The sequence below is a fragment of the Serratia sp. H1w genome (assembly GCF_000633355.1).
GTDB lineage: Bacteria > Pseudomonadota > Gammaproteobacteria > Enterobacterales > Enterobacteriaceae > Chania.
Genome location: NZ_AYMQ01000047.1, coordinates 1 through 57671, shown reverse-complemented (window position 1 = coordinate 57671; position 57671 = coordinate 1). Strand labels below are relative to the sequence as shown.

At 54.9% G+C, this 57671-nt stretch carries 42 protein-coding genes, 1 tRNA gene and 3 pseudogenes (1 of these 46 running past the window's edge); 25 read left to right on the top strand and 21 right to left on the bottom strand.

Translation table 11 applies throughout. The features are described 5' to 3' along the window. The 11 genes and pseudogenes from nuoG to elaB form a co-directional block, all read left to right on the top strand. Window positions 1–2579, top strand: the 3' portion of a protein-coding gene (gene nuoG, locus U869_RS0110170) for an NADH-quinone oxidoreductase subunit NuoG (protein WP_025122807.1). Its footprint begins 157 nt before the window's first position; only the last 2579 of its 2736 coding nucleotides appear in the window; the start codon falls outside the window, past its left edge; it ends in the stop codon at window positions 2577–2579. After that, window positions 2576–3553, top strand: a complete 978-nt coding sequence (gene nuoH / locus U869_RS0110165; protein ID WP_025122808.1) for an NADH-quinone oxidoreductase subunit NuoH — start codon at window positions 2576–2578, stop codon at window positions 3551–3553. Before nuoG ends, nuoH begins: the two co-directional genes overlap by 4 nt. 14 nt (window positions 3554–3567) lie before the next feature. Further along, on the top strand, window positions 3568–4110 hold the full coding sequence (nuoI, locus tag U869_RS0110160; RefSeq protein WP_021178518.1) for an NADH-quinone oxidoreductase subunit NuoI: 543 nt from the start codon (window positions 3568–3570) through the stop codon (window positions 4108–4110). A gap of 13 nt (window positions 4111–4123) precedes the next feature. After that, the gene (nuoJ, locus tag U869_RS0110155; protein ID WP_025122809.1) at window positions 4124–4684 is read left to right on the top strand and encodes an NADH-quinone oxidoreductase subunit J; all 561 of its coding nucleotides are present in this window, start codon (window positions 4124–4126) and stop codon (window positions 4682–4684) included. Then, entirely contained in the window at window positions 4681–4983 is a 303-nt protein-coding gene (gene nuoK / locus U869_RS0110150; protein ID WP_025122810.1) for an NADH-quinone oxidoreductase subunit NuoK, read from the top strand. The genes nuoJ and nuoK overlap by 4 nt, the downstream gene beginning before the upstream one ends. Continuing rightward, a complete protein-coding gene (gene nuoL, locus U869_RS0110145) occupies window positions 4980–6827 on the top strand; it encodes an NADH-quinone oxidoreductase subunit L (protein ID WP_025122811.1) in 1848 nt (615 codons plus the stop codon). Before nuoK ends, nuoL begins: the two co-directional genes overlap by 4 nt. Before the next feature lie 99 nt (window positions 6828–6926). Next, a complete protein-coding gene (gene nuoM, locus U869_RS0110140; protein ID WP_025122812.1) occupies window positions 6927–8456 on the top strand; it encodes an NADH-quinone oxidoreductase subunit M in 1530 nt (509 codons plus the stop codon). Between the two features lie 6 nt (window positions 8457–8462). After that, window positions 8463–9920, top strand: a complete 1458-nt coding sequence (gene nuoN / locus U869_RS0110135) for an NADH-quinone oxidoreductase subunit NuoN (protein WP_025122813.1) — start codon at window positions 8463–8465, stop codon at window positions 9918–9920. Window positions 9921–10158: 238 nt separating this feature from the next. After that, window positions 10159–11025 carry a DMT family transporter gene (locus U869_RS0110130; protein WP_025122814.1) on the top strand — a complete coding sequence of 289 codons (867 nt, stop codon included), beginning with the start codon at window positions 10159–10161 and terminating at the stop codon, window positions 11023–11025. Window positions 11026–11198: 173 nt separating this feature from the next. Then, window positions 11199–11693 (top strand): DUF1097 domain-containing protein, encoded by a 495-nt coding sequence (locus tag U869_RS0110125; RefSeq protein WP_025122815.1) that lies wholly within the window; start codon window positions 11199–11201, stop codon window positions 11691–11693. A 143-nt stretch (window positions 11694–11836) separates the two neighbouring features. Continuing rightward, window positions 11837–12148 (top strand): annotated as a pseudogene (gene elaB, locus U869_RS29335) (stress response protein ElaB). Between the two features lie 196 nt (window positions 12149–12344). Here the strand turns inward: elaB and U869_RS29330 are convergent. Then, window positions 12345–20995: pseudogene (locus tag U869_RS29330) on the bottom strand (GH36-type glycosyl hydrolase domain-containing protein). A gap of 288 nt (window positions 20996–21283) precedes the next feature. Here U869_RS29330 and menF point away from each other — a divergent pair. From menF to menE, 6 genes are all read left to right on the top strand, one after another. Further along, window positions 21284–22576, top strand: coding sequence for an isochorismate synthase MenF (menF, locus tag U869_RS0110110; protein ID WP_025122816.1), 1293 nt, complete (start codon window positions 21284–21286; stop codon window positions 22574–22576). 289 nt (window positions 22577–22865) lie between these two features. After that, complete coding sequence (menD, locus tag U869_RS0110105) at window positions 22866–24539, top strand: 2-succinyl-5-enolpyruvyl-6-hydroxy-3-cyclohexene-1-carboxylic-acid synthase (RefSeq protein ID WP_025122817.1); 1674 nt, start codon at window positions 22866–22868, stop codon at window positions 24537–24539. Continuing rightward, complete coding sequence (gene menH, locus U869_RS0110100) at window positions 24539–25327, top strand: 2-succinyl-6-hydroxy-2,4-cyclohexadiene-1-carboxylate synthase (RefSeq protein ID WP_051588699.1); 789 nt, start codon at window positions 24539–24541, stop codon at window positions 25325–25327. The genes menD and menH overlap by 1 nt, the downstream gene beginning before the upstream one ends. Next, complete coding sequence (gene menB / locus U869_RS0110095; RefSeq protein ID WP_021805976.1) at window positions 25311–26168, top strand: 1,4-dihydroxy-2-naphthoyl-CoA synthase; 858 nt, start codon at window positions 25311–25313, stop codon at window positions 26166–26168. The genes menH and menB overlap by 17 nt, the downstream gene beginning before the upstream one ends. After that, window positions 26168–27151: an o-succinylbenzoate synthase gene (menC, locus tag U869_RS0110090; RefSeq protein WP_025122819.1), complete on the top strand. Its 984-nt coding sequence runs from the start codon at window positions 26168–26170 to the stop codon at window positions 27149–27151. Before menB ends, menC begins: the two co-directional genes overlap by 1 nt. Beyond that, window positions 27139–28521, top strand: coding sequence for an o-succinylbenzoate--CoA ligase (gene menE, locus U869_RS0110085; protein WP_025122820.1), 1383 nt, complete (start codon window positions 27139–27141; stop codon window positions 28519–28521). The genes menC and menE overlap by 13 nt, the downstream gene beginning before the upstream one ends. Before the next feature lie 58 nt (window positions 28522–28579). On the opposite strand, the gene katA is transcribed toward menE, so the two are convergent. After that, a complete protein-coding gene (gene katA / locus U869_RS0110080; RefSeq protein ID WP_025122821.1) occupies window positions 28580–30016 on the bottom strand; it encodes a catalase KatA in 1437 nt (478 codons plus the stop codon). A 337-nt stretch (window positions 30017–30353) separates the two neighbouring features. On the opposite strand from katA, the gene U869_RS0110075 reads away from it, so the two are divergent. After that, window positions 30354–30893: a YfaZ family outer membrane protein gene (locus tag U869_RS0110075; protein WP_025122822.1), complete on the top strand. Its 540-nt coding sequence runs from the start codon at window positions 30354–30356 to the stop codon at window positions 30891–30893. Between the two features lie 41 nt (window positions 30894–30934). Here the strand turns inward: U869_RS0110075 and tyrP are convergent, their stop codons facing one another. Then, window positions 30935–32083: a tyrosine transporter TyrP gene (gene tyrP, locus U869_RS0110070; RefSeq protein ID WP_051588700.1), complete on the bottom strand. Its 1149-nt coding sequence runs from the start codon at window positions 32081–32083 to the stop codon at window positions 30935–30937. Between the two features lie 293 nt (window positions 32084–32376). On the opposite strand from tyrP, the gene U869_RS0110065 reads away from it, so the two are divergent. After that, entirely contained in the window at window positions 32377–33573 is a 1197-nt protein-coding gene (locus U869_RS0110065) for a nicotinamide mononucleotide deamidase-related protein YfaY (protein WP_025122824.1), read from the top strand. Window positions 33574–33662: 89 nt separating this feature from the next. On the opposite strand, the gene yfaE is transcribed toward U869_RS0110065, so the two are convergent. From yfaE to ubiG, 4 genes are all read right to left on the bottom strand, one after another. After that, window positions 33663–33923, bottom strand: a complete 261-nt coding sequence (gene yfaE, locus U869_RS0110060) for a class I ribonucleotide reductase maintenance protein YfaE (protein ID WP_025122825.1) — start codon at window positions 33921–33923, stop codon at window positions 33663–33665. After that, window positions 33924–35054 carry a class Ia ribonucleoside-diphosphate reductase subunit beta gene (nrdB, locus tag U869_RS0110055; protein ID WP_024485993.1) on the bottom strand — a complete coding sequence of 377 codons (1131 nt, stop codon included), beginning with the start codon at window positions 35052–35054 and terminating at the stop codon, window positions 33924–33926. It lies immediately after the preceding gene. A gap of 72 nt (window positions 35055–35126) precedes the next feature. Then, the gene (nrdA, locus tag U869_RS0110050; protein WP_025122826.1) at window positions 35127–37415 is read right to left on the bottom strand and encodes a class 1a ribonucleoside-diphosphate reductase subunit alpha; all 2289 of its coding nucleotides are present in this window, start codon (window positions 37413–37415) and stop codon (window positions 35127–35129) included. A 432-nt stretch (window positions 37416–37847) separates the two neighbouring features. Then, window positions 37848–38573: a bifunctional 2-polyprenyl-6-hydroxyphenol methylase/3-demethylubiquinol 3-O-methyltransferase UbiG gene (ubiG, locus tag U869_RS0110045; RefSeq protein ID WP_025122827.1), complete on the bottom strand. Its 726-nt coding sequence runs from the start codon at window positions 38571–38573 to the stop codon at window positions 37848–37850. A gap of 222 nt (window positions 38574–38795) precedes the next feature. On the opposite strand from ubiG, the gene gyrA reads away from it, so the two are divergent. Beyond that, window positions 38796–41444: a DNA topoisomerase (ATP-hydrolyzing) subunit A gene (gene gyrA, locus U869_RS0110040; protein ID WP_025122828.1), complete on the top strand. Its 2649-nt coding sequence runs from the start codon at window positions 38796–38798 to the stop codon at window positions 41442–41444. 160 nt (window positions 41445–41604) lie between these two features. After that, window positions 41605–44475 (top strand): two-component system sensor histidine kinase RcsC, encoded by a 2871-nt coding sequence (gene rcsC, locus U869_RS0110035; protein WP_025122829.1) that lies wholly within the window; start codon window positions 41605–41607, stop codon window positions 44473–44475. A 47-nt stretch (window positions 44476–44522) separates the two neighbouring features. On the opposite strand, the gene rcsB is transcribed toward rcsC, so the two are convergent. From rcsB to U869_RS0110020, 3 genes are read right to left on the bottom strand one after another with little or no spacing between them, the layout of a single operon-like run. Then, a complete protein-coding gene (gene rcsB, locus U869_RS0110030) occupies window positions 44523–45173 on the bottom strand; it encodes a response regulator transcription factor RcsB (RefSeq protein WP_025122830.1) in 651 nt (216 codons plus the stop codon). Beyond that, window positions 45166–47868 (bottom strand): phosphotransferase RcsD, encoded by a 2703-nt coding sequence (rcsD, locus tag U869_RS0110025; RefSeq protein WP_025122831.1) that lies wholly within the window; start codon window positions 47866–47868, stop codon window positions 45166–45168. The genes rcsB and rcsD overlap by 8 nt, the downstream gene beginning before the upstream one ends. Before the next feature lie 21 nt (window positions 47869–47889). After that, a complete protein-coding gene (locus U869_RS0110020; RefSeq protein ID WP_025122832.1) occupies window positions 47890–49041 on the bottom strand; it encodes an MFS transporter in 1152 nt (383 codons plus the stop codon). 831 nt (window positions 49042–49872) lie between these two features. Between U869_RS0110020 and ompC the strand changes: the two genes are divergently transcribed. The 4 genes from ompC to U869_RS0110000 all read left to right on the top strand — a co-directional run bounded on the left by ompC (window position 49873) and on the right by U869_RS0110000 (window position 52211). Beyond that, window positions 49873–50985, top strand: coding sequence for a porin OmpC (gene ompC, locus U869_RS0110015; protein ID WP_025122833.1), 1113 nt, complete (start codon window positions 49873–49875; stop codon window positions 50983–50985). 153 nt (window positions 50986–51138) lie between these two features. After that, entirely contained in the window at window positions 51139–51555 is a 417-nt protein-coding gene (locus U869_RS0110010) for a VOC family protein (RefSeq protein WP_025122834.1), read from the top strand. 80 nt (window positions 51556–51635) lie between these two features. Next, window positions 51636–51965 (top strand): osmotically-inducible lipoprotein OsmE, encoded by a 330-nt coding sequence (gene osmE, locus U869_RS0110005; protein WP_025122835.1) that lies wholly within the window; start codon window positions 51636–51638, stop codon window positions 51963–51965. Window positions 51966–52123: 158 nt separating this feature from the next. Continuing rightward, window positions 52124–52211, top strand: a tRNA-Ser gene (locus U869_RS0110000). Window positions 52212–52435: 224 nt separating this feature from the next. Here U869_RS0110000 and U869_RS0109995 read toward each other — a convergent pair. The 11 genes and pseudogenes from U869_RS0109995 to U869_RS0109950 form a co-directional block, all read right to left on the bottom strand. Continuing rightward, window positions 52436–53293: a DUF4942 domain-containing protein gene (locus U869_RS0109995; protein ID WP_025122836.1), complete on the bottom strand. Its 858-nt coding sequence runs from the start codon at window positions 53291–53293 to the stop codon at window positions 52436–52438. A gap of 75 nt (window positions 53294–53368) precedes the next feature. Next, complete coding sequence (locus U869_RS0109990; RefSeq protein WP_029988151.1) at window positions 53369–53569, bottom strand: DUF957 domain-containing protein; 201 nt, start codon at window positions 53567–53569, stop codon at window positions 53369–53371. A 2-nt stretch (window positions 53570–53571) separates the two neighbouring features. Further along, window positions 53572–53964: a type IV toxin-antitoxin system YeeU family antitoxin gene (locus U869_RS0109985; RefSeq protein ID WP_025122838.1), complete on the bottom strand. Its 393-nt coding sequence runs from the start codon at window positions 53962–53964 to the stop codon at window positions 53572–53574. A gap of 69 nt (window positions 53965–54033) precedes the next feature. Further along, window positions 54034–54369 carry a TA system toxin CbtA family protein gene (locus tag U869_RS0109980; RefSeq protein WP_025122839.1) on the bottom strand — a complete coding sequence of 112 codons (336 nt, stop codon included), beginning with the start codon at window positions 54367–54369 and terminating at the stop codon, window positions 54034–54036. A 12-nt stretch (window positions 54370–54381) separates the two neighbouring features. Next, the gene (locus U869_RS0109975; protein ID WP_025122840.1) at window positions 54382–54864 is read right to left on the bottom strand and encodes a hypothetical protein; all 483 of its coding nucleotides are present in this window, start codon (window positions 54862–54864) and stop codon (window positions 54382–54384) included. 63 nt (window positions 54865–54927) lie between these two features. Further along, window positions 54928–55248 (bottom strand): DUF5983 family protein, encoded by a 321-nt coding sequence (locus U869_RS31425; protein WP_081795908.1) that lies wholly within the window; start codon window positions 55246–55248, stop codon window positions 54928–54930. A gap of 36 nt (window positions 55249–55284) precedes the next feature. Continuing rightward, window positions 55285–55623 (bottom strand): annotated as a pseudogene (locus U869_RS0109965) (hypothetical protein); the annotation flags it as partial. A gap of 76 nt (window positions 55624–55699) precedes the next feature. Further along, entirely contained in the window at window positions 55700–56185 is a 486-nt protein-coding gene (gene radC / locus U869_RS0109960) for a DNA repair protein RadC (RefSeq protein ID WP_025122841.1), read from the bottom strand. A 10-nt stretch (window positions 56186–56195) separates the two neighbouring features. Next, a complete protein-coding gene (locus U869_RS0109955; protein ID WP_025122842.1) occupies window positions 56196–56642 on the bottom strand; it encodes an antirestriction protein in 447 nt (148 codons plus the stop codon). A 375-nt stretch (window positions 56643–57017) separates the two neighbouring features. Beyond that, window positions 57018–57278: a hypothetical protein gene (locus tag U869_RS30580; protein WP_071998223.1), complete on the bottom strand. Its 261-nt coding sequence runs from the start codon at window positions 57276–57278 to the stop codon at window positions 57018–57020. Further along, the coding region (locus tag U869_RS0109950; protein ID WP_025122843.1) for a DUF932 domain-containing protein at window positions 57278–57671 on the bottom strand (394 nt) is incomplete at its 5' end. The genes U869_RS0109950 and U869_RS30580, both read right to left, overlap by 1 nt.

Sequence of the window (57671 nt, the reverse complement as noted above, 5' to 3'; positions counted from 1 at the left end):
ACCAAAACGCGGACGATACGCGTGGCCGTTTGGTGATGTCCTGTATGACACCGGCATCCGATGGAACCTTTATTTCCATCGATGACGCCGAAGCCAAACAGTTCCGCGAGAGCGTGGTCGAGTGGTTGATGACCAACCACCCGCACGACTGTCCGGTATGTGAAGAAGGCGGTAACTGTCACCTGCAAGATATGACAGTAATGACCGGCCACAGCTTCCGTAAATATCGCTTCAGTAAGCGTACCCACAACAACCAGGAACTGGGGCCATTTATCTCGCACGAGATGAACCGCTGCATCGCCTGCTACCGTTGTGTGCGTTACTACAAAGACTATGCGGATGGCACCGATTTCGGTGTGTACGGCGCGCACGACAACGTCTATTTCGGTCGTCCGGAAAGCGGCACGCTGGAAAGCGAGTTCTCCGGTAACCTGGTAGAAGTGTGCCCAACCGGCGTATTCACCGACAAGACCCACTCCGAGCGCTACAACCGTAAATGGGACATGCAGTTTGCCCCGAGCATCTGCCAACAGTGCAGCATCGGTTGTAACACCAGCCCGGGTGAACGCTATGGCGAACTGCGCCGTATCGAAAACCGTTACAACGGCAGCGTAAACCACTACTTCCTGTGTGACCGCGGCCGCTTTGGTTATGGTTATGTAAATCAGAAAGATCGCCCTCGTCAGCCGCAGCAACTGCGTGGCAACGACTGGATCACTCTGAACGCCGAACAGGCGATGCAGGGTGCGGCAGATATTCTGCGTCAGGCCAACAAAACCATCGGTATCGGTTCACCGCGCGCCAGCCTGGAAAGCAACTTTGCGTTGCGTGAGCTGGTCGGTGCCGAGAACTTCTACACCGGTATCAATCAGGCTGAACAACAACGCCTGGACCTGATGCTCAACGTGTTGAAAAACAGCGGCGTGTATACGCCTAACCTGCGTGAAATCGAAAGCTACGACGCGGTGTTGGTACTGGGTGAAGATTTGACCCAAACCGGCGCTCGTATCGCGCTGTCGGTACGTCAGGCAGTGAAGGGTAAAGCCCGTGCGATGGCTGCGGCCCACCGCGTTGCCGACTGGCAGATCGCGGCGGTGCAAACCATCGGTCAGCACGCCAAACACCCACTGTTCATCACCAACGTTGATAACACCCGTCTGGACGACATCGCCGCCTGGAACTACCGTGCGCCGGTGGATGAGCAAGCCCGTTTAGGCTTCGCCATTGCCCACGCGCTGGATGAGTCGGCTCCGGCGGTGAGCGATCTAGCTGAAGACCTGAACAAGAAAATCGACGTTATCGTACAGGCGCTGGCCGGTGCGCAGAAGCCACTGATCGTGACCGGCAGCAATGCGGGCAGTACAGCGATCATTGAAGCTGCGGCCAACATTGCCAAGGCGTTGAAAGGTCGCGGTGCCAACGTGGGTATCACCTTCGTTGCAGCCGCTGCCAACAGCATGGGCCTGGCGATGATCGGCGGTGGTTCACTTGATGAAGCACTAGTGCAACTGGAAAGTGGCGCTGCCGATACTGCCATCGTGATGGAGAACGATCTCTATCGTCACGCACCGGCAGCTAAAGTGGATGCTGCGTTGGCCAAGGTCAGTAACCTGATCGTTGCCGACCATCAGCGCACCGCCATCATGGATAAAGCCAACCTGATCCTGTCTGCGGCCAGTTTCGCAGAGAGCGATGGGACCCTGGTCAGCCAGGAAGGCCGCGCACAGCGCTTCTTCCAGGTCTATGACCCGGCTTATTACGATGATGCCAAGAAAAATATCTACAGCGTGATGCTGGAAAGCTGGCGTTGGATGCACTCGCTGCACTCCACCTATACCAGCCGTCAGGTCGACTGGACTCAACTCGATGACGTGATTGCCGCCTGCGTAACCGCATTGCCGCAGTTGCAAGGTATTGTCGAGGCGGCACCAGATGCGACCTTCCGCATCCGTGGTCAGAAACTGGCTCGTTCACCGCACCGCTACAGTGGCCGTACCGCGATGCGTGCCGATATCAGCGTGCATGAACCGCGTCAGCCGCAGGACAAAGACACCATGTTCGCCTTCTCGATGGAAGGGAACAACAGCCCGCTGGCCGATCGTCAGCAGATCCCATTCGCCTGGGCTCCAGGTTGGAACTCACCGCAGGCATGGAACAAGTTCCAGGCCGAAGTGGGTGGCAAACTGCGTCATGGCGATCCGGGTATCCGCCTGATCGAAGCAGGGGAGGGGAACCTCGGTTACTTCACCGCAATCCCTGCCGCGTTTAAAGCCGAAGGCTGGCGTGTGGCGCCGTATTACCATCTGTTCGGCAGTGACGAAATGTCGCAGCGTTCAGACGTGATCCAGCAGCGCATGCCGCAGGCTTATGTGATGGTCAACGTTGCCGACGCCGCACAGCTTGGCGTTAACGCCGGTACCTGGGTCGAGTTCAGCTGTGCTGGCCAGACGTTACGTTTGCCGGTACGCCTGAGTGAAACCCTGAGCCAAGGCCAGGTTGGTTTGCCGCTTGGCTTGCCAGGGATCCCGCCGGTACTGGTGGGTGCGAAGGTTGAAAATCTGCGGGAGGCGGCACTATGAGCTGGTTTACACCTGAGGTGATCGACATCCTGATCGCCGTGTTGAAAGCGGTGGTGATCCTGTTGGTAGTCGTCACCTGCGGGGCCTTTATGAGCTTCGGCGAACGCCGTCTGCTGGGCCTGTTCCAGAACCGTTACGGGCCAAACCGTGTCGGCTGGGGCGGTTCGCTGCAGCTGGTCGCCGACATGATCAAAATGTTCTTCAAGGAAGACTGGGTTCCGACCTTCGCCGACCGCATGATCTTTACGCTGGCCCCGGTGATCGCCTTTACCTCGCTGCTGTTGGCCTTTGCCATCGTGCCGGTCAGCCCGACCTGGTCGGTGGCCGATCTTAACATCGGTATTCTGTTCTTCCTGATGATGGCTGGCCTGGCGGTGTATGCCGTCCTGTTCGCCGGCTGGTCCAGTAACAACAAATACTCGCTGTTAGGGGCGATGCGTGCTTCGGCACAAACCCTGAGCTACGAAGTGTTCCTCGGCCTGTCCGTGCTGGGCGTGGTGGCGCAAGCCGACTCGTTCAACATGCAGGCGATTGTTGAATCACAGGAACACATCTGGAACGTCATTCCGCAATTCTTTGGTTTCATTACCTTTGCGATTGCCGGTGTCGCGGTCTGTCACCGCCATCCGTTTGACCAACCGGAAGCCGAGCAGGAACTGGCTGACGGTTACCACATTGAATATTCCGGTATGAAATTCGGTCTGTTCTTCGTGGGGGAATACATCGGTATCGTCACCGTGTCCGCCCTGATTGTGACGTTGTTCTTCGGCGGTTGGCAGGGTCCATTCCTGCCGCCATTCATCTGGTTCGCACTGAAAACGGCCTTCTTCATGGTGATGTTCATTCTGATCCGTGCTTCGTTGCCGCGTCCGCGTTATGACCAGGTGATGTCATTCGGCTGGAAAATTTGCCTGCCGTTGACGCTGCTGAACCTGCTGGCAACCGCCGCGGTCATTTTGTACAACGCTCAATAAGGGGTGAATAAACCATGACATTGAAAGAGTTAGTGGTTGGTTTCGGCACCCAGGTGCGCAGCCTTTGGATGATTGGCCTGCACGCCTTCGCCAAACGCGAAACCCAGATGTACCCGGAAGAACCGGTTTACCTGCCGCCGCGCTACCGTGGCCGCATCGTGCTGACGCGCGATCCGGACGGTGAAGAGCGCTGCGTAGCCTGTAACCTGTGTGCGGTTGCCTGCCCGGTTGGCTGTATTTCCCTGCAAAAAGCAGAGCAGAAAGATGGCCGCTGGTATCCGGAGTTTTTCCGCATCAACTTCTCACGCTGCATTTTCTGCGGTCTGTGCGAAGAGGCTTGCCCAACTACCGCCATCCAGCTGACGCCGGATTTCGAAATGGGTGAGTTCAAGCGCCAGGATCTGGTGTACGAAAAAGAAGATCTGTTGATCTCGGGGCCGGGTAAATATCCGGAATATAACTTCTACCGGATGGCCGGTATGGCGATTGACGGCAAAGCCAAAGGCGAAGCCGAAAACGAAGCCAAACCGATCGACGTCAAAGGTCTGTTGCCTTAAGGAGCCAGCAAGCATGGAAATTGCCTTTTACTTGGCAGGATTCATTGCGATAGTCGCGACTATTCGCGTCATCTCGCATACCAATCCTGTGCATGCGCTGCTGTATCTGATCGTCTCTTTACTGGCGATCTCGGCAGTCTTTTTCTCACTGGGTGCCTACTTTGCGGGTGCTCTGGAAATCATCGTCTACGCCGGTGCCATTATGGTGCTGTTCGTGTTCGTGGTCATGATGCTCAACCTCGGCAACGCGGTGCAGCAACAAGAACGTGACTGGCTGAAACCGGCCGTCTGGATTGGCCCTGGTCTGCTGTCACTGGCTCTGCTGGTGGTACTGATTGTGGCGATCCGCAGCGTCTCTGACCAGGGCATCACCGGTGAGATGGTGGATGCCAAAGCGGTCGGGATCAGCCTGTTTGGTCCTTACGTACTGGCGGTTGAGCTGGCTTCAATGCTGCTGTTGGCGGGCCTGGTCGTGGCCTTCCACATTGGCCGTGAGCACAAACCGGGTGAAGTGTTCAGCAATACCCCGCCAAGCAGCGAAATGGCGAAAAGAAAATCGGAGGACCAAGCATGATCCCTCTTCAACATGGGCTGATCCTGGCGGCGATCCTGTTCGTTTTGGGGCTGACCGGCTTGATTTTACGCCGTAACCTGCTGTTTATGCTGATCAGTCTGGAAGTGATGATCAACGCTGCGGCGTTGGCGTTTATCGTGGCGGGCAGTTACTGGGGCCAGACCGATGGGCAGGTGATGTACATCCTGGCAATCAGTCTGGCGGCAGCGGAGGCCAGTATCGGTCTGGCGTTACTGCTGCAACTCTACCGTCGTCGTCATACCCTGGATATCGACACTGTCAGTGAGATGCGCGGATGAACCTATTATATTTAACTATTCTGCTACCGCTGGTCGGGTTCCTGCTGTTGGCATTTTCCCGTGGCCGCTGGTCTGAAAATACTGCGGCTACCGTTGGCGTTGGGTCGATTGGCCTGGCGGCGGTGGTCACGGCGTATGTGGCGATCGATTTTATCAGTCAAAAAGCCGCTGGTGTGCAGCTGTACGAGCAAAGCCTGTGGAACTGGATGGCCGTTGGCGATTTCAACATCGGCGTAACCCTGGTGCTGGACGGCCTGTCGCTGACCATGCTGTCGGTGGTGACTGGCGTCGGCTTCCTGATCCACATGTACGCTTCCTGGTACATGCGTGGTGAAGAAGGCTATTCCCGCTTCTTCGCTTACACCAACCTGTTTATCGCCAGCATGGTGGTATTGGTACTGGCAGACAACCTGCTGCTGATGTACCTGGGTTGGGAAGGTGTGGGCCTGTGCAGCTACCTGTTGATCGGTTTCTACTACAAAGATCCGGCCAACGGCGCGGCGGCAATGAAAGCCTTCATCGTCACCCGCGTAGGCGACGTGTTCCTGGCCATTGCGCTGTTCATCCTGTACCACGAGCTGGGTACGCTGAACATCCGTGAACTGATGGTGCTGGCACCGCAAAAACTGGCGGTTGGCGATACGGCCTTGACCTGGGCAACCCTGATGTTACTGGGTGGCGCGGTAGGTAAATCGGCTCAGTTGCCATTGCAAACCTGGCTGGCAGATGCGATGGCGGGTCCAACCCCGGTATCTGCATTGATCCACGCGGCAACGATGGTTACCGCTGGTGTCTACCTGATTGCCCGTATGCACGGCCTGTTCCTGATGACGCCGGAAGTGCTGAATCTGGTCGGTATCATTGGTGGCGTGACGCTGCTGCTGGCGGGCTTTGCCGCGCTGGTGCAGACCGACATCAAACGTGTGCTGGCCTATTCCACCATGAGCCAGATTGGCTACATGTTCCTGGCGCTGGGCGTGCAGGCATGGGATGCGGCCATCTTCCACCTGATGACCCACGCATTCTTCAAGGCGCTGCTGTTCCTGTCCTCCGGTTCGGTGATCCTGGCCTGTCATCATGAGCAGAACATCTTCAAGATGGGGGGCCTGCGCAAGAGCATTCCGCTGGTGTATGTGTGCTTCCTGGTGGGGGGCGCGGCGCTGTCTGCTCTGCCTATCATCACCGCTGGCTTCTTCAGTAAGGATGAAATCCTGGCGGGCGCCATGGCGAACGGCCACTTCAACCTGATGATTGCCGGTCTGATTGGCGCATTTATGACTTCACTGTATACCTTCCGCATGATCTTCATCGTGTTCCACGGCGAAGAGAAAATCAAAGCTCATGCTGGCAAAGGTATTACTCACCACCTGCCACTGCTGGTTCTGATGGTGCTGTCCACCTTCGTCGGCGCGATGATTGTGCCGCCGTTGCAGGGTGTACTGCCTGAGACGACTGAACTGGCACACGGCAGCGTTCTGACGTTGGAGATCGCCTCTGGCGTGGTCGCTATCGTCGGGATCCTGCTGGCGGCTGCGCTGTGGCTGGGCCAACGTCGCCTGGTAAACAGCATCGCGAACAGCGCTCCGGGTCGTTTCTTCTCGACCTGGTGGTTCCATGCCTGGGGCTTCGACTGGCTGTATGACAAAGTGTTCGTCAAGCCATACCTGGGTATTGCCAAGCTGCTGCAAAGCGATCCGCTGAACTCGCTGATGAATCTGCCAGCCGTGTTCTCCCGCTTGGGGAACCGTGGTCTGGCGGTGGGTGAGAACGGTCAGATCCGCTGGTATATCGCGTCTATGGGTGTGGGTGCAGTGGTCGTACTGGCTCTGTTGATTCTGGTTTAACTGAATAATTTAAACAGACGCATTTTGGGTTCGGCCCTTGGCGAAACAAGGGCCCGATACAAGTTTTTTAGATTATTCATATAAGGGACACAAAACGCCATGCTATTACCTTGGCTAATTCTTATCCCCTTTATCGGCGGTCTGCTGTGTTGGCAGTGCGAGCGTTTCGGCACTAAAATGCCGCGCTGGATAGCGTTGATCGCAATGGGGCTGACGTTGGCGCTTTCTCTGCAACTGTGGTTGCAGGGTGGCTATTCGTTGATCAAACCACTGGGCATGCCGCAGTGGCAGTCTGAGTTTATGCTGCCGTGGATCCCACGCTTTGGTATCAGTATTCACCTGGCGCTGGACGGCCTGTCACTGCTGATGGTAGTGCTGACCGGATTCCTGGGCGTGTTGGCGATCCTTTGTTCCTGGCGTGAAATCCAGAAGTATCAGGGCTTCTTCCACCTGAACCTGCTGTGGATCCTGGGCGGCGTGATCGGCGTGTTCCTGGCCATCGACCTGTTCCTGTTCTTCTTCTTCTGGGAAATGATGCTGGTGCCGATGTACTTCCTGATCGCCTTGTGGGGTCATAAAGCATCGGATGGTAAAACCCGTATCACCGCAGCAACCAAGTTCTTCATCTACACCCAGGCCAGCGGTCTGGTGATGTTGATTGCGATCCTTGGTCTGGTGTTTGTGCACTACAATGCGACCGGCGTGTGGACCTTCAACTACGAAGATCTGCTGAAAACCCCGATGTCGCACAACGTTGAATATCTGCTGATGCTGGGCTTCTTCATCGCTTTCGCGGTGAAAATGCCGGTGGTGCCATTGCACGGCTGGTTGCCGGATGCGCACAGCCAGGCACCAACTGCGGGTTCTGTCGACCTGGCGGGGATCTTGCTGAAGACGGCGGCCTACGGTCTGCTGCGTTTCAGCCTGCCGCTGTTCCCGAACGCTTCAGCCGAGTTTGCACCGATTGCCATGTGGCTGGGTGTGATTGGTATCTTCTACGGTGCCTGGATGGCGTTCGCACAGACCGATATTAAACGTCTGATTGCCTACACCTCCGTTTCCCATATGGGCTTTGTGCTGATCGCCATCTACACCGGTAGCCAGTTGGCTTACCAGGGTGCGGTGATCCAGATGATTGCTCATGGCTTGTCTGCCGCCGGTATGTTCATCATCTGTGGCCAGCTGTACGAACGTCTGCACACCCGTGATATGCGTCAGATGGGCGGCCTGTGGGGACGTATCAAGTTCATTCCTGCGCTGTCACTGTTCTTTGCGGTAGCCACCTTGGGGATGCCGGGTACCGGTAACTTTGTGGGTGAATTCATGATCCTGTTCGGCAGCTTCCAGGTTGTGCCAGTGATCACCGTGATTTCTACCTTCGGTCTGGTGTTTGCTTCGGTTTACTCGTTGATCATGATGCAGCGTGCCTACTACGGTGCGCCAAAATCTGACCAACCGTTGCCGGGCATGACCGCACGTGAACTGTTTATTATTCTGCTGTTGGTGGTACTGCTGGTGCTGCTGGGTGTGTATCCTCAGCCAATCCTCGATACCTCAAGTGCGGCAATGAGCAACGTGCAACACTGGTTTGCTCCGGCAGTTTCAGCAATTTCAACAACAAGGCCGTAATTCGCCATGACAATAACTCCTCAACAACTGATCGCACTGTTACCGCTGTTGATCGTCGGATTGACGGTGGTGGTTGTGATGCTGTGCATTGCGTGGCGACGCGACCACTTTATCAATGCCACCCTGACAGTGATCGGTCTTAACCTGGCGCTGCTTTCACTCTACTTTGTTGGCCAGGTAGGCCCAATGGACGTCACCCCGCTGGTGCGGGTTGACGGTTACTCGATGTTCTATTCCGGGCTGGTGCTGCTGGCGAGTCTGGCAACCTGTACCTTCGCCTATCCATGGCTGGTAGGTTACCCGGATAACCGCGAAGAGTTCTACCTGCTGGTGCTGATTGCCACCATGGGTGGCCTGCTGCTGGCAAGTGCCAACCACCTGGCTTCACTGTTCCTGGGTATTGAGCTGATCTCGCTGCCGCTGTTTGGTCTGGTGGGCTATGCCTATCGCCAGAAGCGTTCGCTGGAAGCGGCCATCAAGTACATGGTGCTGTCTGCTGCGGCCTCCAGCTTCCTGCTGTTCGGCATGGCGCTGCTGTACGCCGAATCTGGTGACCTGTCACTGGCCGGTCTGGGCAAGAGCATGCAAGAGAGCATGGTGCATCAGCCGCTGATCCTGGCAGGCATGGGCATGATGATCGTCGGCCTGGGCTTCAAACTCTCCCTGGTACCTTTCCAGCTGTGGACGCCGGATGTGTATCAAGGGGCGCCTGCGCCAGTCTCAACCTTCCTGGCTACCGCCAGCAAGATTGCGATCTTCGCGGTGGTTATGCGTTTGTTCCTGTACGCTCCGGCTGCCGATAACGAAGCGTTGCGGATGGTGTTGTCGATCATCGCCGTCTGCTCGATCCTGTTCGGTAACCTGATGGCGATCAGCCAGACCAACCTCAAGCGACTGCTGGGTTACTCCTCTATCGCTCACTTGGGTTATCTGCTGGTGGCACTGGTTGCGGTGCAGACTCACCAGCTGTCGCTGGAAACCGCCGGGGTTTATCTGGCCGGTTACCTGTTCAGCAGCCTGGGTGCCTTCGGTGTGGTTAGCCTGATGTCCAGCCCATACCGTGGCCCGGATGCCGATTCACTGTTCTCTTACCGTGGTCTGTTCTGGCACAAGCCAATCCTGTCTGCGGTGATGACGGTGATGATGCTTTCCCTGGCCGGTATTCCGATGACGCTGGGCTTTATCGGTAAGTTCTTCGTGATTGCGATGGGCGTCAGTGCCCACCTGTGGTGGTTGACCGGTGCCGTGGTGCTGGGTAGTGCGATCGGCTTGTACTACTACCTGCGTGTGACCGTCAGCCTGTTCCTCAGTGCGCCGGAAACCCTGGTTCGCGATACGCCAAACAACTGGGCGTTGACCGCCGGTGGTGTGGTGGTGCTGATCTCTGCCGCGTTGGTGCTGTTGCTGGGTATCTACCCGCAACCGCTGATCACGCTGGTGCAGATGGCACAGCCGATGTTCTGATCGATATCGAGCTAGACAACAAGGGTCGCCGGATGGCGGCCCTTTTTATTGGTGGGCTACCATGTGTCACTTATGTAGGGGCGCCGTATGCTGCGCTCGCTTAGCCGCATGCTGCGCCATTAGATCGCAACCTTATTTTTAGTCAGCGACGCATATTTCTGGTAAATGCTGGTATTCTTGCAGGGTGCCGCTAAGTCAGCGTATTTGCAGCCCGGGCGGGCCGCATTCTGGGGAAATCATGGTTGCTTTATGGATGGTTGCTGCCAGCGTGTTTTTCGCGCTGATGGGGGCCTGTATCAAACTGGCTTCGGCGAAGGTCGGCTTCTTCGATATCGTTTTTTACCGTTCATTGATCAACGTGGTGATTGTGGCGGCGCTGATCCAGCTGAAAAACATTGGCTTTCGCACCCAGCATCTTGGCCTGCACATGAAGCGTGCCGCGATCGGCAATGCGGCCATGTATTGCGGCTTTTATGCGTTAATCCACCTGCCTATTGCCACCGCCACAACATTGGGCTACACCAACCCGATTTTCCAGTCGGTGATCACCTTCGTGACGGCCAGAGGCCAACTGACTGGCAAGCTGCTGTTCTCAGTGCTGCTGGGCTTTGTCGGCATCCTGATCCTGTTGCGCCCAGACGTGCCGCACGGGGAATATACCGCCACCTTGATCGGCCTGCTCTCAGGACTGTTGACCGCATTGGCCTATTTCAACGTCGGCAAGCTGGTGCGTACCGGGGAGCCAGAGTTGCGCGTGGTGTTCTACTTCTCACTGGTCGGCACCCTGTTTGGTTTGCTGATGACGTCGATAGTTGGCTTTGCCGCGTTGGATGCCACCAGCTTGCTGTACGTTTGCGCCATCGGCGTATTCGGTAGCCTGGGGCAGATCACCATGACTCGCGCCTATGGCGGTGGCAACGCGGTCACCGTCGGCATTCTGTCCTACAGCACGATCATTTTCTCCACGCTGCTCGGTTACCTGATCTTTGCCCAGACGTTATCCTTTATCGCTGCGGCGGGCATGGTGCTGATCATTCTCTCCGGTGCGCTGGCCATAGCACGCCGTCGTGTGCCGGCCAAAACGGTGGAAAGGGCCTCGGTGTGACTTTGCTGTCCGTAATTGCCCGATGAATTGGTGAAAAAATGCACCAATATTGTGATTAATATCACATATTTATGATTGAATAACGTCAAATTGCACATGTATTGTGATTTTTATCACATCTTATCGGCTTGTTTCGCGTAAACTGTGTGGATTATTTTTAGCGGATCAGGGTTATGAACGTCATTTTTGCCATTGCGATAACTACCGGTATTCTTTCCGGCGTATGGGGCTGGGTTGCTATCAGCCTTGGGCTAATCAGTTGGGCGGGCTTTCTTGGCTGCACGGCCTATTTTGCCTGCCCGCAAGGTGGTCTCAAGGGCCTGGCAATCAGCACGCTGACCTGCTTGAGCGGCGTGTTCTGGGCGATGGTCATCATTCATGGCAGCGCGTTGGAACCTGCCTGGAGCATTCTAGGCTACCTGTTGACCGGCATTGTCGCCTTCCTGATGTGTATTCAGGCTAAACAGCAGTGGCTTGGTTTTGTGCCCGGCACTTTTATTGGTGCCTGTGCGACCTTTGCCGGCGACGGTAACTGGCCGTTGATCACGGCCTCATTGCTGGTCGGGCTGCTGTTTGGCTACGCGATGAAAAACAGTGGCTTGTGGCTGGCCGCACGCCGCAAATCTCCCGCAGCATCGCTGACCGAACAAGCCTCCACCGACGCCTGAAAGGGCGTCAGTTTCTTGCCTTGCCTCTTTTTTAGTCAACTTTCCGATGGCGTGTATCCGGGTCATGTCCTACCATGGGACTACGACCACGGGTTGTTGATGGTTAAGCAACGTTGGATTTATTGATAACGGAGAGCTGGAAGATGGCAATAAACAGAGACGAGAACCAAACGACGCTGGATGACGATCTGAGAATGCTGAGCGACACCCTGCAAGAGGTGTTGGACTAATCCGGCGATCGTGCCGATCAGGCCTATACGGATATCAAAGCGCATGCCGAGCGGGCACTCAAGGACGTGAAGTCGCGTCTGACCAGCAGCAGTGAGTGCTACTACGTGCGGGCGAAAGAAGTGGCGTGCCGCGCAGATGATTATGTACGTGACAAACCCTGGCATAGCGTAGGCATTGGTGCCACGGTGGGTTTGGTGCTTGGGCTATTGTTGGCCCGTAAGTAAAGCCAATAGGGCGCTAACTGTATTTCCTACCGCAACACCCCAAGCTTGAGGCAGGTGGGGATCATACAGGTTAGCCGACCGTTGAGCGCAAGGATGCGCGATTGCGAGCCCCCATGGACGGGTTTACGGCGTGTCGGCGTTCTGTATGATCCCCATCTGTAGCATTATTAGTTGTAGCGATTAAACTACTGCGTCCTTAATGACTTCCCAGTATCACCTCCACCTGATAGGTTTTGGCCTCATCAGTCAACGTAATCACCGCTTCCTGCTGCGCGACACCATCAATGATCACCCGAGTCTCTCCTTCGCCCTGGCGCAGGGTTAAGTGATATTCACTTGCCCCTTCACGATAGGTCATGGTGACCGGTGGCCAATCCGCCGGTAAGCGGGTGTGGATGGAGAGCGTATTGCCATGGCGTTTCAGGCCAAGCAGCGACTCGACGATCAACCGATACATCCAGCCAGCTGAGCCGGTATACCAACTCCATCCTCCACGCCCGACGTGCGGGGCGACCGCGTAAATATCCGCCGTGGCGACATAAGGCTCGACCTTGTAGCGCTCGGCTGCGGTGCTATCCAGGCTGTGATTGATCGGGTTAATCAGCGCCATCAACTCCCAGGCGCGCTCGATATTGCCCATCTCGGCGAACGCCATCACTGCCCACACCGCGCCATGAGTATATTGACCGCCATTTTCCCGTACGCCGGGCAGATAACCTCGGATGTAGCCAGGATTCGGGCCGTTGCCGTCAAACGGCGGGGTCAGCAGTTTGATGATGCCAGCCTGATCGTCCACCAGATGCTTGTCCAAGGATCCCATTGCCTGTGCGCTACGTTCCTTATCACCAGCACCGGAAAGGATCGACCAGCTTTGGGCGATGGCATCTATGCGGCACTCGGCGGCTTGTTGAGAGCCCAGTGGCTCTCCGCTGTCGAAGTAACCACGGCGATACCATTCGCCATCCCAGGCGTTACTGTGCAGATTGGCGCGCAGTTTTTCCGCTTCCTCACGACATAGCTCCGCCAGTTCCTGATCGCCACGACGGGTGGCCAGTTTGCCGTAACGTTGCAGGATGTAGAACAAGAAGAAGCCGAGCCAAACGCTCTCGCCCCGGCCTTCCAACCCCACCATATTCATACCGTCGTTCCAGTCACCGGCTCCCATCAGTGGCAGACCATGTTCGCCAAACGTCAGGCCATGCTTCAGCGCTCTGGCCCCGTGCAGATACAGGCTTTCCTGTTCTGCGCTGATGCCTGGCTGTTCATACGAGGATTCCTCACCGGGCGCCAGTTTATGGGCCTCCAGATAACCTACCTGTTCTTCGAGGATTTGCTGGTCGTCGGTGGCGTCGAGGTAATGGCAAATCGCCAACGGCAACCACAGATAATCATCGGAGCAGCGGGTACGTACTCCGTTGCCTTGCGGCGGATGCCACCAGTGCTGAACGTCACCCTCAACAAACTGGCGCGAAGCACATAACAGGATCTGCTCACGCATCCGCTCGGGCAGGGCGTGTGTCAGGGCCAAGGTGTCCTGGAGCTGATCGCGGAAGCCAAAGGCACCGCCGGACTGGTAATAACCGCTGCGAGCATGGATGCGGCAGGAAAGGGCTTGATACAGCAACCAGCCGTTAGCCAGCAGGTTAACCGCAGTGTGGGGTGTGCCGATCTGCACCTTATTGAGGATTTTGTCCCAATGGGCATCGACCTGCTGCAACTCGTGTTGTAAGGCTTCTTCGCTGAGATACTGGCGCAGCAGGGATTCGGCTTCGTCGGCATCTTGTCCTAGGCCAAGCGCAAACACAAAGCTGCGCTGATCGCCGTCGATCATACTGATGGCCGATTGCACCGCTCCACAGGGATCCAACCCGGCACCGGTCTTGCCGGACAAGCGCCGCAGCTTAAGCACCGCAGGAGCGGCCAGCGACCCGTTGCGACCAATAAATTCCCGCCGATCGCCAGTGATCGAACAATGGACACCGGTAACGCCGAAGAAAGCGGTACGCGGTGACCCACTGCTGACATAATGGTTGCTGGCGAGGATCCCGCAGCCTCCTTGCGGCGTTGCGGCTCGGGTAACCACATGCATCGCCGATTTCTGGCGTAAATCACCGAGGATCAGCTCGGCATAACCGGTAGTCGAAAGTTTACGCGTACGGCCAGAGGTATTGGTGAGCGTTAGCAGGAACAGCTTCACCGGAGCCTCTTTGGCAACCAGCATCGTCAACTGGCTGTCGATGCCGCCTTCCCGGTGTTCAAACACGCTGTAGCCAAAGCCGTGACGCGTCAGATAATGGCCGCGCCCACGGGCGGGCAGCGGGGTAGGTGACCAGACGTGACCGCTTTCTTCATCGCGCAGATAGAAAGCTTCGCCGCTGCGATCGCTGACCGGATCGTTATCCCAAGGCGTTAAGCGGTATTCATGCGCATTCTCATACCAGGTGTACGCCTGGCCGCTTTCCGAGATCACCGAGCCGAACATCGGGTTGGCGATCACGTTGGACCACGGCGCTGGCGTCACTTTGCTTTCGTTCATGGCGATCACATATTCGCTGCCATCCTCCGAGAACCCGCCAAACCCGTTGTAAAACTGAAGTTTGTCGATAATCGGCAACTGCGGCGAATGCAGATTGCGCGGCACATTGGCCATGGTCGCCAGTTTGGAGGAGGCGGTCGGCGGCCCCAATGGCTGTTGCAGCGTTTGCGGCAGTTGCAGCCGCTGATTGAGCTGCTCTGTCAGGCCACCACGGCGGTCATCCAGATAAATGCGCGCCACGCTCAGCAGCAGAGTGTGATCTTCCGGAGACATATGCTCACTGGAGCGCACGAAGATCCCTCCCGGTTTGTCCGTCAGGGACGACTCCATCCCGGCGGCGATCAGTCCCATGATCTGATTTTGCAGATCTTGCCGATAACCACCGGAGTCCTCATTGAGGATCACCAAATCGACCTGCAATCCTTTCAGTCGCCAATAGTTGTGCGCCTGGATCAGTTGTTGCACCAAAGCGATATTTTCACCATCGGTGACAGACAGCAGCACGATCGGCAAGTCACCGGAAATCGAGTAACCCCACAGGCCGGACTGCCCACGGCGGTTATTGATAATTTCATTGCTGGCGGCACGCATCTCCTGCGCGGGGAACACCACCGCGCTAGCCAGTCGGTTAAACAGATTGGCGTCTTCTTCATTAGCGTTAAGCTGGCGCAGCACCACCTGGCTGTGCGACCAGGCGAGTTCGAAAATACGGTCGGCCATATGGCGGTCGCGGTATTTCTCCAACATCGCCAGGCTGGTGGCGCGGTCCTCACAGACCCCGTAGAAGATATCCAACGTTAGCGGCACGTTTGGCTCCAACTGGATCCGCTGACGGATGGCGATAATCGGATCGATCACCGGCCCGGCGCTATTGGTCAGGGGCTGATTCTGATGGAGTGCCTGCGGGTTGGCTGCCGTCCGGCCACGGCCGATAAACTTGGCCCGATCGGTTTCAAAGGAGGTCTGGCTAGCCGCACCCTGGACCGACATCATATGCAGCAACCATGGCGACTTTTCTTTCGGCTCACGCGGACGGCGGTGGCACAGAATGGCATCCTGTTCCGGCAACAGCTCGGTTTGTACAAACAGGTTGCTGAACGCCGGGTGGGCCAAATCGTTGCTGGCAGGAGCCAGCACCACTTCGGCATAGCTGGTGATTTCAATGATCCGCGGCTGCTTGCCACGGTTCACCAAGGTCAGGCGCCGCAGCTCGATATCGTCCTCAGGGGAGATCACCACCTGGGTTTTCACCGATAACAGGCCCTGTTTACGTTGGAATTCCGCCCCGGCGTCGTTGAAGACGGCGCGATAGCCTCCCTTCTCGGTTTCGCCGGTAGGATGCCAGGTATTGCTCCACACCTCGCCGGTTTGTGGGTCGCGCAGATAGCAGAACGCGCCCCAGTTATCGCAGGTGGCATCCTCACGCCAGCGGGTCAGGGCCAGATTCTGCCAGCGGCTGTAGCTGCCACCGCTTTGGGTGACCATCAGGTGGTAATTGGCATTCGACAACAGTTGCACTTCCGGGATCGGCGAATCGACACGGGTGAACTCACGTGCGGCGAAGCTGGACGGTTTAATCGCGCCTTCATGAGTTTCGAAGTGGCGGCGGGTGCTGTACAGCTCTACCGCATCTGGCACCCGCTCCTGCAACAGCAAACGGGTTGACTGGAAGGCAGGATAGCTGGCAAAGCGTTTCACCATCGGCGCATCCAGCAGCAGGTGGGATAACGCCAAGAAGCTCATGCCCTGGTGGTGCGCCATGTAGGAGCGGACAATCACATACAACTGCCCACGGCTGAGGCGCGATGTGGTGTAGTCCAGCGCTTCGTAGAAGCCATAGCGACCCTTGGCCCCGTTTTTTCCAGCTCAACCAGATTGCTACAGGCGCTGTCCGGATCGACAATCAACGCCATCACCGTGGCGTAAGGGGCGATCACCATATCATCACCCAGCCCGCGCCGCAGCCCCAAGCCCGGCACACCAAAGGCGTGATACTGGTAGTTTTGCGCCGCATCAAAGCCGAAGTAACCGGACTCGGAAATTCCCCACGGTACACCGCGCTCCTTGCCCCAGGCAATTTGCCGATCGACGGCCGAACGGCACATTTGCACCAGCAAGGTATCGGGGTAGGCGGGCATCACCAACTGCGGCATCAGGTATTCAAACATCGAGCCGCTCCAGGACATCAGCGCTGGCTCGTTGTCGATCACCGTAAACAACCGGCCTAGCGCAAACCAGCTACGCTGCGGGATTTGGTTGGTGGCTATGGCAACATAGTTGGTCAGGCGGATTTCCGAGGCCAGCAGATCGTACTTACCGCTGTCGGCACGGTTTTGATCGCAATTGAAGCCGACGGTCAGCAAATGCGTGGCTTCGTCATACAGGAAGCTGAAGTCCATTTGCGCCATGGCTGTCAGGCGACGTGCCAACTGTGCCAATTGCTCGAGGCGCTCCGATGCCAATTGCATCACGGCATCCAGCCGTGTTTGCTGCTCTGCGGACAGCGTCAGTCGCTTAGGTGGGCTGGCCAGCCAATGCAAGCCGGGGATCTGTTCCAGCTCTGGCATGCTGTCGCTCAGCCAGCCAAACCATAATGCCCATTCGGCACAGAATTCATTGAGCTGCTGGTGCAGGTTGCCAGCCCAGCGTTTGACCTCGTCACCCTGTTGCAGAGCGGGTTCCTGTAGCCCGTTACAATGGTTACGCATTTCATTGAGTTCGGCCTGTAGCGCCGCCGGATGGGCTTTCTGCGCCTGCTCCCAATGTTTACGCAGTTTGACTAAGCCTTTCGGCGCGGCAGTGCCCCAGTGTTGCTCCAGTATCAGTAACGTATCTTCCAGCCCGGCAAGCATGCGAGCCGGATCGATGACGGGTTGCATGGCTAATGCCGGCAGGCCCGCGCTCAGGGTCAGCAGGTGACCTGCGAAATTACCGCTGTCCACGCTGGAAACATAGCGTGGATTGAGCGGTTCCAGGGTACGGGTGTCGTACCAGTTGTACAGGTGGCCGCGATAGTGCTCCATGCGATCGAGCGTATTCAACGTCAGGGTAATGCGCTGTAAAGCTGTGCTGAGGGTGATATAACCGAAGTCACAGGCGGTAAGATCGGCCAACAGCGCCAGCCCGATATTGGTGGGTGACGTGCGGTGTGCCACCACCGGCTCCGGGATCTCCTGGAAGTTATCCGGCGGCAGCCAGTTTTCCTGTTGATTGACAAAGGTGGCGAAAAACTCCCATGTCTCGCGACTGGTCTGGCGCAGGAAACGGCGTTGGCGATCGTCGATGGCCGTTTTGCTGCGCTGGGGTTCCAGGCTGAGTGTATAAAGCAGGTATGGCGACAGGATCCACAAGGCGGCTAACGGGATGGCGACTAACAGCGCCACCGGGCTGGAAAAGGCGGCCAGTAGCAATAACAGAATGCCAGCAGTCGGGTTGACCCACAGGCTGCGATAAAAATTCCCCAGCGTGACGGTCAGATGATGTTTGGATTGGTCGAAGCTGGTCCACTCTTGCAGATTGCGTTTACTGACCAGCAAACGCCACAGGGTGATGCCAATGGCTTTCAGGCTGTACCAGGCCTCGTGAGGCAGCTCGGCCAGGCGCAGGCCAATCTGGGAAAGCCGATGCAATGAGCCCTTCAGTGCCAGTTGCAAATGCTGAATAAAAGGCCGCCGCGGGGGCTTGCGCACCACATCCTGTAATAGTGCCACCAGCGTGGGCAGCAACAGAATAATAGCGAACACGGCCAGCCAATATTGGGTATCTGGCAACCAGGTGAAGCCAAAGAACAGTAGTAACAGGAAGCATGGCGCTACCAGGCTGCGGCGGAGGTTATCCAGCAGTTTCCAACGTGAAAGGGGGCTTAATGGGTTGGTAACCCGCGAACCATCTTCGGTAATGACTCGGGGTAGCAGCCAGTTGAATAACTGCCAATCGCCGCGGATCCAGCGGGTACGGCGGGCGACATCGACCAGATAGTTACTCGGATACTGCTCGTAGAGCAAGACGTCACTCAGTAAACCGGAGCGGGCATAGCAGCCTTCCAACAGATCGTGACTTAGCACCAGATTCTCCGGACAGGTGCCTTTCAGACTGTGAGAGAAGACATCGACATCGTAAATCCCTTTGCCGATAAACGAACCTTCGCCAAACAGATCCTGATAGATATCCGATGCCATCAGCGTATAAGGATCGTTACCCGGGGTACTGCTGCACAGGGCGGCGTAGCGGCTCTGACCATACGCGGGGATCTCCTCTGCCATACGGGGTTGCAGGATGGCATAACCTTCCACCACCCGCTGCTGTTTGGCATCATATTGAGGTTGATTCAGGGGATGCGCCATGGCGGCGATCAGCCGGTGCGCGCTTTCGCGTGGCAGCACGGTATCGCTGTCCAGGGTGATGACGTATTTGACGTTTTTCAGCACCTCCAGCCCTTGGCCAATCTGGGTGGTAAACGTATTGCCTTGGTTGCGCAGCCAATCGTTCAGCGCGTTTAACTTGCCACGTTTACGCTCCAGCCCCATCCAGCTCTGCTGCTGTTCATTCCACTGGCGATCGCGATGGAACAGGAAAAAGTGGCTTGGGCCTTCGCAGGTATATTGCGCATTTAGCTCGGTCATCTTCTGGCTGGCGTAGGCCAGCAGTTCTGCATCGTCTGGGTGCTGTTGCCGGGGCGAGTCGTTAAAGTCGGTGAGCAAGGCAAAGTGCAGGTGCTTCATGGCATTGCCGAGGTAACAAACTTCCAGCGTGTTGATCAACTGGTCAATGCCGGGCTTGCTGCTGATCAGCGTAGGGATGACGACCAGCGTGCGGAACTCGGCCGGAATGCCACAGGAAAAATCCAGCCTGGGCAGTGGCTGCGGTGAACGGCTGCGGGTGGTGACTTCACTGAGCAGGTTGAGGACGAACTGACCGATCACGATCCCCAATGGGAACAGCAAGATCAACAATCCCCAGGTAAGCCCGGTTTGGTGGGCATGACGTAGCAGCACAGCCCAGCAGGCCGTTGTCAGCAGGCTGATGCTCCCCAGCCAGGAAAGTAGCGGGGATTGGCTGAACGCATGGCGGATACGCGTAATGCGGCCAAGCTCTACGTCGAGGTGCTGTTCCAACTGCGGACGACCATCGTCGATCAGGTAATAGCCGACGTGATGAGTGCGCGGATCGCTACTGGGATCTTCGGCAGCGACATGAGCCATATTCAACACCTGCTTAGCAACGCCAACTTCATTGTGCGGGCAGTGGCGAGCCAACATTTCAACCACATGGCGGTAATTGTCGCGGGTATCGAAATGCATCATTGGATAGACACCGGCGGGATCTTCGCGCAGCGTCTGGTCGACCTGACTCATGGTTTCAACAAATTCTGCCCAGTCCATTTCGCTCAGTTGGCGCAGGCCGGCGATACTGTTGCTGACGGAAAGTTGGCTGACGGCCAGCTGTTGGTTGAAGCGGTGGATCAGCTCATCGGAAGTCAGGCTGACTTCAGCCAGGCGTTGTTCCACCCAGGTCAGCGGCAGCGCCAGCATGGTGCCGTGCCCTTGCAGACGGCGCACCAGTTCCGCCACGAAGGCGCTGGTGCGGGGGGGGTTGGAGCGAGCCATATCGGCAATGACAATAATCAGATTGGCCGGATCGTTTTCCGCCGACTCCAGCATCTTGGTTACCCAGCTATCGGCGAGGTTACGTTCTTCTTGCGCCTGCGCGACTTCAACCGCCACGCGGCGCAGGTTCTCGATCAGCGCCAGTCTCAGCATCCCCGGCAGCGCCCAAAGCTCGCCCAGGGTCAGATTGGCCTCTTTCTGGTAGGCGGCAATATAGCGTGTCAGGCTTTCGGCATCCCAGCGTCCATCGCCGTGTGCAATCGCTTCGGTGGCGATGTCGTAAATCCGCGGGCAATTATGGGGGGCGGTTAACTGTGGCAGCCCGCGGCCGAAGGTTTTCGGCAGATGGTGCCGAACGACGCGGATTTGCTCTTCAATCAGATAAAAGTTATCCAGCAGCCAGTCGCCTGCCGGTGTCATGGTGTTTTTCTTGTCGTTGCTCAATCTGCGGCAACTGTCCGTCAATACCTGCTCGTTGTTATCGAGGCGCTTAAGCAAATGGTAAGGCGTTTTATGGGTGGCCAGCTTATGAGAACGCGCCAGGCGCTGGCCATAACGCTCCATTTGGTCGACAGAAAACAGCTCTGCCTTGATGTTGCTGGCGGGAGGGACTTCGGCTGTGGCCCGGTTCTCCCGTAATTGTGAGCGGATGGCTTTTGCGCCGCGGCGCTGCTTCTTTAACCAATTGATAAGTCTTTCTTTCACGCCAAAAGCTCCTTACATCTGACCCAAAGGGCAGTTGGTTATTACCGTTGGGAGGCTGCGAACATCTTGATTTCACTATCGATATGATATGACAAGAATTCACTGCGGCAGGAACATGACTTCTAAGTATAGTTGCATAGCGTGCTGGTGATTGTTTTTTAATCTTAAACTTCAGTTTTAATAAACAATATATGGTGGAAGGCATTGGTTAATAGGCGCTATTTTTCCGCCCTCGCCAGTTGATTTACCGTATAATTCCCCACATAGCGTTTGGTTAATGAGGTGGTAGTGGAACAACTTTCGGGATTGCTGCGGCAGTTAGGCCAGCAGCTTGGGCAAGATTTTCCCTCTCAAGCCGGATTTCGGCAGTTAACCCTGGCGGTTCCCGGCCATCTGAGCGACTTGCTGCTGGAGTGGTTGGCGGCGCAGGCTCTGTTCCCTCAGTTTTATTGGCGTCATCGTGAAGGCCAACAGGAGGCGGCAGTGTGCGGCTCCCTACGGCAGTTTTCGCACCCTTCCTTGGCGCAGGCATTTGTGAATAGCTATCCTGCGGCCCGTTTATGGGGGCTGACGGCCTTCGACGGTGAAGCCCAGTTGTTCTTGCCGCGTCTGGAAATTCTCAGCCGCCAAGGGAAGAGTGAGCTGACGCTAAACCTGTTTTCTGAAGATTCTTTGCATGCAGACGCTGGAGCTGCCCGAGACTGGCTTGCCAGCGTAGCAGTGGCAAAGCCGATTGCAGACTTGCGGGTGAACGTGTTGTCGGTGCTGCACCAGCCGGAACGCGCCGGGTGGGAAATCATGTTGCGCGAGGCGCTGGCAGCGATCGATCGTCAACAGATGGATAAGGTGGTCTTGGCGCGTAGCTCGGTATTGACGCTGGAAAGCCCGTTGTTTGCCCCTGCGATGATGGCTGCCAGCCGCAGAGTGAATCACCAGTGTTACCACTTCATGCTGCGCTTTGCTGCGCATTCCGCCTTCCTTGGCTCCAGCCCGGAAAGACTGTATCTGCGCGAGGGAGAACAGCTGTTTACCGAAGCATTGGCGGGGACCGTTACCAACCATCCTGATGAACGGCAGGCCAGGACACTGGCCCAGTGGTTGCTGCAAGACAATAAGAACCAACAGGAAAACCTGCTGGTGGTCGATGATATCTGCCAGCGTTTGCAAGGCAGTGCCAGAGCGGTTGATGTGTTGCCGCCAGAAGTGGTGCGCCTGCGTAAAGTGCAGCATCTGCGGCGGCGCATCGAAGGGCAACTGAACCACTGCGACGATGCCGATTGCCTGCAACGGCTACAACCGACGGCTGCGGTGGCCGGGCTGCCGCGCCAGGCATCACGTGAGTTTATCCGCCAGCATGAGCCTTTTTCCCGCCGCTGGTATGCCGGTTCTGCCGGTTATCTTTCCGTGGCTCAGGCTGAGTTCTGCGTTGCGCTGCGTTCCTGCCAAATCGAAGATGCCCAGGTTGAACTCTATGCTGGGGCGGGAATTGTCGCGGGTTCCGTTCCGGCACAGGAATGGCAAGAGATCGAAAACAAGGCGGCGGGCTTACGCACGCTGTTGCAACCAGAGCCTTCTCGCTGAGCCGTTGACAGGCGCATTGAGCAGGACGATCTTCGTGTGTAAACTTATTGTGTTTTATATGTTTGTTTTTTGTTCTCCTTTGCTGTGCCGTTGTCGGCACTGACAGTGGCAATTGATTTAATACGGGTCGGGATGATTCAACCTGTCACAGGGATATGCGGCGTTTTTGCGCCAGCGCAAAAGCCGTAAAGATAATTACTTATATAATTCAGAGTTATGATCCCCGGTTCGCTACCTCCTTTGGGTAGGCCTCGGCGCGTAACCTCTGTTTACTACTTGTGAGCGAAATATGTCGACAAGTGTTTTTAATCGCCGGTGGGCGGCGTTGTTGTTGGAAACGCTGGTTCGCCATGGAGTGCGGCATGTCTGTATCGCTCCGGGATCGCGCTCTACGCCCTTGACGCTGGCCGCTGCCGCCAACCGCGCTTTTGTCTGTCATACTCATTTCGATGAGCGGGGCTTGGGGCATTTGGCGCTCGGCTTGGCAAAGGCCACGCACGAGCCGGTGGCGGTGATCGTCACCTCGGGCACCGCAGCGGCAAACCTCTATCCTGCCCTGATTGAAGCTGGGTTAACCGGGGAGCGGTTGGTGTTCCTCACCGCCGATCGTCCGCCGGAGTTGATTAACTGTGGTGCCAATCAGGCGATCCGCCAAAACGGCCTCTATTCGAGCCACCCCACCTTGAATATCGATCTGCCGCGCCCAAGCCCGGATATTCCGGCCAGTTGGCTGGTCTCTACCCTGGACAGCGCGATGGCGCGCCTGCGGCAAGGAGCCCTGCATATCAACTGTCCGTTTGCCGAGCCGTTATATGGCGGTGATGAACAGCAGTATGAGCAGTGGTCGGCGGAGCTAGGGGACTGGTGGCAAGATACCCATCCTTGGCTGCGTGAAATGGACCCCCATCAGGTGATTAAGCAGCCAGACTGGTTTTTCTGGCGGCAGAAGCGCGGCGTAATTATCGCTGGCAGGATGGGCGCGGAAGAGGGCGTACAGCTGGCTGAATGGGCGGGGTTGCTCGGTTGGCCGTTGATCGGTGATGCCCTTTCGCAGACCGGGCAACCGCTGCCCTGTGCCGATTTATGGTTGACTAACCCGCAGGCGCGCGATCTGTTGGCAAGCGCGCAGTTGGTGGTGCAATTTGGCAGCAGCCTGACGGGCAAACGCCTGCTACAGTGGCAGGAACGCTGTCAGCCGGAGGAATTCTGGCTGATCGACGATCTGCCTGGGCGTCTCGATCCTGCACATCATCGTGGCCGTCGCATCCGTTCTACCGTTGGGGAGTGGCTCGATCTGCACCCGGCGCAACCGCGCTCACCTTGGGCTGGCGATCTGTCCGCGTTGGCGGATGATGCCCTTGATGCGACGTCACAATATCTGGTGAACCGGTTTGGCGAGGCCCAACTGGCCCATCGTCTGCCTGAGCTATTGCCGGAGAATGGCCAGCTGTTTCTCGGCAATAGCCTGATCGTGCGCCTGATCGATGCCTTAACCCAGTTGCCAGCCGGTTATCCGGTGTTCAGCAATCGCGGAGCCAGCGGTATCGACGGGCTAATCTCTACCGCCGCCGGGGTTCAGCGTGCGACAGCCAAGCCTACATTGGCGGTGGTCGGCGATCTTTCCGCACTTTACGATTTGAACGCCTTGGCGCTGTTGCGCCAATGTTCGGCCCCCACGGTGCTGATCGTGGTGAATAACAATGGCGGACAGATTTTCTCACTGTTGCCAACGCCGGAACCTGAGCGCCAGCGGTTTTACTGCATGCCGCAGGACGTGGAGTTCAGCCACGCGGCGGCCATGTTCCAACTGGATTATGCCTGCCCGGAAAACTGGGGGCAGTTGCAACAGGCGGTGGAAAAGGCCTGGCGTCATAGCGGTGCCACTTTGATTGAGTTGCAGGTGCCGCCAAGCGATGGTGCAGAAACCTTGCAACATCTGGTGCAAAAAATGGGGGCAAACTGATGCTGGCTTCCCGCGTGTTACAAAAGGGCGAAAGCCAACGTCCATGGCTGATCTGGCTGCATGGCCTGCTGGGGAACAACAACGAGTGGCGGGTGATCGCCTCGCGTTGCGAACAGTGGCCGTCGCTGGCAATTGATTTGCCCGGCCATGGTGATTCTGCCGATCAATCCTGTCTGGATTTTGCCGATGTCAGCAAGCAAATCACCGCCACCCTGCAGCAGCATAATATTGAACGTTACTGGCTGGTGGGGTATTCGCTCGGCGGGCGCATCGCTATGTACCATGCTTGTTGCGGCGATGCGCAAGGGCTGCAAGGCATTGTGATCGAAGGCGGTAACCCTGGGCTGGAGAACGAAGACTTACGCGCCCAACGGCGTGCCCATGATGCTGCCTGGGCGAAGCGTTTTCGCACGGAAAAGATCCGAAAGGTGTTGGCCGATTGGTATCTCCAACCGGTATTTGCCAACCTCAGCCCGGTACACCGTGAGGCGCTGATCGCCGCTCGTGCCGATAATCATGGCCCGGCGATTGCCGACATGCTGGAGGCCACCTCACTCGGACGGCAACCGTGGTTGGTGCCACAATTACAACAGTTGTCACTGCCGATGATGGTGCTATGCGGTGCCGACGATCATAAGTTTCAGGCGTTGGCGCGTGATGCCGGTTTGCCACTGCAAACCGTGCCAGAGGCGGGCCACAACGCCCATCTGGCCAATCCGGCAGATTTTGCTGCCGCGCTCGATGAATTTCTTGCTAAAAAAGGAACCAAACATGCTGTATCCCAATGAAGAACAACTGTACGCCGCGATCGACTGGCAGGACTGCTCGGGTGATTTCGAAGACATTCTGTATCACAAGTCCAGCGATGGTATCGCCAAAATCACCATCAACCGCCCGCAGGTGCGTAATGCCTTCCGCCCGCACACGGTGAAGGAAATGATCGAAGCGATGTCGAACGCGCGTTATGACGACGGTATCGGCACCATCATTCTTACCGGTGCCGGGGATAAAGCCTTCTGTTCCGGCGGCGATCAGAAAGTGCGCGGTGACTACGGCGGCTATCGTGATGACAGCGGCGTGCATCACCTGAACGTACTGGATTTCCAACGCCAGATCCGTACCTGCCCTAAGCCAGTGGTGGCGATGGTAGCCGGATATTCCATCGGCGGCGGCCACGTGCTGCATATGATGTGCGATCTGACCATTGCGGCGGATAACGCCATCTTTGGCCAGACCGGGCCAAAAGTCGGTTCCTTTGACGGCGGCTGGGGCGCATCCTACATGGCGCGCATCGTCGGCCAGAAGAAGGCCCGTGAGATCTGGTTCCTGTGCCGCCAATACGATGCCGCTGCGGCGTTGGATATGGGCCTGGTCAACACCGTTGTGCCATTGGCCGATCTGGAAAAAGAGACCGTACGCTGGTGTCGTGAGATGTTACAGAACAGCCCGATGGCCCTGCGCTGCCTGAAAGCCGCACTGAATGCCGACTGCGATGGTCAGGCCGGGCTGCAAGAGCTGGCAGGTAACGCCACCATGTTGTTCTACATGACCGATGAAGGCCAGGAAGGGCGCAACGCATTTATCGAAAAACGCCAGCCTGACTTCAGCAAATTCAAGCGTAATCCGTAATGACGGCGCTAACCCGCGTTGCCGCGATCTATCGCTATAGCCTGCCGATGGAGGCGGGCGTGGTGCTGCGCAACCAGCGGCTGAAAACTCGTGATGGCCTGCTGATCCACCTGCAACAGGATGGGCAGCAAGGTTGGGGGGAAATTGCTCCCTTGCCGGAGTTCAGCCAGGAGACGCTCGATCAGGCACAGCAGGCGACTTTGGCCTGGGTGCAGGCTTGGGTTGCTGGCGGATCGTCAGTGGCAAGCGAATGGCCTTCGGTGGCCTTCGGAACCAGCTGTGCCCTGGCAGAACTGGCCGGAGAATTGCCCACCCAGGCCGACTACCGCAAGGCACCGTTGTGTACAGGCGATCCCGACGAACTGTTCGATCTGTTAGCCGCTCTGCCGGGGGAGAAAGTCGCCAAGGTGAAGGTCGGTCTGTACGAAGCCGTGCGGGATGGCATGGTGGTCAATGTCTTGCTGGAGGCTTTGCCGGATCTCAAGCTGCGGCTGGATGCCAACCGTAGTTGGACCCGGGCCAAAGCGGACGGTTTTGCCAAATATGTCAATCCGGCGTGGCGCGATCGCATCGCGTTTCTGGAAGAGCCCTGCAAAACCCGTGATGAATCGCGTGATTTTGCCCAGGCGACCGGGATTGCCATCGCCTGGGATGAAAGCGTGCGTGAAGCCGATTTTGTCGTACAGGCGGAGCCGGGTGTGGCGGCCATCGTCATCAAGCCAACCCTGGTGGGTAGCCTGGATCGCTGTCGCGAATTGGTTACGCAGGCGCATCAGGCCGGATTGGCGGCGGTGATCAGTTCCAGTATTGAATCCAGCCTGGGGTTGACTCAGTTGGCGCGCATTGCGCATTGGCTGACGCCGCAGACGGTGCCGGGTCTGGATACGTTGGATCTGATGCAGGCCCAGCTAGTTCGTGGCTGGCCAGAGAGCACCTTGCCGTTATTGGGTATTGATACCTTGGAGTGTGTATGGCGCAGTTGAGTGATTGGCCGTGGCGGCATTGGGCTAAACAGTGCCCACAGGCGACCGCGGTGATCTTTGAGCATCAGCAGGTCAGTTGGCTGATGTTACAACGGCAGATAGACGTGTTAGCCGCAGACTTTCAGCGCCAGGGTGTGTTACCCGGCAGCGGCGTAGTGCTGTGTGGCAAGAACAGTTACCCTTTGCTGTTAGCCTATCTGGCGCTATTGCAGTGCGGCGCGCGTTTGTTGCCGCTCAATCCGACGCTGCCTGCGCCGATGCTGGCAGCTTTACTGCCGGATCTGGATATCGACTTTGCCTTCAGCCCGGATGGTTTGCCTGAGTTGCCCCCTGGTGCGATCGTCTTGTCACCGCCGGGCGTTGACGAGTGTGACTTGCAGCTGTTGCCATGGGATGAACAACGGCTGGCGACACTGACGCTAACCTCTGGCTCCAGTGGTTTGCCAAAAGCTGCCGCTCATAGCTATGCCGGGCATCTTGCCAGTGCGGATGGTGTGTTGCATCTGATGGAGTTTCAGCCGCAGGATAGTTGGCTACTTTCGCTACCGCTGTTTCACGTTTCTGGTCAGGGCATAGTCTGGCGTTGGCTGGCTGTCGGAGCACAGCTTGTAGTACGCGAAATGCAGCCTCTGGCTGATGCGCTGGCGGGATGCACTCATGCTTCGCTGGTGCCGACGCAGCTTTGGCGTTTGCTGTCTGAACCGATGGCCCAGCATGCGCTAAAAGAAGTGCTGCTCGGTGGGGCGATGATCCCGGTATCCCTCACCCAGCAGGCCGAGGCGTTTGGGATCCACTGCTGGTGCGGCTATGGTTTGACGGAGCTGGCTTCGACGGTGTGCGCCAAGCGTGCCGACGAACTGCCCGGCGTTGGGGCACCTTTACAAGGTCGTGAGATCCGCCTGGTGGATCAGGAAGTCTGGATCCGTTCTGCCAGCCTGGCACTGGGTTATTGGCTGCGCGGCGAATTAGTGCCCATTACCGACGATCAGGGATGGTTCCATACCCGCGATCGTGGCGCGATGGAGCACGGTGAACTGCGTATTATTGGCCGGCTAGACAACCTGTTCTTCAGCGGTGGGGAAGGCGTACAGCCGGAAGATGTGGAACGTGTCTTTGCCGCGCATCCGCAGGTGTTGCAGGTATTTATCGTGCCAATCGACGATGAAGAGTTTGGCCAACGGCCGGTGGCGATAGTCGATCTGGAAGGCGATCTGACGTTGGAAGCGTTAATGCTCTGGGCGCAAGACCGGCTGGCGAACTTCCAGCGACCTATTGCCGCATTGCCGTTACCCGATGAACTAAAAAACGGTGGCATCAAGATTTCGCGCCGTCGACTGCAATTGTGGGCGAGCAGCCAACTGCGGGAATAGCGCGTTGCGTCGAAAAAACAAGGCCGCCCTCGGGCGGCCTTGTTATTGGTGTTACCGATTATTTCAGGCCCAGGGCCTTGGCAACGCCGTTGCCGTAATCCGGATGCACCTTGGTGAACAGCTCAACCTGACGGCGTTGGATCTGTTCTGGCACCTGCGACAGCTCACCGGCAATACGGGTGAACATACGTTGATGCTCCTCGGCACTCAGCAGATTGAACAGCGCACGCGGTTGGCTGTAGTAATCGTCGTCTTCACGATGATTCCAGTGATCGGCGGCACCTTCGATGCTCAATGGCGGCTCGCTGAAATCTGGCTGCTCCTGGAACACCCCAAAGCTGTTTGGTTCATAGGTTGCGCCGTTGCCGCTGTTACCGTCCACACGCATCGCCCCATCGCGATGATAGTTATGGAACGGGCATTTGGCACCGTTTACCGGGATCTGGTGATGGTTGACGCCCAGACGGTAGCGGTGCGCATCGCCATAGGAGAACAGACGGCCCTGCAACATCTTATCCGGCGAGAAGCTCACGCCAGGCACCACGTTGGCCGGGTTCATCGCCACTTGTTCCACTTCGGAGAAGTAGTTATCCGGGTTACGGTTCAGCTCGAAGAAACCGACATCGATCAGCGGATAGTCGCCGTGCGGCCAGACTTTGGTCAGGTCAAACGGGTTGTACGGGGTCTGTGAGGCTTCATGCTCAGGCATGATCTGGATTTGCAGCTTCCAGCGCGGGAAGTCACCGTTCTTGATGGAATCGAACAGATCACGCTGAGAACTTTCACGATCTTTGGCGATGATCGCTTCCGCTTCATCATCCATCAGGTTTTCGATGCCTTGCTCACAGCGGAAGTGGAACTTGACCCAGAAACGCTCGTTATTGGCATTGATAAAGCTGAAGGTGTGGCTGCCGAAACCGTGCATATGACGGTAGGATTTAGGCAAACCGCGGTCACTGAAGTCGATAGTCAACTGGTGCAGGGATTCGGGCAGATGGGAGAAGAAGTCCCATTTGTACACCGGGTTACGCAGGTTGGTGTGCGGATCGCGTTTAACCACGTGGTTCAGGTCAGGGAATTTGAGCGGATCGCGCAGATAGAACACCGGCGTATCGTTACCCACCAGATCCCAGTTACCTTCTTCGGTATAGAACTTCATGGCAAAGCCGCGGATATCTCGTTCGGCATCGGCAGCACCGCGCTCACCGGCAACGGTAGAGAAGCGGACGAACATTTCGGTTTGCTTGCCAATTTCGGAGAAGATTTTTGCGCGGGTGTACTGGGTAATATCGTGGGTGACGGTAAAGGTGCCGTAGGCGCCAGAACCCTTGGCATGCATGCGGCGTTCTGGGATCACCTCGCGGTCAAAGTGGGCCAGTTTTTCTAGGAACCAAACGTCTTGAAGCAGCATCGGGCCGCGTTTACCGGCGGTGATCACGTTATTGTTATCAACAACGGGCGCGCCAGCCGCGGTGGTTAATCCTTTCTTGCTCATCAATTGCTCCTTACTGTGTTGCAGTTAAGTTGATAGCTCAGTTTCGGGTGCTTTAAATCTTCATAATGATAACTAATGAAAAGGCCTACCCTGCTGACCTCAGTCAAAGACACTACTAGTTGTAGACTTATTCTCAGTCCTCGGCAAATAGGCAGCGCTTATCGTTGCAATTTTGCGGGTAACGGATTTTTAATTTTTTACAGTTTATTGAAAAATTAACAGTTTATTGCTTTAAATTAGCCGGGAATTGATGACAACTCGGTTACACTTGTCAGCATATTTTTTTCGGTGCCAGGCATCATCACTCCCTGATGATGAAGAATGAATAGGATCAATAATGAACAAAACTTTAGTCGCGTGTGCAGCAGGTTTGCTGTTTGTGGCTGGCTCTGCCAATGCGATCAGCGTGAGCGGTGAGGCTGGTGAGCATTACACCAACCTTGGTGTCGGTTTGGGGACTTCGACGGCGGGTCTGGGGCTGAGCGGCAACTGGATCCGTAGCGATCATGATGGGGATATCGGTAGTCTGGGCCTGAGCTTCAGCCTGCCGGTGGGGCCTTTGACGGCCACCGTAGGTGGCAAGGCGATTTATCTTAGCCCGGAAGATGGCAAGGATGGTGGGGCGCTGGCGTTAGGGGGCGGCCTGCAATGGGATCTCAACCGCTATCTCAGCCTGTATGGCGAAGGCTACTTTGCTCCAGAGTCGATGACCAGCGGAGCAAAAGCCTATAACGAAGCCAATGGCGGCGTGCGCTTGAATGTTCGTCCATTCAACGTGGATGTCGGTTATCGTTACATCAACATCGAAGGTAAAGATGGCAATCGTGACAATGCGATTGCCGATGGACCGTATATCGGTGTGGGTGTGGGCTTCTAATCCTGCCTGTGATGGGGGTTTTGGCCCCCATATTCCCCGTTTTAGCCAACGGCGGATAATAGACCGCTGGCAATGCCGATCTGAATGGCGATCACTGCCACCCCACAGACAAACACCAGCGCCAACGCTGGCGTCCCGCCCCAGACTCGATAGCTGGCCTGATGTTGACGGCGAGTTTTCCAGACCAGTAACGAAGGCAGCAGCAGGGCAAGCACGGCAAGCGCGATTGCCGCGAACCCGAGCGCCAGCACAAAACCACGCGGATAGAACAAAGCGAATGCCAATGGCGGCAGGAAGGTGATAGCACCGGTCTGCAAGCGGCCCCGCACATTATCCTGGCGTTTGAACAGATCGGCCAGGAAGTCGAACAGCCCGAGTGAAACCCCCAGGAATGAGGTTGCCAATGCCAAATCGGCAAACAGGTGCACCGCCAGTTCAACATGCGGTGAAGCAACCACGTCACGTACCGCTTGTAATAAACCGTTCAACCCGGCCTGCTGAGCCAGAATGCCGACGAAGGTGGTGGAGCTGATACTGCCCAGCGTCGCCAACTGCCAGAAGATGTAGGCGATCAGCGGAATGGCACTGCCGATGATAAAGATCCAACGCAGCTTGCGAATGTTGCCACCCATATAGTTGACGATGCTGGGTACGCTGCCGTGGAAACCGAACGAGGTGAAAATCACCGGAATGGCCGAGAGCGCCAGCCCTTGCTCTAACGGGAGCGTCAGCAGATTGGTCTGCTGGATATGCGGCATCATCAAGCCGAGCATGACGATCAGGAAAATCGACTTGGCGGTAAACAGAATACGGTTGAACAGATCCACCGAGTGGGTGCCGACGCAGACCACGCCCCCGGCTACCAGGGTGAACAGCAGCACGCCGAGATAGACCGGGAACTCCTGGCCTGTCCATTGCGCGATGCTGGCTGCCAGCAGTTCACCCGCGCCGCTGATATAGGCTGCGGTCAGCGCATACATCAAAAACATCATGCTGAAACTGGTAAGCCACTGGCCACCGCCGCCCAGATAACGTTTGGCCAACGTTCCCAAGCCGGTATCCGCCTGCTCGTGCTGATAAACTTCGACCAGCAGCAGCGCGGTATAGCACATCAATAACCACAGCCCAACCAGCAGTGCCAGCGTTACGCCAAACCCGACACCTGCCGCCGCCAGGGGCATAGCCAGCATCCCTGCACCAATGGTGGTGCCTGCCACGATAAAAACACTGCCCAGCGTGCGATTCTTCTCGTTACTCTCTGCTTTTAGATGATTTAGCGGCGTTTTCACGACCCTATTTTTAGTGCGGCAGAATAGTTGATTGCTGATTTTGTGTCAAACCGACGTTACGACTACTGTACAGTAAAATTTACAGAAAGCAGCGGGCGAAAGCGGCAATAAAAAATGCCTTTCAACAACAATATCGTTCGGTACGTAATGAAAAGCTTCTATAGTGGAGAGATCTGAACATAAGGGAGAGATCAATGTTAAGGGTGGAAATGCTCAGCACCGGTGATGAGGTGCTGCATGGGCAAATTATTGATACCAATGCCGCCTGGCTAGCGGATTATCTGTTCCAGCAAGGCTTACCGATGAACGGGCGTGAAACAGTGGGGGACAGTCTTTCCTCTCTGATCGAAATCCTCCAGGAACGGAGCCATATCGCCGATGTCCTGATCGTCAACGGTGGCCTGGGGCCAACCAGCGACGATCTGAGCGCGCTGGCAGCAGCCAAAGCTTGCGGGACTGAGTTGGTCGAACATCCCGAATGGATCGCCCGTATGGAGGCCTACTTTGCTGAGCGTGGCCGTCCGATGGCGGCCTCCAACCGTAAACAGGCACAGATCCCGGCCAACGCGGAAATGCTGGATAACCGCGTCGGTACTGCCTGCGGTTTTGCCTTAACGCTGAACAAGTGCCGGATGTTCTTTACGCCGGGAGTCCCTTCCGAATTTAAAGTGATGGTGGAAGAACAGATCCTGCCGCGCCTGCGCCAGGGCTTTACTTTGCCTGAGCCACCGTTGTGCCTCCGCCTGACTACCTTCGGTACGTCGGAAAGCGACTTGGCTGCCGAACTGGATGGCATGCCATTACCTCCAGGCGTGGTATTGGGCTACCGTTCCTCCAGCCCGATTATCGAACTGAAGTTGACTGGCCCACAGGCTCAGCGTGGCGCTATGGAACAAGCCTGGCAGCGAGTTCGGCAGGTGGCGGGTGACAATACGATTTTTGAAGGTACGGCCGGATTGCCAGCAGAACTGGCACAACGCTTACAGCAACAACACCTGACGTTGGCGCTGAGCGAGCAATTTACCGCCGGGCTAATCAATCTACAGTTGCAGAGTGAAGCGGCTCCGCTGGCCGGTGGCGAACTGTTACCAGCGCATTGTTCGGAAACGCTGGAAACGGTGCTGGTGCGAGCCCAATCGTTAGCTCAGCTTACTGGTGCGCAGTTAGTGTTGGCGGTCAGCGCGATGGCAGGAGATCGTATCAGCATCGCGCTACATACACCTAAAGGCGGTATTGGCCAGACGGTGAGCTATCGTGCTTCACGCCACGGTTTGCGTTTACGTCAGGAGTCGGTGGCGATGCTGGCACTGGATATGCTGCGGCGCTGGCTGAACGGCGGCCCGGTTTGTGGCAAGAACAGCTGGCTGGAAATTGTGGAAATTATCGAGTAGAAACTTGTTGATGGCAGGAATGTATCCCTTATTAATCATAGGATTATAAGGGGTATTCGCGGTGGGATTCTGATGATTGTTTTATTGAGTTAGATTTCCAGCTCAATATCCACCAGCGGCATACAGCAGCAGGGCAGGATCTCGCCGTGATTGATAAAAGCCAAAGGTTGCTGGTGATAAGCGACTTGACCCTTCAGGAGTTTTACCCGGCAAGAACCGCAATAGCCGGAGCGGCATTGATATTCCACTTCCACGTCATGCAGTTCGAGCACGTCGAGCAGGCTTTTTTCACCTTCGGGGCAGGAGAGCTGCGTACCGGTGGCACGCAGCGTGATGGTTGGTATAGCCACTTACAGCTCAAAATCACTCAGGTCGTCGGCGTTGACTTCAGAATCAATCTGACCGACCAGATAGGAGCTGACTTCTACTTCTTGCGGAGCCACCTGCACGTTATCCGACACCAGCCAGGCGTTGATCCATGGGATTGGGTTGGAGCGGGTTGGGAACGGTGAGCCCAGGCCGACGGCCTGCATGCGGATATTGGTAATGTATTCCACGTACTGGCACAGAATGTCTTTGTTCAGGCCAATCATGGAACCGTCGCGGAACAGATACTCGGCCCACTCTTTCTCTTGCTGTGCGGCCAGCACGAACAGGTCGTAGCACTGTTGCTGGCATTCTACGGCGATTTCCGCCATCTCTGGATCGTCTGCGCCCGAGCGCATCAGGTTCAGGATATGCTGCGTACCGGTCAGGTGCAGGGCTTCGTCGCGGGCGATCAGCTTGATGATCTTGGCGTTGCCTTCCATCAGTTCGCGTTCTGCGAAAGCAAATGAACAGGCGAAGCTTACGTAGAAACGAATGGCTTCCAGCGCGTTGACGCTCATCAGGCATAGATATAGCTGCTTTTTGATGGCACGCAGGTTAACGGTCACTGTTTTACCATTAACCTGATGCGTACCTTCACCCAGCAGGTGATAGTAGCTGGTCATCTCGATCAGATCGTCGTAGTAGCCGGAGATATCTTTCGCACGCTTGAGGATCTCCTCGTTGGTGACGATATCGTCAAACACCACCGACGGATCGTTAACGATGTTACGAATGATATGGGTATAGGAACGCGAGTGAATGGTTTCGGAGAATGACCAGGTTTCGATCCAGGTTTCCAGCTCCGGAATGGAGATCAGCGGCAGAAACGCCACGTTAGGGCTGCGGCCCTGGATGGAATCCAGCAACGTCTGATACTTCAGGTTGCTGATGAAAATGTGTTTCTCGTGTTCCGGCAGCGCCTGATAGTCGATACGATCGCGTGCGACGTCAACTTCTTCCGGACGCCAGAAGAAGGAGAGTTGCTTTTCGATCAGCTTCTCGAAGATTTCGTGTTTTTGCTGGTCGAAACGTGCCACGTTGACCGACTGGCCGAAGAACATCGGCTCAAGCAACTGGTTGTTTTTGTTTTGAGAAAAAGTCGTGTAAGCCATGAGCTTGGATCCAATTTAGTGCCGGGCTGAAATTAAAGGGGCCGGAAGAGTTCCGGCCCGCTGTGTCAAACGTCAGATCTTGCAGGCGCCGCCTTCACAGTCGTCATCACCGCCTTGAGCAGGCTGCATGTCTTCCTGGATATCGTCTGCACCGTCGCGGGTGTTCTGATAATACAGCGTTTTCACACCGAACTTGTAGGTGGTAAGCAGATCTTTCAACAACTGCTTCATTGGCACCTTGCCACCCGGGAAACGGGTTGGGTCATAGTTGGTGTTGGCCGAGATCGACTGGTCGATAAACTTCTGCATCAGGCCAACCAACTGTAGGTAACCGTCATTATTTGGCAATTCCCACAGCAGTTCGTAGTCATTCTTCAGACGCTCATACTCAGGGACTACCTGACGCAGGATCCCGTCTTTGGACGCCTTGATACTGATATGACCGCGAGGCGGTTCAATGCCGTTGGTGGCATTGGAGATCTGCGACGAGGTTTCCGACGGCATCAGGGCAGACAGCGTGGAGTTGCGCAGGCCGGTCGCCTTGATCTCTTTACGCAGGCTTTCCCAGTCGTAATGCAGCGGTTCGCTACAGATCGCGTCCAAATCTTTCTTATAAGTATCGATTGGCAGGATGCCCTGCGCATAGGTGGTTTCATTGAACCACGGGCAAGCCCCTTGCTCCTGAGCCAGACGGTTCGAGGCTTTCAACAGATAGTACTGGATCGCTTCGAAGGTTCTGTGGGTCAGGTTATTGGCACTGCCATCGGAATAGCGTACGCCGTTCTTCGCCAGGTAATAGGCGAAGTTGATGACACCAATACCGAGGGTACGGCGGCCCATCGCGCCACGGTGAGCGGCTTTGATTGGGTAATCCTGATAATCCAGCAGGGCGTCGAGAGCACGCACGGCCAGCGTGGCCAGCTCTTCCAGATCGTCCAGGCTGTCAATCGCACCCAGGTTGAATGCCGACAGCGTACACAGCGCGATTTCGCCGTTTTCGTCGTTCACATCATCCAGCGGTTTGGTTGGCAGCGCGATTTCCAGGCACAGGTTTGACTGGCGTACCGGGGCGATCTGCGGATCGAACGGGCTGTGGGTGTTGCAGTGGTCGACGTTCTGAATGTAGATACGGCCTGTAGACGCACGTTCCTGCATCATCAGTGAGAACAATTCTACCGCTCTCACGCGTTGCTGGCGGATGCTGCTGTCTTTCTCATATTTGGTATACAGACGTTCAAACTCATCCTGATCGGCGAAGAATGCGTCGTACAGCCCTGGGACGTCAGACGGGCTGAACAGGGTGATGTCTTCGTTTTTGATCAGGCGCTGATACATCAGGCGGTTGAGCTGTACGCCGTAGTCCATATGACGAACGCGGTTGCCTTCAACCCCACGGTTGTTTTTCAGCACCAGCAGGCTTTCAACTTCCAGATGCCACATTGGGTAGAACAACGTGGCTGCACCGCCGCGCACGCCGCCCTGAGAGCAGGATTTCACCGCAGTCTGGAAATGCTTGTAGAACGGGATACAGCCGGTATGGAAGGCTTCGCCGCCACGGATCGGGCTACCCAAGGCACGGATGCGGCCAGCATTGATACCGATACCGGCACGCTGTGAAACGTATTTCACGATGGCGCTGGAGGTCGCGTTGATGGAATCCAGGCTGTCACCACACTCGATCAGCACGCAGGAGCTGAACTGGCGGGTTGGGGTGCGCACGCCAGACATTATTGGCGTGGGCAGCGAGATCTTGAAGGTGGAGATCGCGTCATAGAAACGTTTTACGTAATCCAGACGGGTGGCGCGCGGGTAGTTGGAGAACAGGCACGCGGCGACCAGGATGTACAGGAACTGGGCGCTCTCGTAGATCTCGCCGCTGACGCGGTTCTGCACCAGATATTTCCCTTCCAGCTGTTTGACGGCAGCGTAGGAGAAATTCATATCACGCCAGTGATCGATAAAGGAGTCCATCTGCTCGAACTCTTCAGTGGTGTAGTCTTCCAGCAGATGTTTATCGTATTTGCCCATCTCTACCATACGCGCGACGTGGTCGAGCAGCTTCGGTGGCTCAAACTGACCGTAGGCTTTTTTACGCAGGTGGAAGATGGCAAGGCGGGCGGCCAGATACTGATAGTCCGGTGCGTCGCGGGAGATCAGATCGGCGGCGGCCTTGATGATGGTTTCATGAATATCGGCGGTCTTGATGCCGTCATAAAACTGAATATGTGAACGTAACTCTACTTGAGAGACCGAGACGTTGTTTAAACCTTCTGCGGCCCAGTCGATGACTCGGTGGATTTTGTCGAGGTTGATGCGCTCTTTACTGCCATCGCGTTTAGTTACAAGTAGGCTTTGGTTCATTTTTACCTGTCCGTGAGATTCCCCTAAGCAGCAAGTGTAGTCGCTCTGCTCAGTATGTAAACACTATATATAGGGGGTGTATGTCGGTGAGGTAACAAGATAGTGATAAAATGGCATGTTTGCAAGTGAACAAAAGCGGCCTATCTTGTGGATAACTTGGGGGTGAAATGTTACGGTTTGTTCCTAGTGCGCGCCCTATCTGGGGTGACAAGCTTGTCAATAAGCGCGATGAGATTTTGCTTAATTTCTGAAATTTGCGATCGTTTGCCGCTTTATTAAACGTTAGAAAAAAACCGCATATTGATCTGCTTTTATATTCTTAAAAACGGTTTACATCGGCTATTTTGATCGAACGCAGATAAATAGGTATTTATCTTATGCGTTTAGTCGCAGCGGAGGCGTAAAGGTCGCCCCCGATGCGCGGTGGTAGATTTAGCCTTGGTGCTGAGTATGCACCATATAGTTCACATCCACATTGCGGCCCAGCTTGAAATGGTCTGTGATCGGGTTGTAATGCAGGCCGATGATATGTTTCTCGCGCAGCTCGGTGCCGTCGACCCAACCGATCAGTTCAGAAGGGCGGATGAACTTCTTATGGTCGTGGGTACCCTGCGGCACCATCTTCAGCACGTATTCGGCGCCGATGACCGCCATCAGCCAGGCTTTGGTATTGCGATTGATGGTGGAGAAGAACACGTGACCACCCGGCTTGACCAGATGTGCACAGGCGCGGACGACGGAAGCCGGATCCGGCACGTGCTCAAGCATCTCCATGCAGGTGACAATGTCATATTTCTGCGGGTGAGCCTGCGCATGACTTTCCACGGTTTCTTGTACGTAGGTGACCTGCATACCGCTTTCCAACGCATGCAGACGTGCGACCTGTAGCGGTTCCGCGCCCATATCCAGCCCGGTTACCGTCGCGCCTTCACGCGCCATGCTTTCTGCCAGAATGCCGCCACCACAGCCAACGTCGAGCACCTGCTTGTCAAAAATGCCGTCTGCGCGCTGCATGATATAATTCAGGCGCAGCGGGTTGATGCGATGCAGCGGTTTGAACTCACCTTCCAGATCCCACCAACGTGAGGCGACAGCTTCAAATTTGGCGATTTCCTGGTGATCAACGTTTGGCGCGTGACGGGATGATTCAGCATTCATGGGCGTTATTGGCTCCTGGTTCTGTTATGGCGCAGATTATACATGTTCCGGCACGCTTGGCGCAGCGCTGTTGTTATCGGGGCTTTTTTAACCCGCAGACCCGCACATTTCACCGAAACAGCGCCGGTAATTTCCCCGTAAAGCGCGCTTTGTGATATAGTTTTACACCTTTGGCAATATGCCAAGGCAGATGAATCATTCAGTATGAGGGATAGCAGCTCCATGAGCGACCTTGCCAGAGAAATCACACCGGTAAATATCGAAGAAGAGCTGAAAAGCTCGTATCTGGATTACGCGATGTCCGTTATTGTCGGCCGTGCGTTGCCAGATGTTCGTGATGGACTGAAGCCGGTGCACCGCCGCGTTCTGTACGCGATGAATGTACTGGGTAACGACTGGAATAAACCATACAAGAAATCGGCCCGTGTCGTTGGGGACGTGATCGGTAAGTATCACCCGCATGGTGACAGCGCGGTGTATGACACGATCGTCCGTATGGCCCAACCGTTTTCGTTGCGCTACATGTTGGTGGACGGCCAGGGTAACTTCGGTTCTGTGGACGGCGACTCCGCTGCCGCAATGCGTTATACCGAAGTGCGCATGTCGAAAATCGCCCACGAACTGCTGGCGGATCTGGAAAAAGAGACCGTCGACTTCGTGCCAAACTATGACGGTACCGAGCAGATCCCGGCCGTTATGCCAACCAAGATCCCGAACCTGCTGGTCAACGGCTCGTCCGGTATCGCCGTAGGCATGGCGACCAACATTCCGCCGCATAACCTGTCTGAAGTAATCAATGGCTGTCTGGCCTATATTGAGGACGAAAACATCAGCATTGAAGGGCTGATGGAACACATCCCAGGTCCGGACTTCCCAACGGCGGCAATTATCAACGGCCGTCGTGGTATTGAAGAAGCCTACCGAACTGGCCGTGGCAAAGTGTATATCCGCGCCCGTGCCGAGGTAGAGGCGGACGCTAAAACCGGCCGCGAAACCATCATCGTGCATGAAATTCCGTATCAGGTGAACAAAGCGCGCCTGATCGAGAAAATCGCCGAGCTGGTGAAAGAAAAACGCGTTGAAGGCATCAGCGCGCTGCGTGACGAGTCTGACAAAGACGGTATGCGCATCGTGATTGAAGTCAAACGTGACGCCGTGGGTGAAGTGGTGCTGAACAACCTGTATTCGCTGACTCAGCTACAGGTGACGTTCGGTATCAACATGGTGGCACTGCATCAGGGCCAGCCGAAGCTGCTGAACCTGAAAGATATTCTGCGTGCATTTGTGCGTCACCGTCGTGAAGTGGTGACCCGTCGTACCATTTTCGAACTGCGTAAAGCTCGCGACCGCGCCCATATCCTGGAAGCGTTAGCCATTGCGTTGGCCAACATCGATCCGATTATTGAACTGATCCGCCGCGCGCCGACTCCGGCAGAAGCGAAAGTTGCGTTAATCGCGCAGCCTTGGGATCTGGGCAACGTTGGGGCGATGCTGGAACGTGCCGGCGATAATGCTGCACGTCCAGAGTGGCTGGAGCCAGAGTTTGGCATCCGTGACGGTAAATATTATCTGACCGAGCAACAGGCCCAGGCGATCCTGGATCTGCGCTTGCAGAAACTGACCGGCCTGGAGCACGAGAAGCTGCTGGACGAGTATAAAGAGCTGCTGAACATTATCGCTGAGCTGATCTTTATTCTGGAAAACCCAGACCGCTTGATGGAAGTGATCCGTGAAGAACTGGTGGCCATGCGCGATCAGTTCGGTGACGCTCGCCGTACCGAAATTACCGCCAACACGTCTGATATCAACATCGAAGACCTGATCAACCAGGAAGATGTGGTCGTGACGTTGTCGCACCAGGGCTACGTGAAGTATCAGCCTCTGACCGACTATGAAGCGCAGCGTCGCGGTGGTAAAGGCAAGTCAGCCGCCCGTATTAAAGAAGAAGACTTTATCGATCGTCTGCTGGTGGCCAACACCCACGACACGATCCTGTGCTTCTCCAGCCGTGGCCGCCTGTACTGGATGAAGGTGTATCAACTGCCTGAAGCCAGCCGTGGTGCCCGTGGCCGGCCGATCGTCAACCTGTTGCCGCTGGAAGCCAACGAACGTATCACTGCCATTCTACCGGTGCGTGAATACGAAGAAGGCCGCCATGTGTTTATGGCTACCGCCAGCGGTACCGTGAAGAAAACCGCATTGACCGAGTTCAGCCGCCCACGCAGTGCTGGCATCATCGCTGTTAACCTCAATGAGGGTGACGAGCTGATTGGTGTCGATCTGACCGACGGCAGCAACGAAGTCATGCTGTTCTCCGCCAACGGTAAAGTGGTGCGCTTCCCAGAAGGGCAGGTGCGCTCGATGGGCCGTACCGCGACCGGCGTACGCGGTATCAACCTTGGCGAAGGCGATCGCGTTGTTTCGCTGATCATTCCACGCGGTGAAGGAGATATCCTGACCGTCACACAGAACGGCTACGGCAAGCGTACTGCGGTAACGGAATATCCGACCAAATCGCGCGCGACCCAAGGGGTTATCTCCATCAAGGTCAGCGAACGTAATGGTCAGGTGGTTGGGGCTGTTCAGGTAGAAACTACCGATCAAATCATGATGATCACCGATGCAGGCACGCTGGTGCGTACCCGTGTTGCGGAAGTCAGCGTGGTTGGCCGTAACACCCAGGGTGTCACCCTGATCCGTACTGCGGAAGACGAGAACGTCGTCGGCTTGCAGCGCGTTGCTGAACCGGTTGAAGATGAAGAGCTGGATAGCCTTGAGCCGGGTTCAGAAGAAGCGGAAGAAGATACCACACCACTCGATGAGGGTGATGAGGATACCGGCGCCGTAGACGATATGGATGAAGAAAACTAAGACGTCGTAGAGTCTGGTTGGATCAGAAAGGGCTTGGCAGCGATGCTAGGCCCTTTTTTAGTTGTGTGGTTTAATTGCCGGGTTCGTTTGTCGGTGTTTCGCGGATCCTCGTTTTGCTACAGATGATGCTCGTCACCACTTACTCTGGCATGGTGCAAGATTGAAATATTTAGCTTCCTTTCGTACCACCTTAAAAATTTCCCGTTATCTGTTTCGGGTGTTGGCGATCATGCTGTGGTCGCTGGGAGCGCTGCTGACCACATTTTATATTCTGGATATCGTGCATGAGAAAGAATCCGATATCAGGCAGGAATATAATCTCAACTTTGACCAGGCTCAGGGCTACATTCGTCACTCGGCGGATATCATCCGTGACATCAAATACATGGCGGAAAACCGCCTCAATGGTACAGTAGGGAGCCTGGAGCTGTTCACCGGCATGATGAACGGCAAAGACCTCCAGCCTGAGCTAAAGCCGCTGTACCCCGAATCCAACTGTGCGCTGAATTCCAACTACCGTGACTCCATCACTTCGCTAAACGGCCTGATCCAATATTGGAAAGAAAACTTTGTCGCGGCCTATGACCTGAACCGGGTATTTTTTATCGGCGGCGACAGCCTGTGCATGACGGAGTTCGGCAGCAGCAACGGCATTACCGACCGGCAAAACGTCTTGAAGGCGTTGCATGAGCGCATCCTTAAATACCGTAACGCTGCCAACAGTGCCGATAAAGACAACAACCTTTACTGGGTCAGCCCCAGCCAGCAGCGGCCTGATGTGGGTTACCTGTATGTGATGACTCCAGTGTACGTCGGCAACAAGCTGGAAGCGTTGCTGGGGATTGAACAGACCATTCGCCTGGAGGACTTTGTCACCACCAGCAACCTGCCGGTGGGGGTCAATCTGCTGGATGAGAACAACGAATCGGTGCTGCAACTGGCCAATGGCGATCGCTATGCCTCCTCGCTCAACGTTTATCCGCAGGAGCACACTTATTTTGGCTATGTCGACAGTTACCAGGATCTGATCATGAAGAAGGCGCTGCCGCCTTCGTCGCTCAGCATCGTCTATTCTTTGCCGGTGAAAAGCGTGGTCGAGCGTTTCAGAATGCTGATCCTCAACGCGGTGCTGCTGAATCTGCTGTCCGCCGTGGTGTTGTTCAGCCTGGCGTGGCTGTTCGAACGCAAGATGTTCCTGCCCGCAGAAGAGAATGCCTTCCGATTGGAGGAGCATGAACAGTTCAACCGTAAAATCGTGGCTTCGGCGCCGGTGGGCATCTGCATTTTGCGCATCAGTGACGGCACCAACATTCTGAGTAATGAGCTGGCGCACAACTATATCAACCTGTTGACCAACGAGGACCGCGATCGCATTACACGCATTATCTGCGAGCAGCAGGTCAACTTTGTTGATGTGATGACCAGTAACAACAACCTGCAAATCAGCTTTGTGCACTCCCGCTACCGTAATGAGGACGTGGCTATCTGCGTGCTGGTTGACGTTAGCGCCCGCGTCAAAATGGAAGAGTCGCTGCAAGAAATGGCGGCGGCGGCGGAGCAGGCCAGCCAGTCCAAATCGATGTTCCTGGCTACCGTCAGCCATGAGCTGCGCACGCCACTGTACGGGATCATCGGCAACCTGGATCTGCTACAGACCAAAGCGTTACCGCAAGGGGTCGATCGCCTGGTCAACGCGATGAACAACTCCTCGGGGCTGTTGTTGAAGATCATCAGTGACATCCTGGACTTCTCCAAGATCGAATCGGAGCAGTTGAAGATCGAGCCACGAGAGTTTTCTTGCCTGGAAGTGATCACCCATATTGCGGGCAACTATTTGCCGCTGGTGGTGAAAAAACGGCTCGGCCTGTACTGCTTTATTGAACAAGGGGTGCCTGAGCGCATCAATGGCGATCCGGTGCGTTTGCAGCAGGTGTTGTCCAACCTGTTGAATAACGCCATCAAGTTTACCGACACCGGCTGTATCATCTTGCAGGTTTGCACCCGTGACAGCTATCTGGAATTCAGCGTGCGCGATACCGGTGTCGGCATTCCAGAAAAAGAGATACTGCGTCTGTTCGATCCATTCTTCCAGGTGGGTAGCGGGGTACAGCGCCATTTCCAGGGCACCGGGCTTGGGTTGGCGATTTGTGAAAAGCTGATCAACCTGATGGACGGTGATATTGCGGTGGAGTCCGAGCCTGGCCTCGGCAGCCTGTTTACCATTCGTATCCCGCTGTTCGGGGCGTTGTTCCCGACGCCGCAGGCCAGCGATACCTGGCAGGGCAGAAATCTGTGGCTGCAAATTCGCAATCAACGGTTGGAAAGCTACCTAGAGGCCATTCTTGGCGGCTACGGTGCCAAGGTATTACGTTATGAGGGGCAACCCACCGCGGCAGAGGACGTTTTACTCAGCGATTATCCAATGCAGGTCGATACCCCGTTGTTGGCACAGATCGAACTCTCCATCGCGCATATCGGCCCGTCATTGGAAACGCATCCAGGTTACTGGCTGCATAGCACTTCTACGCCGCGGGATGCCATCCAGCTGTTGAATCGGCTGTTTGGCGTGGTGACCGAAAACGACAAGGCATTGGTGCAACTACCGTTACCGGTTAAGGCCAACAAGGCAGACAACGGGGATATTCGCCTGCTGGTGGTGGACGATCATCCGATTAACCGGCGCTTACTGTCCGATCAGCTGGCATCGCTGGGGTATCAGGTGATCACCGCCAATGACGGTGTCGATGCGCTTGGTGTTCTGGAACGCAACGCGGTGGATATCATATTGACCGACGTCAATATGCCGAATATGGATGGCTATGAGTTGACTCGCAACCTGCGTCAGTCGAATTTCACGGCCCCGGTGATTGGGGTGACGGCCAATGCCCTGGCGGAAGAGAAACAGCGCTGTCTTGAGGCCGGGATGGATAATTGCCTGTCGAAACCGGTCACGCTGGAGACGCTGGAACAGCCGCTGGGTTATTACAGCCAACGAGTGCGGCGGTCCAGGGCCGAGTTGGGAAATACATAAACACAAAAGGGCGCATAAGAGCGCCCTTTTTCTACTTGCCTGCTGGCTTAATCTTTATCCAACTGCGTCATACTGACGGAGGAGAGATAGTTCAGCAGAGCGATATCATTATCAACACCCAGTTTCATCATGGCTGATTTCTTCTGGCTACTGATAGTTTTAATGCTGCGGTTCAGTTTTTTGGCGATTTCGGTCACCAGGAAACCTTCGGCGAACAGGCGCAACACTTCACTTTCTTTCGGGGAGAGGCGTTTATCACCGTAACCGCTGGCGTTGATTTTCTCCAACAGCTTCGAGACGCTCTCTGGCGTGAATTTCTTGCCTTTCTGCAATGCAGCCAGCGCTTTAGGCAGATCGGTAGGCGCACCCTGTTTCAGTACGATACCTTCGATGTCCAGATCTAACACTGCGCTGAGAATGGCAGGGTTGTTGTTCATGGTCAGGACGATGATCGACAATTGCGGATAGTGGCGTTTGATATATTTTATCAGCGTAATGCCGTCGCCATACTTGTCACCCGGCATCGAAAGATCGGTGATCAGTACGTTGGCGTCCAGCTTGGACAGATTGTTGATCAGTGCTGTCGAGTCCTCGAACTCCCCAACGACATTCACCCACTCAATTTGCTCAAGTGACTTCCGGATGCCAAACAGTACGATAGGATGGTCATCGGCAATAATTACGTTCAGGTTATTCATGTTGTTGGCTACCTTGCTGCAGCAGTCTACTGACGAAAAAATCAATCTGACTGATGTTATTCTCGATCTTGAGCGCATCACCGTCCGCGATGTGCTGTTCTAACGATTCACACAGTTGCTTGCCGGGAAGCAGATTTAACATAGCAAACACGCCCTTCAGGCGGTGTGCAGTCTGGGACAGCGCTGCAAAATCACTGCTGCCCGCCTCAGTATACAGTTTTTTGATATCATCGGGTACTGTATCAATAAACAAACCATAGTAATCACTTGATCTCAATTGTTTTTCATACAGTTGAACGTTATCGGTCAATGATTCTACAGGGTTTTCCTGCTGCTCTTGTGCCGCCATCTGCTGTTCGATCAGGATCAGCATTGCGTCGATCATGGCACTGTGCAGGTTATAGTTGACGCGAATGTAGCCATGGCCAAGTTGTTGCCAGCCCGCTTCATCGCTGGCAAGCAGTAGCGTATAGTCGTCGGCCTGCTGCGGATTATCGGTCAGCAATACATCATATTCCCTGCTGTTCTGGTGCTCCTCGGCCACGATGCAGTTGGCCCCGTAGCCAGCCAGTAGCTGGGTCACGATACGGCGGATCTCGTCAGAGGTGATATCCAGCAGCGCCGTTACCCCATCGAGCAGTTTCTCCGTCGCCTCTTCGTCTGTTTTTTCCCGTTCCATCGTGACACGAATGGTATAGCGGGTGCCGATATCGATCTTGCTGCGGATATCCAACTGGCCATTGAGCTTTTTGCACAGCTGATTGCACAGGAAAAACGTCAGTCCCGAACCGTGATCGAAGCGATCGACCAGCGTTTGGCTAAGGAAAGGGTAGTTCAGATTGCTGATTTCTTCATTGGAGATGCCAGCGCCGGTGTCATTGATATGAAATACCAGGTTTTCAGGGCGATCGGCTTCCTGTTCCACCTCTAGAGTGATTTTGCCGTAGGCGGTGGTGATGATGGCATAGCGCAGCAGTAATGAAAGGATTTTGCGCAGCGCACCGGCATCGCCAACGTACTGCTGGTTCACGTCCAGATTCACATGGTTGAACAGCGCCAGCCCTTTCTGGTTGATGGCGGGCAGAAGGTCCAGCAGCAGTTCATCCAGCAGGGCCGAAGGGTTAAAAGGTTGACGCACCGGCTGCCAGTCCTGAGTCTCCAGCCTGGTGAGCAGGGTGATATTGTCGATCAGATCCAATACCGAGGCTGAGGCCAGATTGAGCTGTTTGAGCAACGTCTGCTGCTGTTCGGCATCCGACGGCTGGTTGAGACTCACGGTCAACTCGTGCATTTGGCGTACCGGCTGGTTAAGCTCGATCCCCAGATTATGCAGCATCAGCTTGCGGGCCTGCACGTTTTTATCGTACTCACGCCGAGCTTGTTGCAGCCGTTTGTTTACCATCACTTCTTTATCCTGATCATTGAGCAGGAATAGGTAGGTTTCAGCCGTTCGCTGACTGCGGAAGATGCGGATCTCATAGACTTCGTTGTTGACCGTGGCCTGGATCACACCATGATGTTGTTCCGCCATATGGGCAATTTTAGGCAGGCTGAGGTGTGGCATCAGGTGTTCGGCGATCTTGTTGCTGGCGATCACGCTGTTGTCGGCGAAGTCATAGACCAGTAGCCCACAGGTCAGGCTGGCGATAATTTCCTGGTTTAGCGAGCGTTGCAGCTCCAGCTCGACGGCAATGTTTTCGCTGGGGCGGATGTATTGCTGGCGGAGGAAATAAATGCCCACCATCGATAGCGCCAGCAACAGCAGATTGACCGCCAGCAGCCAGATGTTATTACGCAGCAGGTCGATCGCCAGGTTGAACGCTGAAACGCGGTAAATCAGCTTTAACGGTGAATTGGGCAATGAAACGCTGAATTCAACCCAACTGCCTTTCAAGGCTGCCTGGGCGGTGACTGCCGTTTCGCTTGGCGCCACGCTGTCGTCGATCTCTTCGCTATCGGGCAGCAGCAGGAAATTGGCGCGGGCCATATTCAACGGAATGATGTCGTTAATCGGCAGATCGAAGGCGATTACCGTGGCTAAATGGCCCGGCTGGTTAAAAGTGGTGCGGATAGAAAACGAATAGGCGTTCTGAAAGCGTTGCTTGCGCAGGCCGGAAAAGCTCTCGCGCTCGTCCAGCATATTGGCCTGTTGCAGCATTTCGGTGCGGCGATCTGACACCGAAGTGGTCAGGTAGTTTTCTTTCAACCGCGAGGTCAGTTCTTTCAGTGATTGGGTTGTCACCAGGCTAAGGCTGTTATCTTGCCCGTTGAGAAAGTACATCGCATAGTTTTCGGTCTCGGTTCCCCAGCGGTTATCCAGGAAGTCCGAAATATTGGCCACCGTTGCCAGCGTAGCGTTGTCGTGATTGCCAAAAATGACCGCGTCGGTTTTGCCGCGCGGCTTCTCAACGTAATAGACATCCGGGCGCAGGCGGGTTTCCTGTAGGTTACTCTCAAGAGGAAGCGACGCGGTATTGCCGAATTTATCGTAGATTTGGTAGGTCAGCGATCGGTAGCTGTCGATACGCTTTTGCAGCGCGCTGGCAATGGTACTGACGGCATGTTTTTTTTCCGTCAGATAGGCGTTGGTATAGTTGTAACTGTACAAACCCATAGCCATGGCCAGCAGCATGATAAACAGCCAGAAGCTGCGGGTGATGTAGCGGGAGTTAATGGTCAGCTGTCTCTCTTGCAACATGGCGACGTGTTCCTGAAATTAACGGGTGACCGCTTTGGCGCTGGCGGTGACGACCAGCAGTAATGCGGCGACACAGGCCAGGGCAAACGTCAGACTGGAAATCTGGGCGATTAACCCGATCACTGCCGGGCCAGCCAGGATCCCGGCATAGCCCACCGTCGTGACCGAAGCGATGGCCAGATTGGCTGGCATGATGCGTTGGTTCCCGGCGGCGCTAAACAGGATCGGCACGACATTGGATGCCCCGACGCCAACCAGCATAAAACCAATCAAAGAGGCTATGGCGCTGTCTATGGCAATGGCCAGCGCCAGACCGATGGCCGCACACAGGCTACCCAGCAACAACACTTGATATCTGCCCATGGCGTTCACCACGCGATCGCCATTCAGCCTGCCGATCGTCATGGCAATGGAGAATAGTGCGTAACCCAGCCCTGCCTGGCTATGATCCATTCCGCGTAAGGTGGTCAGGAACAGGGCGCTCCAGTCAAGCATCGAGCCTTCCGCCAGGAACATGATAAAGCACAGCAGGCCGATAAACATCACCCAGCCACGTGGCAGAACGAACATCGGGCCTTCTTTATCACCGCCGCTTTCACGCAACAGGTGCTTACTGGCAATGAACAGCAGCGCCAGGATGGCTACGACGGCGATCAACGTGGCTTGTAGTGGGCCCAGCCCCAGCCATAATAGCGCACTAACCCCACCTGCACCGGCGATCCCGCCGACGCTGAAGAAACCGTGAAAGCCGGACATCATGGCACGATTGCTGGCGCGTTCGACCACCACGGCCTGAATGTTCATGGCAACATCAATCATACCAATCGCGGCCCCGAACAGCAGTAACGCCAATGCCATCCCCAGGGTAGAGTCCATCAGCACCAGCAGTGGCAAATCAATGCACAGGGCGACACCCGCCAGCAGGATCACGCGCCGACAGCCAAATTTACCGGTCAATAGCCCGGTTAACGGCATTGCCATGATCGAGCCCACCCCGATGCACAGCAGCAGCAGGCCTAATGAACCGTCATCGATACCGATACGCGATTTGGCAAAAGGCACCAGCGGTGCCCAGGTGGCCATGGCAAGGCCAGCGATAAAAAAGGCCAGACGAGTGGCATTCTGCGCGGGCACGCCGAGCTTACTTTGTTCGTTGCAAGTAACTGTCATGTCGGTATCGGGGTCGGCTCTGGGTGGTGGCTTAAAATGAACCCCTGTTTTTATCACAATCTGCGATCGGGGTCGAAAGGATTCGCGTCAACTGCGTGGCTTGTCAGGAGATGGTAGGGGTTAAATTGCTCGCTGAGGTGAGTGAAATAATTTCCCTTAGAAACAAATATTGTTTTGGCTTAAGCATGGAGTGTAGACATTGTTATTTTGTATGCTTGTGCGGGATATTTAGCCAGTAAATGGCGGGTTGGTTATTTTATTGGCGTTTTTGCTGTTATTAATTTAGCTATTTGTGCGGTGATTGATAATGTTTATTATATCTTTCGGTGATTAGATTTGTGCATTAAATGCTTTTTAGGTGCAATTATTAACCTGATTTTGGGTATAAAAAAACCGGCCTATGGCCGGTTGTAACTACAAAAATTATCATACGGATAATGAAGGTAATAATGAAAATAATGATGATAGCGGGGTGATTATAGCGTCAGGCGTCGACAGGGTTTTTGGCACAACGTGCTTATTAGTATAAACTTTTGTTCGGTTATCTTTGTTTTTATAAAGATTTGTATATTTTATTGTTTTATAAGGTTTAATTTATTTTTTTATCTTTCGATGCCTTATTGCTATTGTCGGTAAACTTTTGTTAAAGTTCGCTCGTGTTTACATTCTGAAACCTTTAATTATTGAGATGAAACACTATCGGATACTTGGTATCATTTTCTTTCTGGATTAATATAGCCCTTGTTACCAGAATGGTAATGCACAGTCGCGCTAATAATGCTCAGAAGAGCAGTGGCCGTAGCTCGACATAAACACAAAAGGATAATAACGATGAAACTTCGAGTACTCTCCCTGATCGTCCCGGCTCTGTTGATGGCAGGCACAGCAGGTGCAGCAGAAATCTACAACAAAGACGGTAATAAACTGGATTTGTTCGGTAAAATCGATGGTCTTCACTATTTCTCCGACAACGATAAAACCGACGGCGATCAGTCTTATATGCGTTTTGGCCTGCGTGGCGAAACTCAGATCAACGATCAACTGACCGGTTATGGTGAGTGGGAATATCAGGTTCAGTTGAACAAAACCGAAGCTGAAAATGACGCCTTCACCCGTGTGGGCTTCGCTGGTCTGAAATTCGGCGATTACGGCTCACTGGATTACGGCCGTAACTACGGTGTGATGTATGACATCGGCGCATGGACCGACGTGCTGCCAGAGTTTGGTGGCGATACCTACGGCGCGGACAACTTCCTGTTCCAACGTACCAACGGCGTAGTGACCTACCGTAACAATAACTTCTTCGGTCTGGTAGATGGCCTGAACTTTGCTCTGCAGTATCAGGGTAAAAATGGCAACGGCGAAGAAAGCAACAATGGCCGCGATGTCCTGAACCAGAACGGTGACGGCTACGGTATGTCCGTATCTTACGATATCGGTTATGGCGTCAGTGCTGCCGCAGCCTACTTCAGTTCAGATCGTACCAACGATCAGAACGGTGGTAACTTCAACTCTTCCATTCTGGGTCGTGGTGACAAAGCCGAAGCCTATAGCGGCGGCCTGAAATACGACGCCAACAACGTCTACCTGGCGGCAATGTATACCCAGTCTTACAATGCGACCCGTTTCGGTAGCAGCAATAGCTCGGTGTATGGTTACGCGAACAAGGCACAGAACTTCGAAGTGGTTGCACAGTACCAGTTCGACTTCGGTCTGCGTCCTTCCGTGGCGTACCTGCAGTCTAAAGGCAAGGACATCGGCGGCGGTTACGGTGACGAAGATCTGCTGAAATATGTTGATGTGGGCGCGACCTACTACTTCAACAAAAACATGTCCACCTATGTTGACTACAAAATCAACCTGCTGGACGACAGCACATTTACCGACAGAGCCGGTATCAATACCGACGACGTGGTTGCTGTAGGCCTGGTTTACCAGTTCTAAGCAATATCGTGAATGTGACCACGCGGCCTTCGGGCCGCGTTTTTTTGCCTGTTCGCTGGCCGCACGGATTGATCTTCATGCGGCACTGATTGCTATTCAGCTGAACCCGCAGGGACCTATCCTGTTTATAAATCGATAAATCAGGGGGTTGTCATGGAGCTTAAGATTGAACGTGTGATTGAAACGGTGCTGTATGTAGGTGATATTGAACGCGCCGCGGCTTTTTATCAGCAGGTATTGCAACTGCCCGCGATGGTAGCCAATGAGCGTTTCCGGGCCTATGACATTGGCAACCAAAGCGTGTTGCTGCTGTTTGTCTCAGGAGACTCGTTGAACGGCGCTCATTATCCTGAAGGTTATATCCCCCCTCATGATGGTAGCGGCCCACAGCATCTTGGCCTGGCCGTGAGCAAGGCCCAATTACCTCTGTGGGAGCAGCAGTTGGCGGAACACGACGTTGAGATAGAAGGGCGCATGCGTTGGGAACAAGGTGGGGAAAGCATTTACTTCCGCGACCCGGATGGCCACCTGTTGGAGCTGGTTACGCCGGGCATCTGGGCCAACTATTAGCCGCAGTAAGGCAATATTGGCAGAAAAGCCTTTTAGCTTCTACACTTAGAGTAACAGTAAGCCTGCTAAGAGGATAAGCTATGACAAAGAAACTGATTTTGGCCGTATGCACTGCGGCGGCATTTACCGTACTGACTGGGTGTACCACTTACGACAGGGCCGCGAGCTATGTGAACGAGCCTGTGGTAAGCGATGTTAAAGTCGGGATGACCAAGCAGCAAGTGCGTGCCATTGCCGGGCCGCCATCGACCTCTGCGACCCTGATCCATGCGCAGGGTACCTGTGATACTTATGCTGTGGCACCGCGAGACGGCAAAGCGCAGACCTATTTTGTCAGCTACAACGATACTGGCCATGTGATGAACAAGGGTTATCAGAGTTGTTCAGAGTATGATACTCAACCCAAATAACTGAGTGTTTTTCGTGCAAAAGGACCTCGCTAGCGCGGGGTTCTCTGTTTTTTTAACCACAATTGGCCTGAAATTTAAGCGAACGAACGTGTTGACGTATTTTTTTACGCGAAAACGATAGACATTTCATAACGGTACCGTTAATATCTGCGCCCATTGGAAGGATGGCCGAGTGGTTTAAGGCAACGGTCTTGAAAACCGTCGAGTGTAACAGCTCCCAGAGTTCGAATCTCTGTCCTTCCGCCAAATACTGACCCCAAGCTTATAATAAACTTGGGGTTTTTCGTTTTTAGCGTTTATCAGTATGCCATTCAGTATGCCATTGGATGTTGGCTGCAGTTGTCCTCGTTTGCCTTGAGTTGGACAGGTAATTGAGGGTTCCGTTATTCACAGCGCGATCTGCCGGTTCCATTGATGGTCGAGGTAGCAGGAGGTTTTTGTGAGATTGAGAGGCTATCTGCTCTCCGCCATCATAGCCGCGATGCTAACATTCCTGGAAAATGCTTTGCCACGATGTCATTCATCTTCTCAACCAGCCCTGGTTTCCTAAACGTCAGATGTGCTGATCCCTTCATGAAATATTTGATCGAAAAATACTCATCTTCATACACCTTTGTCATTTGTGGATTGGCACGGATATGCTCATAAAGCCGAGCGGTGAGATCTGCCCGGTTATCAGGCAGCGGCTTGCCATCGAGTAAATGCAACATCCTCTCCAGATCGGCCAGTTGGTCACGCCGATAACTGTGGTTCAGCGTAAATCCCCATTGGTTATAACTCACCAGATTGGTCACGATCACCTTTTTGCCAAAGCGGCACGGACTGTTGGTTTTGTAATGCCAGGACAGCGATTTGAAGACGTTGATCACTCCCCGCTCAAACACCTCTCCTTTATCACGATGCAATTGTTCGAACGTGCCGTAAATGCTTTCCTCGCTGATGGCAGGAATAGTGTCTCCCTCAAGGCTTCTGTACCACTGGTCACGGGCCTTGGCATCCATCACGCTCAGCATTCCTGACTTCTTCATCAGGTCTCGCCATATATCGCGATCAAGATTGCGGGTGATCACGGGCATGGCCGTTTCTGCTTTCTCCATCAACCAGCAACCGCAGCGAAAGTCTTGTTTCATAGACCAGTCTCTGGCTATTCCTCCACCGATGCTGTTGGTGATGGCCGAGATATCCTCAAGCTGGTGGATAATGGCTTTGATCTGTTCCAGCGCGGCGTTACGCACGGTGACGATACGTTCAATGCTGGTGGAACAAATCACTTCGGTGTGACCGGTTAATACTTCAGGTTCGGCAATAACGATGTGTTCTGATATCATTTTTTTCCTTTCATAGACAAGTAAAGCGCCAGGCGATAAACGCTGGTGCAAATGTGAGTGAGCGTTGAATAAGGGCTAGGTTGATGTTTCGTTTTGCAACAGCCCGAGATGGCGAAGATCCCAAACCGCGTTCCGTGCTTGTTGAACCAGAGGCAGCAAGGTGGCGGAATCGGTTTTATCCTCATCGTTATCGAAAATGAGTGACGAGCCGCAGTCAATCTTGTCTTGCACCCAGTTAATGAGGATATCCAGCCCCAGCTCAGTGGTTAACGTCATGGTCATGAGTGCTCATCAATAGAGGGTGATAATGTCTGATAGATCGCTAGATAGACGTGACCAACGCTACCTAACGTATCAGCCTCACAGGTAAAACCGGCATGCTGCACGGTGACGCAATGCTGACGGCGTGGATCTAATGCACCAGACTGTAATTGTGCTTCCAGTTTTGTCAGAAGTGCTGCAAATGCCACTTCAAGAGTCTGTACCGTGTCGGGGGAGAACGTACCGACAAAACCGGCGCGGTCAGCCAGAAAGTGCAGGTGATTGCCCTGCTGCACCAATCTGGCACCCAAGCGGGGCGTAATGTCTCGTTTCAGGCCCCAGACGGGTGATGGTGCGCTGTTTTCATCGGTGTTTAGATTTGCATGAGTATCAGTAACGGTGTCTTTCATTGTTAAATGTCCTTATTAATGTACAACGCCAGCGCAGAGGCTGGCGTGTTGAGGGTAAGCGGGATATTATCAGGCCAGGCGGCGAATGGCAGGACTCCGCAGCCCTAGCGCACTGCGGGCGCGTAACATATCGCCACCGCTCAAGGTTGGGTCTTGTGCCATCAGGCTGAAACCGGGGCGATCAATGCGTACCAGGTCAAATTTCTCCACCAGTTCATTGACGGTTTCCCGTACCGTGATGCCATGCTCAATCTGTTGGGCAATGGCTTGATCGTCGTGGTAGGGCGTATCGTTAAGCTCCAGGCCATAGCAGTGGCCCAACAACCAGGTGAGCAACTGCTGGTATTCGGTTAGGGCGTGACGGGCATTGGAGGTGATGGGCGTAATGGTGTCGGTAGTTTTCATGCAGGCAGTTCCTTAACACAATGGAGAAACCGGGAGTTGGCAGTGGTGAGTCAGCCAGTGAGCGACCTTGCGCCACTGCTTCACAGGGATATCAGATTCAATCGTCCAGGTAGTGGGGCACTGCGTATTGGCAAGTAACAACGTAGCCATCACCAGCCACTGGTAGGGATAGCCTCGCGTATCGCAGCGTATAAGGGCATAGGGTGTCTGCCGTTGGTAGAGGATGAACGGATCACCCGCCAGGTGCGCGATCCGCTCACCGTTAAAACCGATCATGCCCAATCCCATCAGGTTGTTATCGAACCGGTATCGGCGGTTGCCGGTGTGTTCACAGATAACCGGTGCGGTGGTTAACCCTAATGTGTCGGGTTGCCAATGCAGCTTCAGATACGCGGTGGTGATCGCCAGGCATAAGGTTTGCCAGTCTTGCGATGACACGTTGTCATGTTGCAGAAAATGGAATACGCCAGGCACGGGCGATGCACTCATGTTCATGAGAAAGTGTCCTTGTAAAGTAAAGGGATAATGCGAAGGTGGAACGTTGGGTGTGGGAGAGTATTACCAGTCGAAGGTGATAAAGTCGGGCAAGACTTCACCCAGAGCATCAATATGCAGGTAGCTCAGTTGATGGCGTTTCATCAGCGTGGTAACCAGATGGCGGCAGGTTTTGGAAAGCCCTAGCCGTTTGAGTTGCAATACTGGGTGGATCCACGCATCCAGTCGCAGCAAATAGCCGGTACCCGAAAAGGAAATCCACTCCCCGTCGCTAAACTTATCCTGACAATGCGAGATCCGGTACAGCACCGCATTGTCGCTCTCACTGATATGGGCCGAACTGCATTGCAGACCAAAACGTAAAAGCGGTATTGTTGCTATCATCGGCCCCCCCTCCTTTATTGCACCCGGTTGCGGGTAACGGCGTTGATGATGTGCCAATACCTTCTCACGCCATTCCGGGCTGATGACCGGGGCCATCGTCAGGTAGATCTTTGGGCAGGAGTAATAACAAGGCTGTACCGACTCATCCATCGCCTTATAGCCCCAACTTCCGCCGGAACCTTTCATCAGGGTGCAGTGGATCGCGGTTCTGGAGGCTTTGGACGGATCTTTCTGTGTGCTTTGGACAACTGACCACAGGACATTGCCCCGTAGCGCATGCGCCAGCGTCACGTGTTGATAGTGTTCAGTGTCATCGGTTTGGATCAGTGCCGCGATCAGCTCACGGCGAGAGAAGTGTGAAAATAACCAGCCCATAGAGAAGGTTCCTTATAAAGAGGGAGACGCACGACATCAGCGCAATGCTGAAAAATAGAATGGAAGAAAGTGGCTATCAGCCAGGTAACCAGCCGCGTTCGGTGAATGACACGATATCCAGACCACCGACAATCAGATGATCCAAGACCTTCACATCAACTAGTGCCAGTGCGTTCACCAGCCTGTCGGTGATCTGCCGGTCGGCCTGGCTGGGTTCAGTCTCTCCTGAGGGATGGTTATGCGCCAGAATAACGGCTGCTGCGTTATGGCGAAGTGCGGCCTTCACCACTTCACGGGGATGGACTTCCGTACTCCTGATACTGCCGGTGAACAACGTTTCGGATGCCAACAACCGGTGCTGATTGTCGAGATACAACACGATAAAGACTTCACGCTCCAACCCTGCGAGTTGCAAACGTAACCAGTCACGTGCGGTGTTGGTGGAGGTAAATAAGGCTCCGGGTTCGCGCAGGTGTTTTTCCAGTAATGACAGAGCACGTTTCACCGTGCGCTGTGCCGTTAACGGCAGTGCGGTTGACGCCAATAATGTTGAGGAATTCATTTTTGGGATCTCAGTCAATCAGGGCGAAAATGGCGCGGCTGTCGGGATGGTGCAGCGCGTATTCCCGCAGGCGGTAGAAATGGTTGGTCATCGCCTCGCTCTCGGTGCGGCAGGCGTGGTGGCTGTAGGCCATCAGGCAGGCGGTGATCCCTGCGGCTTCGGCGCTCATGTCGGCACCGTTACCGTTCAGGGTGTTGAACAGTGACCATTTTTTATCGCTATCAGCCTCGGGGGCGATAAAGGCCCCGCCATTATCGAGCGTGTAAAAATCCCAAGAGCCGCCGTGGTAGTCGGCACACAGGCGATCCAGCCAGCCAAAGACGTGAGCCTCCAGAATGAGCCATTGCGGTATGCTGCCGAAGTGCTGGGGCCAGAAACGAGAGCGCTGGTTGCTAGGCACGACAGTGGCAGTCAGCGTTGTTGATTGAGAGGGGGGTGTAGACAGTTCAAAATGCATGTTCATGGAAATATCCTTATTGATGAGATAAATAACAAAACAGGCCCCACCGGAAAACCGGGGAGCCTGTGCGTTGAGGTAGGTAATAAAATAATGTATTGATTTAATAGAGGCTTATCGAGGAGTTGATGGTCATTGACGGCCTCTCCCTTGCCTTCTTGAAACCGTTATCAGGGGGATAACGGTGAGTCGATTTCCCTGGATGTCAGCGTAATAATAAGTTTTGCTGGAGTGTTATCAATATACCGACAGACAACCCCACCCATCCTATCGGCCCACAAACGGCAAAGATAATTGATTGTGCAGATCAATAATCAGAAACCGATCGTTAAAAACGATCGTTGACGAATGAAGGTAAAATTGTAGAGGAACTCGTCAACAGTTCAGCAACGAGGGTGTAGTGAGAATGAGGTGTAATTGGAGACAGGATTGCGCATAGCCATCTACGTCAAAGCAGGCAGGCCAGTCTCCCTCTTCCCTGACCAACTGGCACAGGCTGACTTCACCCGGTCGATAACAAAGATGACTGTACCAAGCGCACAGATCGTCATCCGATATCGAACGACAACCGGGTTGGTTGTCCAGTGGCACCGGATACGGGGTTGCCTGATGTGCTTCGGCAGGGACCTGTTGCATCAGGCGACCGCCTGCTTAAGTTGTTCTGCCATTACCCACAATGCTCTATTGAGCTTGATATCACCATCAATCCCATTTATCGCACGGGTCTGTGCCCGTTTTCCTGTGGCGCTGCGACCCGATAATCCCCCTTTACTCAAATTTTCCTGAACCCGTTGAAAAGTTGTCCACAAATCGTCTTTCTTGTCTTCCCAGCGGCGGGGCATCAGGATTTGGCTTTCGGTCACCGGGTGGTGTTCTTCGCCGTAACGGTAGGTCAGTGCTGCGTGCGCCAGTGCATGTTGATGTTCCGGCGTCAACGTTAATGCCAGCATGCTTTCGCGGCTTTCTTCTATCCGGTCAAATATCCTCAAGACCTCGTAGGCCCCTTCAATTGTCGCTACCGATGTAAAA

Coding starts and splice junctions, on each gene's coding strand:
- menH (WP_051588699.1), top strand. CDS start 24,539: ATGCTGGCTTCCCGCGTGTTACAAAAGGGCGAAAGCCAACGTCCATGG.
- menC (WP_025122819.1), top strand. CDS start 26,168: ATGACGGCGCTAACCCGCGTTGCCGCGATCTATCGCTATAGCCTGCCG.
- U869_RS31425 (WP_081795908.1), bottom strand. CDS start 55,248: ATGATAGCAACAATACCGCTTTTACGTTTTGGTCTGCAATGCAGTTCG.
- nuoM (WP_025122812.1), top strand. CDS start 6,927: ATGCTATTACCTTGGCTAATTCTTATCCCCTTTATCGGCGGTCTGCTG.
- nrdB (WP_024485993.1), bottom strand. CDS start 35,054: ATGGCTTACACGACTTTTTCTCAAAACAAAAACAACCAGTTGCTTGAG.
- menD (WP_025122817.1), top strand. CDS start 22,866: ATGTCGACAAGTGTTTTTAATCGCCGGTGGGCGGCGTTGTTGTTGGAA.
- U869_RS0110125 (WP_025122815.1), top strand. CDS start 11,199: ATGAACGTCATTTTTGCCATTGCGATAACTACCGGTATTCTTTCCGGC.
- U869_RS0110065 (WP_025122824.1), top strand. CDS start 32,377: ATGTTAAGGGTGGAAATGCTCAGCACCGGTGATGAGGTGCTGCATGGG.
- menE (WP_025122820.1), top strand. CDS start 27,139: ATGGCGCAGTTGAGTGATTGGCCGTGGCGGCATTGGGCTAAACAGTGC.
- nuoK (WP_025122810.1), top strand. CDS start 4,681: ATGATCCCTCTTCAACATGGGCTGATCCTGGCGGCGATCCTGTTCGTT.
- osmE (WP_025122835.1), top strand. CDS start 51,636: ATGACAAAGAAACTGATTTTGGCCGTATGCACTGCGGCGGCATTTACC.
- U869_RS0109990 (WP_029988151.1), bottom strand. CDS start 53,569: ATGACGTTAACCACTGAGCTGGGGCTGGATATCCTCATTAACTGGGTG.
- U869_RS0109995 (WP_025122836.1), bottom strand. CDS start 53,293: ATGATATCAGAACACATCGTTATTGCCGAACCTGAAGTATTAACCGGT.
- U869_RS0109985 (WP_025122838.1), bottom strand. CDS start 53,964: ATGAAAGACACCGTTACTGATACTCATGCAAATCTAAACACCGATGAA.
- U869_RS30580 (WP_071998223.1), bottom strand. CDS start 57,278: ATGCAACAGGTCCCTGCCGAAGCACATCAGGCAACCCCGTATCCGGTG.
- U869_RS0110010 (WP_025122834.1), top strand. CDS start 51,139: ATGGAGCTTAAGATTGAACGTGTGATTGAAACGGTGCTGTATGTAGGT.
- nuoJ (WP_025122809.1), top strand. CDS start 4,124: ATGGAAATTGCCTTTTACTTGGCAGGATTCATTGCGATAGTCGCGACT.
- U869_RS0110020 (WP_025122832.1), bottom strand. CDS start 49,041: ATGACAGTTACTTGCAACGAACAAAGTAAGCTCGGCGTGCCCGCGCAG.
- ubiG (WP_025122827.1), bottom strand. CDS start 38,573: ATGAATGCTGAATCATCCCGTCACGCGCCAAACGTTGATCACCAGGAA.
- ompC (WP_025122833.1), top strand. CDS start 49,873: ATGAAACTTCGAGTACTCTCCCTGATCGTCCCGGCTCTGTTGATGGCA.
- gyrA (WP_025122828.1), top strand. CDS start 38,796: ATGAGCGACCTTGCCAGAGAAATCACACCGGTAAATATCGAAGAAGAG.
- menB (WP_021805976.1), top strand. CDS start 25,311: ATGCTGTATCCCAATGAAGAACAACTGTACGCCGCGATCGACTGGCAG.
- nuoI (WP_021178518.1), top strand. CDS start 3,568: ATGACATTGAAAGAGTTAGTGGTTGGTTTCGGCACCCAGGTGCGCAGC.
- rcsB (WP_025122830.1), bottom strand. CDS start 45,173: ATGAATAACCTGAACGTAATTATTGCCGATGACCATCCTATCGTACTG.
- katA (WP_025122821.1), bottom strand. CDS start 30,016: ATGAGCAAGAAAGGATTAACCACCGCGGCTGGCGCGCCCGTTGTTGAT.
- U869_RS0109980 (WP_025122839.1), bottom strand. CDS start 54,369: ATGAAAACTACCGACACCATTACGCCCATCACCTCCAATGCCCGTCAC.
- radC (WP_025122841.1), bottom strand. CDS start 56,185: ATGAATTCCTCAACATTATTGGCGTCAACCGCACTGCCGTTAACGGCA.
- U869_RS0109975 (WP_025122840.1), bottom strand. CDS start 54,864: ATGAACATGAGTGCATCGCCCGTGCCTGGCGTATTCCATTTTCTGCAA.
- nuoH (WP_025122808.1), top strand. CDS start 2,576: ATGAGCTGGTTTACACCTGAGGTGATCGACATCCTGATCGCCGTGTTG.
- U869_RS0110130 (WP_025122814.1), top strand. CDS start 10,159: ATGGTTGCTTTATGGATGGTTGCTGCCAGCGTGTTTTTCGCGCTGATG.
- U869_RS0110075 (WP_025122822.1), top strand. CDS start 30,354: ATGAACAAAACTTTAGTCGCGTGTGCAGCAGGTTTGCTGTTTGTGGCT.
- tyrP (WP_051588700.1), bottom strand. CDS start 32,083: ATGCTGGCTATGCCCCTGGCGGCGGCAGGTGTCGGGTTTGGCGTAACG.
- nuoL (WP_025122811.1), top strand. CDS start 4,980: ATGAACCTATTATATTTAACTATTCTGCTACCGCTGGTCGGGTTCCTG.
- nrdA (WP_025122826.1), bottom strand. CDS start 37,415: ATGAACCAAAGCCTACTTGTAACTAAACGCGATGGCAGTAAAGAGCGC.
- U869_RS0109955 (WP_025122842.1), bottom strand. CDS start 56,642: ATGCATTTTGAACTGTCTACACCCCCCTCTCAATCAACAACGCTGACT.
- nuoN (WP_025122813.1), top strand. CDS start 8,463: ATGACAATAACTCCTCAACAACTGATCGCACTGTTACCGCTGTTGATC.